Raw genomic sequence first — 57047 nt, 5'->3', positions numbered from 1 at the left:
GCGCCGAGCACATTTCGCGCACGGCCAAACCGGGTGCCCCTTTGTGGATTAGCCACGAAGGTGCTCCTCACACCGCCCGTCGCGCACACTTCAACAGCGCTCGGGCAATCAAGAAAACCCGAGGATTCAAAGCGCATGCGAAAACCGTGACTAGCGGTTCCACGAGCGGTCTAGATGTTGACTACTGACGCGGCAGCGCGAATCGCGACTGGCACAGCGGTGCCCTGGAACCTGGTACTCGGCGTGCTTCCCCACATGCCCGAACCTTCGCGGACGCTTGACTAGAGCGCCCTGACGGTGCCATTGCGTTGCGTGTGACAACCATCGACCCGCGAGCCGATACGGGAACCATACGTCAAGGCAACAAACTTGTATCCCTTTTGTTACAAACAATCTCCCGAGTCAAGCCTGTTCACATGATTCCCACTCGTCTCACCAGCATGAACTTCGGCTTGCGTGCGTTACGTGACTTTTGTCACACCGTCGGCTGGACGCTCGTAAAAGTTGACCAAGCTGTTGGAATCGTGGAATCTGACCTGCGGGTTTTCGGGCCGCTCGTCAACTTTTACGAGCGAGGAAGTCAAGCTCCCAGGCTTGTCGACGCCTAGTACACGCGGCGGGCGGAAAACGCCGCTGCCGCGGCAACCGCGGCAAGCACCAACACAACGACCGCCACGGTCAGCGGCCAGTTCACCGAGAACGCGTTGGCGGCGTCGGCGAAGGCGTGGACGCCGACAACATAGTCCGGCTCGGCGATCATGGTTCGCTCCCCGCGCTCCACCTGCGCGCGGGTCAAAGAGTCGCTCACCCCGACGGCGACGTGCGGGGTACGTACCAGAACCGTGTCCAAACCAGTCTGGGCGGCTGCATCCTGCGCCAGGTCGCGCAGGTCCGCAATAACTGGCGGTGTTTGCTCGAGCACAATCATCCCCACCGGAGCGAAAGCGTCGGTGTTGGCGTCGGCAAGAGCGGCCTCGAGGGCCGGCCCCAGCTCCGCGTTGACGGGATTGTCGGTGCCGAACGCTACAGGGGACGATGCAAGCTGGGAGGCGAGCTCTTCGAGCGTGGCTTCGGTCTGCATTGGCGTCTCTCCTCGGGCTGCCCGACGATCCAGGTGGTCGATTTTGGAGTCTAACGGTGGGGACCGTTGGTGCGCCGATAGGCGCAATGCGAAAACATAACGCACGTACTGTTAGTATGGGCGCGGAACTATGGAAGGTCGCATAAACTGGTGGCTTGACCATAGGGTCGCTAATCCCTGATTTCATACGACGAGAATTGGAGCTCACCGTGGCAGAAAGCAAGAACTCGTTCGGTGCCAAAAAGACGCTCGAGGTCGGCGGGAAGTCCTACGACTACTTCGCACTCGACGCCGTCGAAGGCATGGAGAAACTCCCCTACTCCCTTAAGGTGCTGGGCGAGAACCTCCTGCGCACCGAGGACGGCAAGAACGTCACCGAGGACCACATCAAGGCCATCGCGAACTGGGACCCCTCGGCAGAGCCGAGCGTGGAGATTCAGTTCACCCCGGCACGTGTCCTCATGCAGGACTTCACCGGCGTGCCCTGCGTGGTCGACCTTGCAACCATGCGTGAGGCCGTGAGCACCCTCGGCGGCAACCCGGACCAGGTCAACCCGCTGAACCCGGCCGAGATGGTCATCGACCACTCCGTGATTATCGAGGCATTCGGCTCCACCGACGCCATCGACAAGAACGTCGAGATTGAGTACCAGCGCAACGAGGAGCGCTACCAGTTCCTGCGCTGGGGTGCAGAGAACTTCTCCAACTTCCGCGTCGTGCCGCCGGGAACCGGCATTGTCCACCAGGTCAACATCGAGTACCTCTCCCGCGTCGTCTTCGACAACGAGGGTCTGGCCTACCCGGACACCTGCATCGGCACCGACTCCCACACCACCATGGAAAACGGCCTGGGCATCCTGGGCTGGGGCGTGGGCGGCATCGAGGCTGAGGCCGCAATGCTGGGCCAGCCGGTCTCCATGCTCATCCCGCGCGTCGTGGGCTTCAAGCTCACCGGCGAGATCCCGACCGGTGTGACCGCAACCGACGTCGTGCTCACCATCACCGAGATGCTGCGCGAGCACGGCGTGGTGCAGAAGTTCGTCGAGTTCTACGGCAACGGCGTCAAGGAAATCCCGCTGGCGAACCGCGCCACCATCGGCAACATGTCCCCGGAGTTCGGCTCCACCTGCGCGATCTTCCCGATCGACGAGGAGACCATCAACTACCTGCACCTGACCGGCCGCTCCCAGGAGGACATCGACCGCGTCGAGGCATACGCCAAGGCACAGGGCATGTGGCTGGAGCAGGACGCAGAGGAGGCCGAGTACTCCGAGTACCTCGAGCTGGACCTGTCCACCGTCGTCCCGTCCATCGCTGGCCCGAAGCGCCCGCAGGACCGCATCCTGCTGTCCGAGTCCAAGGACACCTTCCGTAAGCAGCTGCCGGACTACAACACCGCAGGCGAGGGCACCTCCGAGCCGGTTCGCGCCGAGAAGGTTGACGCTGTCTCCTACAACGAGTCCTGGGCAGCCCACGGCGAGTCCGCCGCCGAGGGTGCAGAGGGCCGCGCTTCCAAGCCGGTCATCGTCGAGTCCCCGAAGGGCGGCGAGTACACCCTGGACCACGGCTTCGTGGCCATCGCCGCTGTGACCTCCTGCACCAACACCTCCAACCCGTCCGTCATGGTCGGCGCTGCACTGCTGGCACGCAAGGCCGCCGAGAAGGGCCTGAAGGCCAAGCCGTGGGTCAAGACGATTATGGCTCCGGGCTCCCAGGTCGTTGACGGCTACTACGAGCGCGCTGATCTGTGGAAGGACCTGGAGGCCGTCGGCTTCTACCTCTCCGGCTTCGGCTGCGCATCCTGCATCGGCAACTCCGGCCCGCTGCCGGCCGAGGTGTCCGACGCAGTCAACGAGTTCGACCTCACCGCAACCGCAGTCCTTTCCGGCAACCGCAACTTCGAGGGCCGCATCTCCCCGGACGTGAAGATGAACTACCTCGCGTCCCCGCTGCTGGTCATCGCCTACGCTATCGCCGGCACGATGGACTTCGACTTCGAGACCCAGCCGCTGGGCCAGGACGCCGACGGCAACGACGTCTTCCTCAAGGACGTTTGGCCGTCCACCGAGGAGATCGAAGAGACCATCGCTGGCACCATCTCCCGCGAGATGTACGAGGCCGACTACGCCGACGTGTTCAAGGGCGACGAGCAGTGGCAGGGTCTGGACATCCCGACCGGCAAGACCTTCGACTGGAACGAAGACTCCACCTACATCCGCAAGGCACCGTACTTCGACGGCATGCCGGATGAGCCGGAGGCAGTCGAGGACATCGAGGGCGCACGCGTGCTGGCGAAGCTGGGCGACTCGGTGACCACCGACCACATCTCCCCGGCTTCCTCCATCAAGCCGGGCACCCCGGCCGCGAACTACCTGGATGCCAACGGTGTTGAGCGCAAGGACTACAACTCCTTCGGCTCCCGCCGCGGCAATCACGAGGTCATGGTCCGCGGTACCTTCGCGAACATCCGCCTGCGCAACCAGCTGGTGGACGAGCAGGGCGGCTACACCCGCGACTTCACGCAGGAGGGCGCACCGCAGGCGTACATCTACGACGCCGCGATGAACTACGCCGAGAAGGACATCCCGCTGGTGGTCATCGCCGGCAAGGAGTACGGCACCGGTTCCTCCCGCGACTGGGCGGCGAAGGGCACCAACCTGCTGGGTGTCAAGGCCGTCATCGCCGAGTCCTTCGAGCGCATCCACCGCTCGAACCTCATCGGCATGGGTGTGCTGCCGCTGCAGTTCCCGGAGGGCGAGTCCCACGAGTCCCTCGGCCTGGACGGCACCGAGACCTTCACCCTGACCGGCATTACCGAGTTCAACAACGGTGAGATCCCGGCCACGGTTCACGTGAAGGCGGAGAAGGACGGCTCCGACGCTGTCGAATTCGACGCAGTAGTGCGCGTGGATACGCCGGGTGAGGCGGAGTACTTCCGCCACGGCGGCATCCTGCAGTACGTGCTGCGTCAGATGGTCAAGAGCTAACGCGCTCTCGGCCGTCGTTTAAGGGGCCCCGCACGCCGCGGGGCCCCTTCCCCCTTTTCTCACTCCTATCTGGAGCCCGAAGGAGCCCCCTCATGCCGATTGTCAGCGATGAAGAGCTGAAGCGCCGCCGCGGCGAGATCATCGACACCGCCCGCGTCTGCTTCGCGTACTACGGCTACGAGGGGGCGACCGTGGCCCGTCTGGAAGAGGCCACCGGCAAGACGCGTGGCGCGATCTTCCACCACTTCGGCGACAAGGAAACACTGTTCCTGGCAATCGCCGAAGCGGACGCGGAGCGGCAGGCCCAGGTGGTCAGCGAACGCGGTTTGGTGGAGGTCATGCGCGGGATGCTCGTAGACCGCACCTCCAACGATTGGTTCACCACCCGCGCCGAGATCCTTCGCAAGCTGCGCACTGACCCAGAGTTCGAGGCGCGTTGGCGCGAGCACCAGGAGGTGCTGGACAGTGCGGTCCGCGAGCGCTTGGAGTCAAACAAGCAGATGCGTGACGACGTCCCCGTCGCCGTCGTCCAGACCTACCTGGAGACAGTGCTCGAGGGCTTCATCACCAAACTCGCCTCCGGTGAGCCTGTGGACCGGCTCGAGGCGATGCTCGACGTGGTAGAGCAGTCAGTCCGCGGGTAATTCCAGAAAATAGACTAAGCGGTATAGAATTGCCGCTATGTCAAAGCTGCTTTTCCTCTCCCTTCGCAACGGCGAGATCGGGCCGGACGTCGCCCACGCCGAATACCACGACGCCCTGCGCGCCACGGGCGTAAGCGAAGTGGACATGGAACTGCGCGTCATCGACTCCCCCGACTCCGAGCTCGGCCCTCTCGACCCCGTCAGCGGCATCATCGTCGGCGGCTGTTCGCTGAATGTGACCAACCCCGAGCGCGACGCGTGGCACAAGCGTATCGACGACATCCTGTCCGCCACCGTCAACTCCGGCAAACCCGTCTTCTTCGTCTGCTTCGGCATTTCCTGGCTGGTGGACCACTTCGGCGGCGAAGTCGGGCGCACCCACCCCGAGCCGTCCGGCCCGACCACCGTGAACGTGGAGGCCGAGGACGCGCTCGCTGGGCCGAGCGGCACGTTTACCGCGCTGACGGGGCACACAGAGAACCCGGTGCGCGTGCCCGATTCCCTCACCGTTGTGGCCACCGGACCCGACGGGCTAGTGCAGATGGTCCGCTACGGCGACCGGGTGTGGGCGACCCAGTTCCACGCCGAGATGGACGCCGACGCGATGCGCACACGCATGGACTTTTTCCACGACTACGGCTACTTCCCCGCCGAGGAATACGCCCGCATCGTCGCCGACCTGCCCAACCACGACGTGAGCCGGGCGAATGGGCTGTTGCGCACATTCGCCCGGCTCTGCACCGAGGGCCGGTTCGACTAAATCTCTGCGACCTTCGCGTCGCCGCCTTCGAAATCGAGCGGGTTGCGGTCGAACTGCGTGCCGCGGCCGACCGACTCGACGATCACATCTGCCACAAGCTCGCGCGGGGTTTCTGACGAGGGGTCCCTTTGGTCGTCGAGAAGCGCGATGCCCTTAGACGGATCATCGGTGAGACGGGTGGGGCCGAGGATCTGGTACGGCAGGTCGGAGGCGAGCAGACGCTTATCGACGGCCTTCTTCGCCTCTACGTAGGCGTACCACGAGCCGCCGTCGTCCTCCGTGGTGGCCTCAGCGGCGCCGGCGTAGGAAACCATGACGGTAAACGGTGCGAACTCGCCGAGCTCCTCGAGCGCGTCGATCATGGCCATTGCCGCGTCGCGGTCCACAGCAAAGGTGCGCTCGGCGGAGCCGCCGCCGGCGCCCGCGGACCACACGACCACGTCGAACGGGGTAAGCAGGCGGGCCCAGTCCTCCTCGTCGAGGGTGGTCAGGTCGCGGACGATGGCAGTCGCGCCGTCATCGACCAGCTGCTGCACATGGTCCGGGTTGCGCACAAGCGCGCTGACGCTGTGACCAGCTTTTACGAGCTTGGGGACGGAGTGGCGCGAGACGTTGCCGCCCGCGCCGAGAACGAGAACGTGCTGTGTTTCCATAACGCCCACCGTAACCCGGAAATACTGTCTATACTTTGCGCATGCACGCAATTATTACGACCACCGGTAAGGACCGTCCCGGCGTCATCGCCGCCGTTGCTAAAACCGCAGCCGACGAGGGGCTGAACATCCTCGACGTCTCCCAGACCATCATGGACGACTTCTTCACCATGATCATGCGCGTCGCACTGCCTGAGGGCGAGGTGGACATGGGTGCGCTGCAGGAAGCCTTCGACGCCGCCGGCAAGCCGCTCGGCATGGTCGTGCGCATCCAGTCCGAGGCCCTGTTCAGCGCCATCAACGACATCTAAGGGGCGCAAATGAATTTCGAGTTTTCAGACGCGCGGTTCCTCGACGTCATCCGCATGATCGAGGATTACCGCCTGGACATCCGCACCGTGACCATGGGCATCTCGCTCATCGGCTGCACCCGCCCCACGATGGAGGCCACCGCGCAGGCGGTGTACGACCGCGTCGTGGAGCGCGCACGCAACCTGGTGCCGGTGTGTGAGGGCATCGAGCGCGAGCTTGGCATCCCGATCGTGAACAAGCGCATCTCCGTCACCCCCGTCGCGCTGGTGGCGGCGGGCGCCGAAGGCAACCCGGTTGAGATTGCCCACGCGTTGGACCGTGCGGCCGGCGAGCTCGGTGTGAACTTCGTCGGCGGCTACTCCGCGCTGGTGGAAAAGGGCGGCACCACCGCCGATAAGCGCCTGATCAATTCCATTCCGGAGGCGCTAAGCGAAACCGACAACGTGTGTAGCTCGGTCAACGTGGCGTCGTCACGCGCCGGCATCAACATGAACGCCGTGGCCAAGATGGGCGAGATTGTCAAAGAGGCCGCGGAGGCGACCGCGGACCGCTCCTCCATCGCCTGCGCAAAGCTCGTCGTCTTTGCCAACGCCGTGGGTGACAACCCGTTCATGGCCGGCGCGTTCCACGGCATTGAGGAGCCGGACACGGTGATCTCTGTGGGTGTGTCCGGCCCGGGTGTGGTGGACAACGCGATCGCCCCGCTGAAGGGGGCGAGCCTGAACGAGGTCGCCGAGGAGATTAAGAAGGCCGCGTTCAAGATCACTCGCGCGGGTCAGCTCGTGGGGACGATGGCTGCGGAGCGCCTCGGCGTGCCGTTTGGCATCGTGGACCTCTCGCTCGCGCCGACGGCGGAGATGGGCGATTCTGTGGCGCACGTACTCGAGCGCATGGGCCTGGACCAGGTGGGCACGCACGGGACTACTGCTGCGTTGGCACTGCTCAACGACGCCGTGAAGAAGGGCGGCATGATGGCCTGCTCCCGCGTCGGCGGCCTGTCCGGCTCGTTCATCCCGGTCTCCGAGGACAAGGGCATGATCGACGCGGTGCACAGCGGTGCCATCTCCATGGACAAGCTCGAGGCGATGACCTCAATCTGCTCCGTGGGCTTCGACATGATCGCCATCCCCGGCGACACTTCAGCGGAGCTCATCGCGGGCATGATCGCCGACGAAGCCGCGATCGGCGTGATGAACCACAAGACGACCGCCTCTCGCCTCATCCCGGTGCCAGGCACAAAACCCGGTGACGAGGTGAACTTCGGCGGACTGCTCGGCTACGCACCGGTGATTCCGGTGAACAAGGTGGGTAACGACGAGTTCATCCACCGCGGCGGGTTCATCCCCGCGCCGGTGCACGGGTTCAGGAACTAGCGCTTGACCCTCACGCGATGTGAGGGTTTAAGTTTTGGTGCGTGAAGATTTCAGACGTGGCTGCGGCAGCCGGCTGCTCCGTCCGCTCGGTGCGCCACCTGCACGAACGCGGAGTTGTGCCAGAACCTGCACGCACCAGCGGCAACTACCGCGACTATTCTGTCAGCGATCTAGTGGCGGTGATTCGGGCGCGTGCGCTTATCGACGCCGGTGTTCCAGTCGCCGACATCCAACGTGAAGACGCAATACAACGTTCAATTGCCATGTTGGACGGCCGCATCGCCCATCTGGAGAGACAGCGGTCGCGACTGCTGGCTATCGCGGAGGCGCCCGCCGGGTGCCCGCGCGATATTAGGGACAAACTTGCGGATGTGATCGACGATGCTGCGCTGCTGCAGATAGAGCTCGATTCCTGGGACCTCATGGCGCTCACTGGCGTCGCGACCGAGGCGACGTGGGCGCAGCTCAGGGCAAACCTCAAGGATGCTTCCTGTGTGGAGGCGGCGCGTAAGTCCGTCAATGTGTGGGGTGAGCTTGGGGCAATGCATTCACGGGATGTCGATGTTCCGCAGATTTCGGCTACGCTCTCGGCACTGTTTGCACGCGGAATTATGCGAGACGTCCTCCCTACCCTGCGGCAGGGTTCCGTCCCGCTCCAGGTGAAGGATCTTCCCACCCGGGGCGCCCAGCGGGTGGTGTTGGAGGAGCTCACCCGTGGCATCTAGAGCGATAACGTTGCTGAAGAAGCACCCTGCATACCGGGTAGCGAAGTTCGAGCTGGGGCTGTACCGCGACTTGGGACGGTGGATCCGTGGACGCTGTCTCGTGCCCGATGGCGCGTCGCCGCTCCCCCATCCACCTGGGCGGTTGCAAATGCTTGGCTTCGTCACCGCAGTTTTGACCATTGAGATGGTTGTTGTGCACCTGCTTTTGCCCGCAGGATTGGTGCGGCTGGTAGCGCTACTGCTTTCGCTCTGGGCTGTTGTGTGGGTGTGGTCGCTCATCGCCGGAGAACGTATCCGGCCAAGCTACGAGGGGCCTGACGCCCTGGTTCTGCGCCGCGGGAGAACGGTGTTCGCCGAGGTGCCTGCGTTGCTTGTGGCGCAGCGACGTACGGAGAGGACCTTTGCCTCTGACATCAAGGTCGAGGGAGATACGCTCACCGTCGGTGGCTCCGGCGGGACCGACACGGTCCTCGAGCTCAGCGAGCCAGTGCTGGCTGCGGGTGACCGCTACCCCTGGCAGAAAGCGAAAAACGCGCCGGTAACACGTGTTCGCTTCTACGCGGGGCAGCGTGGTCTGTAGCTAGCGCTTCTTGCCCACCGCGAACCATGCGACCCAGCCCAGGGTGTTGACTGCGCCGATCACTGGGGTCCACAGCCACTTCGGACCCCGGACACGCTTGGAGTTGGTACGTGCGAGGTCGCGCAGTGCGAAGGCCTTACCGGCTGTGTCGATGGTGGCGAGCACGCCGGCGAGGGTCTTCTGGTCGGAAGAAAGGCCGTTCCAGGCGTCCTTGATGGTGTCGATGATGTCGTTGCTTCTTGCCATAGTGCGAGTGTAGCGGGCTGGTTTCGGGGTCCACGTTTCGTCCGTCGATAAGCAAGATGCTCACTATGATGGACAAACTCTTGTGCGGTTTGCGTTTCGGTTTGTACGTTCAGTGCAACGAAATTTCCGAATCGGAGGGGTTAGAAAATGGGTCGCCACAAGCTTCTGCACGTCATCACCGAACGCGTCAATTGCGTACCACGGGGAATCACATTCGCATCAAACATCATGCAGTTCGAGTGGATCCTCGGTGAGATTTTTGCGCACAAGATCGATACAAACGATCCGTACCGGGCCTTGGGGCAGGCGCTGACTTGGGTGTTCCGGTGGAACTCGACACCATCCAATACAGATGTCAGCGGCGAACTCCTTGAGATTGAAAGCGAGGAATACCTGACGCTCGATTACGCCCGGGGTGAGGTGACGTTGCAATTGGATGGGACACCGAAGATGCGCTGCGCGCTGACACCAGAAAACGTACGCCCCCTTTTCCAGATGGTGTGGGACCACAACGAACCTGACCCGTACAGCGAGACTCCGCAGTTCCCGAAGCGGTCGCTGGTGCGGCTGGTTTGCGAGCGAAGCGGAGAGGTCGGCTCCGGCATCGATGTCTTCTACCCCATCGGCGGCGAGGAACGGATTAGGAGGTTTCTGCCCGAGATTCTTTTGGGCCAGACAGTCGATTCCCTCCTCTCCAATCTCTGGCTTGTTGGCGAGCTAGACGCCCTGGTGCAGCCGTTTCAGGACCAGGTAATTGGCGACGAGTATGCCGCGACGACCCCACCGCCGCGCGAGGTGGATTGCCCGATGTTGACCGTTGATGTTCCCAACGAGTCGCTGCGGTTGAGCTCCTCTAACGGTGAGCTGGTGATGGTTACGGACTTCACGGAGGAGGCTGTAGAGCGCGTGCTAGCAGAGTTCGAACGGTTGGTGGATCCCTGGGCGCAGCCTCGTGTGCTTGCAGGTTCACATCCCGACTATGAGCCTTGGGCCGGAGATTCACCGTTCTAGGACTGTGATCTTGGTTACAGTTTCTAACTCGGTGCTTGTTTTGCTGGACATAAGGGGTGTTTATGTCGACGCGGTTTGTATGTTGATCGTAAACGTATTCGATTAAAGGGTTTTGAAAGAGGGCACAATGGCGACTGACCTGCGAAAGCACGTCGACACAATCACCCATGCCCTCCTGGCCATGAAGGACCTGTGTGCAGACCCCGATGCGGTCGAGTTCGAGGAGGTTCGGGAGGATTTCGAGCGCCTCGAAGCAATATTCAACGTGAAGGCTACGCTCGACGCGTTTTTCGCGTACGTGTGCGAGCGTGACGACGCCGGGCGCGTCGTCGGCTCAAAGCACGCCAATCAGTACCTTCAGAAGAAGCTCGGGTTGGAGCCCAAGGACGCCTACGACCGTCTCGCCCGAGGCCGGGACTACTACGGTGAGCCCGAGGTTGAAGAGGAGCAGGTCACCGACCTGTTCGATACCGATTGTGAGGAAACCCCCGCGGATCCGGCGGCGGAGGCAGAGCGGGAGGAAGCGGCCCGCGAGGCTGCTCGAGCGGCTGCCCGCGAAGAGGCGCGGCGCAAGCAAGAAGAAGCCCGCCGTGCCGCCGAGCGCGTGAACGCCGAGAAACAGCGCGTGATCCGCCAAGAGCTAGACAAGCTTGTCGGGGATGCGAAGGGAGCGCGTGCCCGTCTCCAGGCGGACGCGCTCGCGGAGGCTCCTCGACGTTCTGTGAAAGATTTGCGCGCCACCGTGCGCCGCTGGGTCGAGCGCGAGAACCGCAAGCACGTCGAACCTACGAACCCGAACGCGGGCATGGAAAACCGCGGGCTGCACATCGGTGCCCAGCGCGCAGACGGGACATGCCGGATCACTATCGATGCCGTGGCCTCTGATTCAGCGCTATTCAAAGCGCTGAGCGATAAGGGGTTGGTGCCCAACTCGAACCTCCCCGAGGGTGTGGAGGATTACCGCACGCCGTCGCAACGCAGGTACGACCAGTTCTCCGAGATACTCAAGCATTATGACGCCTGCGAGAAACCAACCGGCGGCGGGTGCGCGTCCGTGGTTGTGTCGGTGACGCTGGACGAGCTGACGGAGGCCGGGCCGACCACGAAGTTCGCCACCAACACCGGAATCGAGCTCGACGCCTTCGACCTCGTGCGTTTGGGCATGGATGGAACGTCCGACTTCGTGCTGACTGTCGACGACGCAACGTCGTTGCCGTTGAACCTATACCGGACGCGGCGATTGGCGTCGCTGGCGCAGCGGATCACGTTGCTGGCTGTGCAGGGCGTGTGCGCCTGGACCGGCTGCACTGCCCCGCTCACGGAGACGGAGATCCACCACATCACATCGTGGCTGCAAGGCGGTGATACCAACATCGACAACCTCACAGCGCTGTGTCGGACCCACCACCGCTGCAACAACGACTTCAAAGACCACAGAAACAACACCAGTCACATGGATGTGGACCCGGCGACGGGTCGGGCCGGGGTGAAGGAACCCGGGTGCGCAACGCTGCAGTTCAACCATGCAGACGCGGCCGAGCATTCGGCGGTGAACAGGTTACGAAAGAGACACCGGCAGCGGAATCGGACAACCGTGCCCGATCCGGGTGGCGGTACGGCCCCACCGGAAACTCGCGTACCTCCAGAACCGCCGGATCCACCTCTCCCACGGGAGCCGGTGCAGCCCCCGCCATGGGCGAAGGGACAAGACCCGTACCCGCCGTTCTAGATTTGCCTCGAGCAGGTCGGGAAGTTTAGGCGAGCTCGACGATCTCCATGTACTCGTCGCTCCACATGTCCTCGTCGCCCTCGGGCATGATAATGACCCGCTCCGGCTCGAGCGCGCGCACCGCGCCCGGGTCGTGGGTGACCAGGACGACGGCGCCGGTGTAGGTCTTGAGCGCGTCGAGGACCTGCTCGCGGGATTGGGGGTCCAGGTTGTTTGTGGGCTCGTCGAGAAGCAGGACGTTCGCGCGCGAGGACACGAGGGTCGCCAGCGCGAGGCGGGTCTTCTCGCCGCCCGAGAGCGTGCCCGCGGGCTGCTCCAGCTTGTCGCCCGAGAACATGAAGGCGCCGAGCAGGCCACGCAAGTCCTGCTGGCCGGCGTCGGGGCAGGCCTCGATGGTGTTCTCCCATACGCTCTTGTTGCCGTCGATGGTGTCGTGCTCCTGGGCGAAGTAGCCGATCTTCAGCCCGTGGCCCGAAACCACGCCGCCCTCGCCGTCGGTGCGCTCCACCCCGGCGAGCAGCTTGAGCAGGGTGGTCTTGCCGGCACCGTTCGTGCCCAGCACCACCACGCGCGAGCCCTTGTCCACCGCCAGGTCCACGCCCGCGAAGACCTCGAGGGAGCCGTACATCTTGGTCAAGCCCTTGCCAAACAGCGGGGTCTTGCCACACGGCGCCGGTTCCGGGAAGGAGATAGAGGCGACCTTGTCGGCCACCCGGACCTCGTCGAGCTCCCTCATCATGCGCTCGGCGCGTGCCATCATCTGCTTCGCGGCCGAGGCCTTTGTGGCCTTCGCGCCCAACTTCGCGGCCTGCTTCTGCAAGGCTGAGGCCTTCTTCTCGGCGTTGGCGCGTTCGCGACGGCGCCGGGCCTCGTCGAGGGCGCGGGCATCCTTGTACTTGGAAAAGCCCATGTTGTACACGTCAGCCTCGGCGCGCACCGCGTCCAAGAACCAGACCTTGTTGCACACCGCGTCGAGCAGCTCGACGTCGTGGGAGATCATGATCAGCCCGCCCTCGTGCTTGGACAGGAAGTTGCGCAGCCAGGAGATGGAGTCGGCGTCGAGGTGGTTGGTCGGCTCGTCGAGAAGCAGGGTGGTCTGGGACTTGCCCGAGCCCTGGCGCGAGGCGAACAGGATCTGGGCGAGCTCCACGCGACGGCGCTGGCCGCCCGACAGGGTCTTCAGCTGCTGGTCCAGGATGCGCTCCGGCAGCCCCAGGTTGTCGCAGATCTGGGCCGCCTCCGCGTTGGCCTCGTAGCCGCCGAGCGCCTGGTAGCGCTCCTCAAGGCGGGAAAATTTCGCGATGGCCTTGTCGCGCTCCTCTCCGTCCGTCTCCTCCATCAGCTTCTGCTGCTTGGCCATCGAGCGCTGGATCTGGTCCAGGCCGCGGGCCGAGAGCACACGGTCGCGGGCGGTCTGCTCGATGTCGCCCTCCTTGGAGTCCTGCGGGAGGTAGCCGATCTCGCCCGAGCGGGTCACCGAGCCGCCGTAGGGTTCGGTCTCCCCCGCCAGGATGCGCATCGTGGTGGTCTTGCCGGCACCGTTGCGGCCGACTAGGCCGATGCGGTCGCCGGGTTGGACGCGGAGGTGCTGGCCGGGGGCGTCGAGAAGCGTGCGCGCGCCGACGCGGACCTCGAGATCATTGGTGACAATCACGGGGAAACTGTATCAACAGCCCCCAAATCGGGATCTACTTCTTCGACACAGCGCGCACGATCCAAATGATCAGCGCGAAGATCAGCGCAACAAGGCCGACGGTACCGAGCAGGACCAAAATTTCAGCAAGCCCAAGGTTCACAACAATCCTCCTTCACAACGCAGAAATCCCCCACAGGTTAACAACCTGCGGGGGATTTCAAGAGATGTTCTACACCGCGAATCCGAGAGCGCGGAGCTGCTCGCGGCCCTCCTCGGTGATGAACTGCGGGCCCCACGGCGGCATCCAGACCCAGTTCAAGTCCAGCTCGTCGACCGCCGTGTTGTTCACGACCGACAGGGTGGCCTGCTCCTCGATCACGTCGGTGAGCGGGCACGCCGGCGAGGTCAGCGTCATGTTGATCACTGCGACGGTTTTGCCCTCGCGCTCCTCGATCCAGGTGTCGTAGACCAAGCCGAGGTCGACGACGTTGATGCCCAGCTCCGGGTCGATCACGTCGTGGAGGTACTCCTCCACCTCGCCGATGAGCTTGAGCTGCTCCTCGGTCTGCTGCGGGCGCTCCGCCTGCTTGTCCGGTTCAGTCATGGCTACTCCTTATCTTCCGGGGCGTCCGATTCTCCCAAGGCGTCCGACGTCGCCGCCTGGAACGCCTTCCACCCCAGCAGCGCGCACTTCACGCGCGCCGGGAACTTGGCTACACCGGCGAACGCCACGCCGTCGCCGATTTTTTCCGCATCGCCCTCGACGGTGCCGCGCGAGGTGATCATCTCGTCGAAGGCGGCGAGCTTCGACATCGCCTCGTCGACAGGCAGCCCGATGACCTCCTCGGCCATCACCGAGGTGGAGGCCTGGGAAATCGAGCACCCCTCGGCGTCGTAGGAGACGTCCTCGACCGTGGAGCCATCCTCCGACAGGTGCACGCGCAGCGTCAGCTCGTCGCCGCACGACGGGTTGACGTGGTGCACCTCCGCCTCGTACGGCTCGCGCAGCCCCGCGTGCTGCGGGTTCTTGTAGTGGTCCAGGATGACTTCCTGGTACATGGATTCGAGGTTCATCGCGCGAAAAACTCCTTCGCTTTGCTAATCGACGACACCAAGGTATCAACCTCATCCAGCGTGTTGTACAGGTAGAAGCTCGCCCTGGACGTGGACTGCATGTCCAGGCCACGGTGCAGCGGCCACGCGCAGTGGTGGCCCGTGCGGATGGCCACGCCCTCGGCGTCGAGCACCTGGCCCAGGTCGTGCGGGTGCACGCCCTCGACCGTAAAGGCGATCGCGCCGCCGCGGTTGTCGGCGGTGAGCGGCCCGGCGATCCGGAGTCCGTCGATACGCTGCATCTGCTCCAGGGCGTAGGCGGTGAGCTCGCGCTCGTGGGCCTGGATGTCCTCCATGCCGATCTCGGTGAGGAAGCGCACCGCCTCACCAAGGCCCACGACCTGGGAGGTCATCTGGGTGCCCGCTTCGAAGCGCTGCGGCGCCGGCGCGTAGGTGGAGCCCTCCATGCGCACGACCTCGATCATGGAGCCGCCCGTGAGGAACGGCGGCAGCTCGTTGAGGTGCTTCGAGTACAGCGCTCCCACGCCGGACGGGCCGCACATCTTGTGCCCGGAAAACGCCGCGAAGTCGACGTCGAGCGCGTGGAAGTCCACCGGCATGTGCGGCACCGACTGGCAGGCGTCGAGCACCGTGAGTGCGCCGACGGCCTTTGCGCGGCGCACCATCTCGGCCACGTCCGCGTGCGCGCCGGTGACGTTGGACTGGTGGGTAAACGCCACCACCTTGACCGTGTCGTCGAGCTCGAGCGAGTCGAGGTCGATGCGCCCGTCCTCGGTCATCGCATACCACTTCAACGTCGCTCCGGTGCGGCGCGCCAGCTCCTGCCACGGCACGAGGTTGGCGTGGTGCTCGAGCTCCGTGATCACGATGGTGTCGCCCTCGCCCACGGCGTACTCGCCGGCGCGGGAATCGCCCAGCACGTACGCGACCAGGTTCAGTGCCTCAGTGGCGTTTTTGGTGAACGCGATCTCGTCGTTGTCCGCGCCGACGAATGCCGCGATGGCCTCGCGGGCGGACTCGTACGCGTCGGTGGCCTCCTCCGCCAGCTCGTAGGAGCCGCGGTGCACGGGCGCGTTGCAGCCGAGCACGAAGTCGCGCTCAGCGTCCCACACCCGCTGCGGGCGCTGCGACGTCGCCCCCGAATCCAGGTACACCAACGGCTTGCCGCCGCGCACGGTGCGAGACAGGATCGGGAACTCCTTGCGGATGGCTGTTACGTCGAGCGCCATTAGATGAACTTCTCGTAGCCCTCGGCCTCGAGCTGGTCGGCGAGGGATGCGTCGCCGGTCTGCACGATCTTGCCGTCGGCGAAGACGTGGATGTAGTCGGGCTTGACGTAGTTCAGGATGCGCTTGTAGTGCGTGATCATGAGCACGCCGCCGCCGGTTTCCTCCTGGTAGCGGTTGATGCCCTCGGAGACGATGCGCAGCGCGTCGACGTCCAGGCCGGAGTCGGTCTCGTCCATGACCGCGAACTTCGGCTTCATCAGGGCGAGCTGCATGACCTCGTGGCGCTTCTTCTCGCCGCCGGAGAAGCCCTCGTTGACGGAGCGCTCGGAGAAGGAGGCGTCCATCTGCAGCGCCTCGCGGGCCGCGTTGAGCTCGCCGACCCACTCGCGCAGCTTCGGGGCCTCGCCGCGCACTGCGGTGACCGCGGAGCGCATGAAGTTCGAGGAGGACACGCCCGGCACCTCCACCGGGTACTGCATGGCCAGGAAGAGGCCGGCGCGGGCGCGCTCGTCGATCTCCATGTCGAGCACGTTCTCGCCGTCGAGAAGCACCTCGCCCTCGGTCACCTCATACTTCGGGTGGCCCGCCAGGGTGTAGGCGAGGGTGGACTTGCCGGAGCCGTTCGGGCCCATGATCGCGTGGGTCTCGCCGCCCTTGATGGTCAGGTTGACGCCCTTGAGGATCGGCTTGGGCTCCTGGCCCTCCTCGGTCGGCAGGACGTTCGCGTGCAGGTTCTTAATTTCCAGGGTGGACATGTATTGCTCCTTTTAGTTTTCGTTGCGCTCGAGCTCGCCGGCGACGCGGGCGATGAGTTCTTCGCGGACCGACTCGACGGGGATCTGGTTGAGGACCTCGTTGAAGAAGCCGCGGATGATCAGGCGGGTGGCGTCTTCCTCGCGGATGCCGCGGGAGCGCAGGTAGAACAGCTGGTCGTCGTCGAAGCGGCCGACGGTTGCAGCGTGGCCCGCGCCGGCGATCTCGCCGGTTTCGATCTCCAGGTTCGGGATGGCGTCGGCGCGTGCGCCGTCGGTGAGCACCAGGTTTCGGTTGGTCTCGTAGGTGTCGGTGCCCTTCGCCTCGGCACGGATGAGCACGTCGCCCACCCAGCAGGTGCGCGCCTCAGGCAGCTTGGAGGCCTTGTCGCCCTGCAGCGCGCCCTTGTACAGCACGTTGGAGCGGCAGTTCGGCACCGCGTGATCCACCAGGAGGCGGTTCTCGATGTACTGGCCCGCGTCGGCGAAGTACACGCCGGTCAGCTCGGCGTCGCCGCCCGGCGCCTCGAAGGCGAGGCGCGGGGTGATGCGGACGATCTCGCCGCCGAAGGTGGCCACGTGGTGGCGCAGGGTCGCATCGCGCTTCACGACGATGGACTGCTGGCCAACGTGCACCGCATCCAGGTCCCAGTCCGCGTCCACCACGGCGTTGACGCGGGAGCCTTCGCCGATGACCCAGTTGACGTTGTCGGCGTGGGTGCCGGAGCCGGCGTAGCGCACCACAACGGTGGCCGCAGAGTTCGCGCCGGACTCGAACACGACGGTGCCGAAGGTGGTCTTGTCCGCGCCCGCGCCGGTGATTGTCACGGTGATCGGCTCAGTCAGCTCCGCGTTCGCCGGCACCGAAATCAGGGTGGCGTTTTCGGAGGAGGTCCACGCCTGGGCGGCGATGCGGTCGACGGGGGCGCCGGCGGCGGTCACGCGCTCGTCGTCAAGCAAAACTTGCTCGACTGCGACCTCGCTGGGGCCCTCGACCGCAATCTGGGCCTCGGCCTGCGGGGCGAACTTGCCGTTGTGCAGGCCGCGCAGGCGGCGCAGGGAAATAAAGCGCCAGACCTCGTCGCGGCCGCCCGGGACCTCGAAGTCCTCCACGTTGAAGGAGGAAAACAGGTCGCCCTTGTTGTTGTGCGTGGTGGCGTTTTTGACGGTTTCGGCCATTTAGCCCACCGATCCTTCCATTTGCAGCTCGATGAGGCGGTTCAGCTCGAGGGCATACTCCATGGGCAGCTCCTTAGCGATCGGCTCGACGAAGCCGCGCACGATCATGGCCATGGCCTCTTCCTCGGCGATGCCGCGGGACATCAGGTAGAACAGCTGGTCCTCGGAGACCTTGGACACCTTCGCCTCGTGGCCCAGGGTCACGCGGTCGTTGCGGATGTCGTTGTACGGGTATGTATCCGAGCGCGAGATGTCGTCCACCAGCAGCGCGTCGCACTCCACGTTCGAGGCGGAATCGTGGGCGTTGGCGTTGATCTGCACCAGGCCGCGGTAAGCCGCGCGGCCGCCGCCGCGGGCCACCGACTTGGACACGATGGACGAGGAGGTGTGCGGCGCCATGTGCGTCATCTTGGCGCCGGTGTCCTGGAACTGGCCCTCGCCTGCGAACGCGACGGAGAGCACCTCGCCGCGGGCGTGCTCGCCGGTCATCCACACGGCCGGGTACTTCATGGTCACCTTGGAGCCGATGTTGCCGTCGACCCACTCCATGGTCGCGCCCTCTTCAGCCTTCGCGCGCTTGGTGACCAGGTTGTAGACGTTGTTGGACCAGTTCTGGATGGTGGTGTAGCGGCAGCGGCCGCCCTTCTTCACAATGATCTCCACCACGGCGGAGTGCAGCGAGTCCGACTTGTAGATCGGCGCGGTGCAGCCCTCGACGTAGTGCACGTACGCGTCCTCGTCGACGATGATGAGGGTGCGCTCGAACTGGCCCATGTTCTCCGTGTTGATACGGAAGTAGGCCTGCAGCGGGATGTCCACGTGGACCCCCGGCGGGACGTAAATGAAGGAGCCGCCGGACCACACAGCGGTGTTCAGCGCGGAGAACTTGTTGTCGCCGGCCGGAATGACGGAGCCGAAGTACTCCTTGAACAGGTCCTCGTGCTCGCGCAAGGCGGTGTCGGTGTCAACGAAGATGACGCCCTTTTCCTCCAGGTCCTCGCGGATCTGGTGGTAGACCACCTCGGACTCGTACTGCGCAGCCACACCTGCGACGAGACGCTGCTTCTCCGCCTCGGGGATGCCCAGCTTGTCGTAGGTGTTCTTGATGTCCTCCGGCAGATCGTCCCAGCTGGCGGCCTGCTCCTCAGTGGAGCGGACGTAGTACTTGATGTTGTCGAAGTCGATGTCGGACAGGTCCGCGCCCCAGGTGGGCATCGGCTTCTTGTCAAAGATTTCCAGCGCCTTCACACGCTGGTTGAGCATCCATTCCGGCTCACCCTTAATGCCGGAGATGTCGCGCACGACCTCTTCGTTCAGGCCGCGGCGCGCGGAAGCGCCGGCGGCATCAGAGTCGTGCCAGCCGTAGTTGTAGGCGCCGATCGACTCGATGATCTCGTCGTCGTTCATCGGCTTCTCAAGGCCTGGTGTGGGCTTCACTTCAGTCATGGTCAGCCGCTCCTTTCGTTGCTGTTCCCGCCGGGCGCGTTCGGGTCCGCGCCGCGACAAGGGGGATGTTAGTTGTGCAGATGCCGTCGCCGTCGGAGATGAGGGCGAGCGGCTGCACATGCGTATCGACGATCCGGGCCACCGCCTCCCTTTCTGCCTCGCAGAACTCCGGGTGTGCCGCGGCGACCGCGGCCACCGGGCAGTGGTGCTGGCAGATCTGGATGCCGGCGTCGGTGCGGTGGACGCTCGGGGCGTAGCCGTGCTTTTCCAGCGCGGCGGCGACGCGCCGCGCCGTCACCTCTGGGTCGTCCGACGGCTCTACGTCACCGAGGATCTTTTCCACGCGGGCGCGGGCGAAGTCGCGCACCGCGTCCTCGCCCCCGAATTGCTGGATCAGTTCCACGGCGTCGAGCGCCAGTCCGTCGTAATGCGAACCGAAGCGCTCGCGACCCGCGGCGGTGAGCTGGAAGTGCTTGGCCGGACGGCCGCGCCCCTGCTCCTCGCCCGCGACGGCGCGCGGCGCGCAGGGTTCCGCAAGCTTTTCCTCGACGAGCTTGTCCACGTGCCTGCGCACGCCGGCCGCCGAGAGGTCGAGCTCTTCCGCAATGTCGCTGGCCGCTACCGGGCCCCGCTTGAGCAGGACCGACATCACCTGCGAGCGCGTGTCGCCGCCAACGCGGGACGCGTCCGCAGGAGCGGGGGTGCGGGTATTCGTCGAAGCCGCAGTACTCGCTGTATCCGCTGTTTCCACGATGGCACCACCTTTCGCTCAATGTGGTCTGGGTCGCTGCCTTTTCACAACACTAGTGTGTTCTAAATATTCTCGCTGCACCGGGTGGGCGCGTGTCGGGGCGCGCCTTAGACTGTTCAACCGTGACTGCACCCGACCGCCCGCACGGCTCCCGACGCCCACGCCGCACTCCGCGCCTGAGCGTAGCCAGCGAGCTGCCCCGCTTCGGCAGGCCCGGGTCCCGCTCGACCCTGCTGCACGACCCGGCAGCGCCTGCGCAGACCGCTCCATCGAGCGTCGCGGTGCGCGCCCGCGAGCGCGGCCGGTTCTCGGTGCTGCGCTGGGTGGGTGCCGCGGGGTCGTGCCTGACCGCCTTCGCGGGCATCGGCGGCGGCGCCCTGCCGGTGGTGGAAAACCCGTGGCAGAACTTCCCTTTCGGCGCGGAGATGGGCCGCATGATGCTCACCGCCAACGCGCTCGTGCTCATCGGCGTCGGCATATTGGTGGCCGCGTGGCTGGCCATGGCACCGTTCGTCGGGGCGTCTCCGGGCGCTGCGCGCGGAGCGCGGGTGAGCAACCCAGAGATGCTGCGCACCTTCATCGCCTGGGTGATCCCGCTGCTCGCCACCGCCCCACTATTCACCCAGGACATCTACTCCTACTTGGCTAACGGCAGCATCGTGCGCCAGGGGCTCGACCCGTACTCCTCCGGCCCCGTGGAGCTTTTGGGCGTGGAGCACCACCTCGCCCGCTCCGTGCCGTTTATTTGGGCGCACTCCCCCAGCCCATACGGTCCGGTGGCGCTCGGCACCGCGGCGGTGATCTCGCATATCACCGGCGACTCGATCTTTTGGGGCGTTCTCGCCCACCGCGCCGTGTCGGTCGCGGGCATCCTCGCCGCGGCTTGGGCGGTGCTCGCGCTGGCGAAGCGCTGCGGCGTGACCGGCCCGGCCGCGCTGTGGCTGGGCATCCTCAACCCGCTGACGGTGCTGCACATGGTGGGCGGCATCCACAACGAGGCCATCATGATGGGCCTGCTGCTCGTCGGCCTCGAGGTGGGGCTGCGAGGAATCGACCGCCTCGAGCTTGACCGTCGCTCCGGCTGGGCGCTGCTCGCCGCCTCGGCCGCACTGATCAGCTGCGCCGGCATGGTGAAGGTGATCGGCTTTTTGGCCCTCGGTTTCACCGGCATGGCCCTCGCCCGCCACCTGCGCACCCGCCCGCAGCGCCAGCGCAGCGGGCCCCGCGCAATCGCCACCTCCGCCGCCCTACATGCAGCCATGCTGGTGGCCACCGCCATCGCGGTTTCGCTGGTCTCCGGCATCGGCCTGGGCTGGGTCACCGGCCAGGGCGGCGCCGCCCAGATCCGTAGCTGGCTGTCCCTGACCACCGATATTGGTGTCGCCGGCGGGTTCCTCGGCATGAACTTGGGGCTGGGCGACCACACAGACGCCATGCTCAGCGTGACCCGCTGGGCGGGCCTCAGCGTCGCCGCGGCGTTCGCGGTGCGCATGTTGTGGGCCACCTACCGTGGCACCATCCACCCGGTTGGCGGGCTCGGCGTGTCCACGTTCGTCTTGGTGGTGCTGTTTCCCGTCGTGCACCCCTGGTACCCGCTGTGGGCCGTGCTTCCCCTAGCGGCGTGGGCAAACCGATTCGCCTTCCGCGCCTCGGTGGCCGGGTACTCGGCGCTGGTCAGCTTCCTCGTTCTCCCGCGCGGACTGAAGCTCCAGGCGGGGGCCGTGGCCACGATTTACGGCTCCGCCATCGGCGGGTTCGTCCTCCTCGCGGTGTGCGTGGCCCTGACGCTTCGGGTGTGGCGGCGCAGGCGGTCTACACTCATCACCCATGAGTGATCACGCGCTGGTCGTCGATAGCGTTGTCAAGCGCTTCGGCGAGAAAACGGCGGTTGACGGGCTCTCTTTCACAGCGCGGCGCGGCGAGCTGCTAGCGCTTTTGGGCCCCAACGGCGCCGGCAAAACCACCACCATCGAGATGTGCGAGGGCTTTACCAAGCCCACCTCCGGGTCGATCCGGGTGCTCGGCATCGACCCTGTCACGCAACCGCAGAAGGTGCGCGACCGCATCGGCATCATGCTCCAGGGCGGCGGCTCCTACGCCGGCGTGTCCGTGGAGGAGATGCTCAACCTGGCCGCCAGCTACAACAAGCACCCCCACGACCCGCAGTGGCTGATGGAACTGGTGGGCCTGGAAGGCGCGGCCAAGACCACCTACCGGCGGCTGTCGGGCGGCCAGCAGCAGCGCCTGTCGCTGGCACTGGCGCTGATCGGCCGGCCCGAGCTGATCTTTTTGGACGAACCCACCGCGGGCCTGGACGCCCAGTCGCGCATGGCGGTGTGGGACATTATCTCCGCGCTCAAGCGCGACGGGGTGAGCGTCCTGCTCACCACCCACCTCATGGACGAAGCAGAAAGGCTCGCCGACGACGTGGTCATCATCGACCACGGCAAGGTGGTCGCCCAGGGCTCGCCAGAAGCGCTGACCAGCCACGAGGAGTTTCCGCTGCTCGCTGTCGGGACCGCAGAGGCACTCGACGTGCACAGGCTTATCGACGAGCTCGCGCCCGCCGGCCTCACCGTCGAAGAAATCCGCCCCCGCAGTTACCGGATCAAGGGCACGGGGTCGCCGGAGGTCGTCGAGAAGCTGGCGCGCGAAGCCGCACGGCAAGGAGTGCTGATCCGCGAGCTGAGCGTGTCCCACCGCAACTTGGAGGACGTATTTTTGGACCTCACAGGAAGGGAGCTGAGGAGCTGATGGAAAAGCTCACCCCCGGCATTTTCGCCCCGGCGCCGCAGCGGGCGTCCTTCGGCCGGATGGCCGCGGCGCAGGGCCGCATCGAGGCGAAGCTGATGCTGCGCCACGGCGAGCAGCTGCTGCTCAACGTGCTGATCCCCGCGGCGATCCTGGTGGCCGCCCACTTCGCGCCGATTTTGGGCGAGAACACCGAGTTCAACGTGCTGGTGCCAATGGTCTTCGCCGTGGCCGCAACCGGCGCCGGCTTCACCGGTCAAGCCATCGCCGTCGCCTTCGACCGCCGCTACGGGGCGCTGAAGCGCACCGGCGCGTCCGGGGTGCCGCCCTGGACCATCATCGTGGGCAAGATCCTCGGCGTGCTGGCCACGGTGGTGGTGCAGCTGGTGGTGCTTGGCGCGATCGCGCTGGCGCTGGGGTGGCGGGTCTCCCCTGGCGGCGCCGTGTTCGGGCTGGCCACGCTACTCGTCGGCGTGGCCGCGTTCACCGCGATGGGGCTGCTCATGGGCGGCACCCTGCGCGCAGAACTGGTGCTGGCGCTTGCGAACCTAATCTGGCTTGTGCTGATGGGCATCCTCGGCTGGGTGGGTTACTCCGGCGACATCGCGCACGCCGGGTGGTGGAACGCAGTGCCCACCGTGGCATTGGCAGGCGCACTGGTGCAGGCGCTGTCGTTGCAGGTCAACTGGGTGGCGTGGGCCTCGCTTGCCGCCTGGGGGGCAGCCGCGGTGACCGCGGCCGTGCGCCTGTTCCGCTTTGACGGCTAGGCGCGATACACTCACCACGATCAACATCGTCCGAAAGTTGGAGAAACAGTGACCGCAACCACAGCTGAGACCCGCCCGCATTCCTGGAGGGAGGCCTGGCGCGACCCCTCCCTAAAGCTGCAGCGCACCCTCGCCATGGTGTTGCTGCTGTGCCAGGGCGGCATCACCGTCACCGGCTCGCTGGTTCGCGTCACCGGCTCCGGCCTCGGCTGCGACACCTGGCCGCTCTGCCACGAAGGGTCACTCGTGCCGGTCGCTGGCGCGGCGCCCTGGATCCACCAGGCTATCGAGTTCGGCAACCGCCTCCTCGCCTTCGTGGTCGCCGCGGCCGCCGCGCTCGTGCTCTTTGCCGTGATCCGCGCCGGGCGCCGCAAAGACATCAAGACGCTGGCCTGGATCTCCCTGATCGGCGTGGTCGTGCAGGCCGTCATCGGCGGCATCTCGGTGCGGCTGGACCTGCGCTGGTGGTCCGTGGCGGTGCACTTCCTGCCGTCGATGGTGCTCGTGTTTGTCGCCGCGATGCTCTACATGCGCATCGCCGAAACCGACTCCTCGGTACCCACCCGCCGCTACCCCGGTTCGGCGCAGACGTGGACGCTCATCGCCGCCGCGGCGCTGTGCCTCGTGCTCGTCACCGGCACCATGGTCACCGGCTCCGGCCCGCATTCCGGCGACGCGGGCGCGGGCATGGAGGGCCGCCTCGAGTTGGACACGCGCGTGCTCGCTTACGTGCACTCGGTATGCATGTACCTCTACCTCATCGCCACGATCATCACCACGGTGCTGCTGCGCAACTCCGGCGCCCCGGACGACGTCAAGCGCACCGCGTACGTGCTCATCGCCATGATTCTGGTGCAGTGGGCCATCGGCGTAATCCAGTTCCGCATGGGGGTCCCGCGCTGGACCATCCCTGCGCATATCGCCATGTCGTCGGTCGTGGTTGCGTTTAGCGGCTTCCTTTTTGCACATGGGAAGCGCAGGTTGCCTACGCTCGTGTGACATGAAAGCAATCGTTGTCACATCCCATGGCGGCCCGGAAGTCCTCGAGTACAAGGACGTCGAGCCGCCACAGCCGTCTGAGGGGCAGTTGCTTGTCGACGTCACCTACGCCGGCATCAACTACATCGACACCTACTTCCGCTCCGGAACGTACCCCTCGAATCCGCCCTACATTCCGGGCACGGAGGGCTGCGGCCGCGTGGTGGAAGATCCCTTGGGCAAGATCGCGCCCGGCACCCTAGTGGCCTGGCACGCCGCCGAAGGCTCCTACGCCGAGCAGGTGGCGGTGGACCGCAACCGTCTGGTGGCCGTGCCGGAAGGCGTGGCACCGGAAGTGGCGGCCTCGATGCTGCTGCAAGGCATGACCTCGCACTACCTGCTCCACGGTGTCCGGGAGACGCAGCCTGGCGACACCATGGTGGTCACCGCCGGCGCCGGCGGCGTCGGGCTGATACTGACCCAGATGGCGGCCGCCGAGGAGGCGACCGTGTACTCGGTGGTCTCCACCGACGAGAAGGAGAAGCTCGCCTACGAGGCCGGCGCGACCAAGGTGTTCCGCTACGGCGAGGACCTGGCGGAGCAGATCAAGGCCGAAAACGGCGGCGGCGTGGACGTGGTCTACGACGGCGTAGGGCAGGACACCTTCGCGATGTGCCTGAACGTCACCCGCCCGCGAGGGTTGGTGTGCTCCTTCGGCTCCGCCTCGGGCGACGTCGAGCCGTTCAAAATCCAGGAACTTAACGCCCACGGCGCACTGTTTCTCACCCGCCCGTCACTGAAGCACTACGTGGCCACTGACGACGAGTTCCTCATGCGCGCCCAAGCCGTAGCCCGGGCGGTGGAGGAAGGCACGGTAAAGATCCGCGTCCACCCGCCCTACGAGCTGAAAAACGCCCGCCAGGCCCACGAGGACCTGCAGGCGCGTAAAACCACCGGCTCGGTTGTGCTGAAGGTCTAGAACAGCAGCTGGCCCACGGTTTCCCAGCCGAGCACCGCGTCGAAGGACAGACCCAGAAACAGCGCGGCGAGGTAGTTGTTGGAGAGGATGAACAGCTTCAGCGGCTTGACGTTCTCGCCGCGCACAATCCCCTGGTGCAGCTTGGTCGCCATGACCAAAAACGCCACGCCGGAGATGATCGCGGCAGCCAGGTAGATCCAGGACGCGGCCGGCACCAACAGCAGGGACACCGCCACGGTGAGCCAGGAGTAGATCACGATCTGGCGCGAGGTCTCCTCGGCGGAGGCCACCACCGGCAGCATGGGGACGTTGGCCCGGGCGTAGTCGTCCTTGTACTTCATGGCCAGCGCCCAGGTGTGCGGCGGGGTCCAGAAGAAGATGATCAAAAACAGCACGATGGCCTGCCACCAGTTGTCGGCGGAGCCGTCGTGGACGTTGTCGCGGATGACGGCCCAGCCCACCATCACGGGCATACAGCCGGCGGCGCCACCCCAGATGACGTTTTGCCAGGTGCGTCGCTTCAGCCACTTCGTGTAAACGAAGATGTAGAAGAAGTTGGTCAGCAGGATGAAAAACGCCGCCAGCCAGGAGTTGCACAGCACTCCGAGCCAGAGCACGGACAGCGCCAGCATGACCCAGGCAAATACGGCCGCCTTCTGCTTGGTCACCGAGTGTCGCACCAGCGGGCGGGCGCGGGTGCGGCCCATCTTCTGGTCGATGTCGTAGTCCGCGACCATGTTGAACGTGTTCGCGGCCGCGGCTCCCATCCAGCCGCCGAGCAGGGTGCCCAGCACGAGCCAGAGGTGCACCTCGCCGCGGTGCGCTTGCAGCATCGCGGGGATCGCGGCGACCAAGAGAAGTTCAATGACCCTCGGCTTCGTCAACGCGAAATATGCCTTGATGGTCTCCAACAACTCTCTCCTTTTTGTACCGCCGTCGGGCGCGGGCAATCATACCTTCGGACGATGGTAGCCCCAACCAACGCGAGGGAACGAATCGAGGAACGGGTGGAACCGGAGGCGTCGATAAGCGATATGCTTTTGTGCGACCTTAAAGAAAGCGAGGAACCCATGACGCTGCCCCCGAAACTGCAGGCAATGACCGAGCGCAACTACCCGCAGGACTGGACCGAGACCGACACCCGCGCCGTCGACACGGCCAGGGTGCTCGCGGCGGACGCGGTGGAAAACTGCGGCTCCGGCCACCCCGGCACCGCCATGAGCCTCGCGCCGCTGGCCTACACCTTGTTCCAGCGCGTGATGGACGTGGACCCGGCCGACAAGGATTGGGTGGGCCGCGACCGCTTCGTGCTGTCCAACGGCCACTCCTCGCTCACGCAGTACGTGCAGCTTTACCTCGGCGGCTTCGGGCTGGAGCTGCAGGACCTGAAGGACTTGCGCACCTGGGGCTCGAAGACCCCCGGCCACCCGGAGTACAACCACACCGACCACATCGAAATCACCACCGGCCCGCTCGGCCAAGGCCTCGCCTCCGCCGTGGGCATGGCTATGGCTTCTCGACGTGAGCGCGGCCTGTTCGACCCCGACTCCCCCGCCGGCGAGTCCCCCTTCGACCACTACATCTACGTCGTGGCCGGCGACGGCTGCCTGCAGGAAGGCGTGACCGCGGAGGCGTCCTCGCTGGCCGGCACGCAGCAGCTGGGCAACCTCATCCTGTTCTGGGACGACAACCGCATCTCCATCGAAGACGACACCCAGATCGCGTTCACCGAGGACGTGCTCAAGCGTTACGACGCCTACGGCTGGCAGACCCTCACCGTCGAATCCGGCGAGGACGTCGCCGCCATCGAGGCCGCCGTGGCCGAGGCGAAGGCGGAGCCAACAAAGCCGACGATTATCCGCGTCAAGACCGTGATCGGCTACCCGGCCCCGAACCTGATGAACACCGGCGCCATCCACGGCGCAGCTCTCGGCGCCGACGAGGTCGCCGCGGTGAAGGAGGCGCTCGGCTTCGACCCGGCAGTGAACTTCCCTGAAGAAGCCGAGGTGATCGCCCACACGCGCAAGCTGCGCGAGCGCGCAGCCTCCAAGCGGGCCGCCTGGGACGAGAAGTTCAACGCCTGGGCCGAGGCGAACCCGGAGCGCAAAGCGCTGCTGGACCGCCTCACCGCCCGCGAGCTGCCGGCGGACTGGAAGAAGGACTTCCCCACCTGGGAGCCGGATGCAAAGGGGGTGGCCACCCGCAAGGCTTCCGCCGCCGCGATCCAGGCCGCCGCGGCCGCGCTGCCTGAGCTGTGGGGCGGCTCCGCCGACCTGGCCGGGTCCAACAACACCCTGATCGAGGGCGAGAAGTCCTTCGGCCCGCGCTCCATTTCCACCGAGATGTTCTCCGCCGACCCGTACGGCCGCAACCTGCACTTCGGCATCCGCGAGCACGCCATGGGCGCGGTGATGAACGGCATCGCCCTGCACGGCGGCACCCGCGTCTACGGCGGCACCTTCCTCATCTTCTCCGAGTACCTCTACCCCGCCATCCGCGTCGCCGCCCTGTCCGGCATCGACGGCTACTACGTGTTCACCCACGACTCCATCGGCCTTGGCGAGGACGGCCCGACCCACCAGCCGGTGGAGACCCTCGCCGCCCTGCGTGCCATCCCGGATGTCGCCGTGATCCGCCCGGCAGACGCGAACGAGACCTCCGCTGCCTGGATCGCCGCGCTGGAAGCGAAGGAGCAGCCGAAGGCGCTGGCGCTGTCCCGCCAGAACCTGCCGGTGCTCGAAGGCACTAAGGAGAAGGCCTTCGAGGGCGTGGCCCGCGGCGCCTACGTGCTGGTCAAGGAGTCTGCCGACACCCCGGATGTGATCCTTTTGGCCTCCGGCTCCGAGGTACAGTACGCCGTCGGTGCCGCCAAGGCGCTCGAGGCCGAGGGCACCGCAACCCGCGTGGTGTCCGTGCCGTCCATGGACTGGTTCATGGAACAGGACGACGCCTACATCGATTCCGTGCTGCCGCGCGACGTCAAGGCCCGCGTGTCCGTCGAAGCCGCGACCTCGATGCCGTGGTTCCGCTTCCTGGGAGAGTACGGCCGCGCCGTGTCCCTGGAGCACTTCGGCGCCTCCGCCCCGGGCGCCGAGCTGTTCGAGCGCTTCGGCTTCACCACCGACAACGTCGTGCGCACCGCCCGCGAGACCCTCGAGTGTGTGCGCGAAGAGCGCAGCGTGGCCACGAGCGAGCGCGTGGGCGACACCGAAGCTGAGCCGACCCGCGGCGACGGAAAGTAGGGTGGCGGCATGACTGCTATCGACGATCTGTACCAGGCTGGCACCTCCACCTGGCTCGACGACCTCTCCCGCGAGCGCATCGCCACCGGCAACCTTGCCGAGGTGAAGGACGCGAAATCCATCGTTGGTGTGACCACTAACCCGGCGATCTTCGCCGCCGCCATGGGCTCCGGCACCCACTACGACGAGCAGCTTGCCGAGCTGAAGCAGGCTGGCACTACCGCCGACGCCGCCGTCTACGCCATGAGCGTCAAGGACGTCCAGGACGCCTGCGACCTGTTTCGCGACACCTACGAGGCCACCGGCGGCAAGGACGGCCGCGTCTCCATCGAGGTGGACCCGCGCTTCGCCGCCGACGAGCAAAAGACCATCGCCCAGGCCCGCGAGCTGTGGCAGCTGGTGGACCGCGACAACCTCATGATCAAAATCCCGGCGACCAACGAGTCGCTGCCCGCCGTCACCGCCGCCTTGGCCGAGGGCATCTCCGTCAACGTCACCCTGATCTTCTCCGTGGAGCGCTACCAGCAGGTCATCGACGCCTACAAAGACGGCATCCGCAAGGCCGCCGCCAACGGCCACGATGTCAGCCGCATCCACTCCGTGGCGTCGTTCTTCGTCTCCCGCATGGACACCGAGGTGGATAAGCGCCTCGAGGCCATCGGCACCGACGAAGCGCTGGCGCTGCGCGGCAAGGCAGGCATCGCCAACGCGCGGTTGGCGTATGCGCTGTTTGAGCGTGAGTTCGGCGAAGCTGACGTCGCTAAGCTTCCTGCAAATGCGAACGCCCAGCGCCCCCTGTGGGCCTCGACCGGTGTAAAGAACCCGGACTACCCGGCGACGATGTACGTCACCGAGCTCGCCGGCCCGCAGACCGTGAACACGATGCCGGAGAATACGCTCGACGCCGTGCTTCGCGACGGCGGCGTGCACGGCGACACCCTCACCGGCACCGAAGCCGTCTCCCGCGAGACCTTCGCGGCGCTGCGCGGCGTGGGCATCGACCTCGACGACGTGGTGGCTGTGTTGGAGCGCGAAGGCGTGGAGAAGTTCGTGGACGCGTGGCAGGAGCTGCTCGATTCCATGACTGCTAGGCTCGCCTAACGTGAATTCTCCGCACCAGCAGTGGACCAACCCGCTGCGCTCCCCCGCCGACAAACGTCTCCCACAGATCGCCGGACCCTCCGGCATGGTGATCTTCGGGGTCACCGGCGACCTCGCCCGCAAGAAGCTGCTGCCGGCCGTCTACGACCTGGCCAACCGAGGCCTTCTGCCCGGCGGGTTCACGCTGGTCGGCTACGGGCGGCGCGACTGGTCCAAGGCTGACTTCGAGGCGTACGTGCGCAAGGCTATCGACGAGGGTGCGCGCACCGAGTTCCACGAGAATGTTTGGCAGCGCCTCGCCGAGGGCCTTGAGTTCGTCCAGGGCAACTTCGACGACGACGCCGCCTTCGACCGGCTCGCCGCCACCTGCAAACGCAGCGACAACGAGCGCGGCACCGCAGGCAACTGGGCCTACTACCTCTCCGTGCCGCCCGAGTTCTTCGCCGAGGTGGTCCACCAGCTGGACCGCTCCGGCATGGCGCACGAGGGTGAGAACCAGTGGCGCCGCGTGATCATTGAAAAACCGTTCGGCCACGACCTCGAGTCTGCCAAGGAGCTCAACGAGGTCGTCGGCGCGGTGTTCGATGAGCGGTCCGTGTTCCGCATCGACCACTACCTGGGCAAGGAAACTGTCCAGAACATCCTTGCGCTGCGCTTCTCCAACCAGATGTTTGAGCCGGTGTGGAACTCCCACTACATCGACCACGTGCAGATCACCATGGCCGAGGACATCGGCCTGGGCGGGCGCGCCAGCTACTACGACGGCATCGGCGCCGCCCGCGACGTGATCCAAAACCACCTGATCCAGCTGCTCGCCCTGGTGGCTATGGAGGAGCCGACCTCGTTTTCCCCCGGCCAGCTGCGCGCCGAGAAGCTCAAGGTGCTGCGCGCCACCTCGGCGGTGGGCCCGTTCGGCAAAACCACCGCGCGCGGGCAGTACACCGCCGGGTGGCAGGGCTCGAAGAAAGTGGTCGGCCTGCGCGAGGAGGAAGGGTTTGACCCGAACTCCACCACCGAGACGTTCGCGGCCTGCACCCTACAGATCGATTCCCGCCGCTGGGCCGGCGTGCCGTTCTACCTGCGCACCGGCAAGCGGCTGGGCCGCCGCGTCACCGAGATCGCGCTGGTGTTCAAACGCCCGCCGTACCAGCCGTTCTCCCAGGGACAGACGGACCTTCTGACCAACAACGCCGTCGTCATCCGCGTCCAGCCCGACGAGGGCGTGCTGATGCGCTTCGGCTCCAAGGTCCCCGGCCCCGGCATGGAGTTGCGCGACGTGAACATGGACTTCTCCTACTCCGAGGCGTTCACCGAGCAATCGCCAGAAGCCTACGAGCGCCTCATCCTCGATGCCCTGTTGGATGAATCGAGCCTGTTTCCCACCAACTCCGAGGTGGAGCGCAGCTGGGAGATCCTGGACCCGGTGTTGAACTACTGGGCCGATCAAGGCAGCCCCGACGACTACGCCGCCGGCACCTGGGGGCCGGCATCCGCCGAGCGCATGCTGTCGAAGGACGGCCGTGCCTGGCGGCGTCCATAAGCACGAAAGGCTCGAGCATGATCACCGAATTGCCGGACACCACAACCAAGGCCATCGCCGCCGAGCTCGCCCACGCGCGCGAGCGCCACTCGCTTGCCACTGGGCGCGTGCTCACCCTGTTGGTGGCTATTGACGACTCGCGCGAGGACAGCATCGACGAGACCCTCGCCACCCTGCGCGACGCCTCCTTCGAGCACCCCGCCCGTGTGCTGGTGCTCATCTCCGGCGACTCGGAGGCCGACACCCGCCTCGACGCGCAGGTGCTGGTGGCCACCGACGCCGGCGCCTCCGAGGTCGTGGTCATGCGCCTGTACGGCGAGCTGACGGGGCATATGGGAGCCGTAGTCACCCCGCTGCTGCTACCCGATACCCCCGTGGTGGCCTGCTGGCCGCAGAAGGCCCCGAAGCACCCGGCCGGCACGCAGCTGGGCAGGATCGCGCAACGCCGCATCACGAACCTGCGCCGCGGCACGAACGACGTGACCCTCCAGCAGCTCACGGACGGCTACGAGCACGGCGACTCCGACATGATGTGGTCGCGGATCACCCCATGGCGCGGCATCGTCGCATCCGCCTTGGACCGCCACCCTGGCACGCGCGTGAACAGCGCCGAGATCGCGGGCGCTGCCGGAGACCCGAGCGTGGATCTCGCCGCGGGCTGGCTCGCCTCCAGCCTGGGTGTGAAGGTCACCCGCCGCGAAGCCGAGGCGGCCGGAGACTTCCCCATCGCCCGCCTCGTGCTGCACTGCGACGGCGGCGACGTGGAGGTCGCGGTCCAGGACAGCCACACCGTGCGCATTTCCGCGCCCGGCCTCGCCGATTCTTTCGTGGCGATGGGCGAGCGCAACGAGGCCGAAAGCCTCGCCGAGGACTTGCGCCACCTCGGCCCGGACACCACCTACGAGCGCGCGCTGCGCGGACTTCAAGGAGTGCACAATGAGCTTTAACGACCTTGCATCGCTTCTCGACGAAGCAACCTCACGGTTTAGCGCCCTCATGTCAGACATCCACGCCGAGGGTCGCACCGCGCGTGTGGTGCTCACCGGCGGCACCGCCGGCATCGCCCTGCTAGAGCGCCTCGCTGACGAGGACATCGACTGGTCGCGTGTGGAGGTCTTCTTCGGCGACGAGCGCAACGTGCCCGCCAGCCACCCCGACTCCAACGAGGGCCAAGCTCGGGCGGCGCTGCTGTCCAAGGTGGACATCCCGGAGGAGAACATCCACGGCTACGGCCTCGACGGCGGCCCGATGGACGCCGCGGTGGAGCGCTACCGCAACCTCGTCGGCGACGGCGGCTTCGACCTGCACCTTTTGGGCATGGGCGGCGAGGGCCACATCAACTCCCTGTTCCCCCACACCGACGCGGTGCGCGAGCGCGACGCGATGGTCGTGGCGGTGACGGACTCGCCGAAGCCACCCGCCGAGCGCGCCACCCTGGCCCTGCCGGCGGTGCAGTCCGCCGACCGGGTGTGGCTGCTGGTCTCCGGCGCCGAGAAGGCGGAGGCCGCGAGCCATGCCGACGACGGCGCCGAGGCCGCCGACGACTGGCCGGTCGCCGGCGCTATCGGGCGCAAAGAAACGGTCCTGTTCGCCACGAAGGACGCAACAGGACCGTTCTAGTTTCGCGTCTAGTTTCGCGCGTGGAGCCGCGCGCTTAGACCGCGTAGGTCTGAATCAGGTTCAGGCCGATGATGCAGAGGATCCAGATCAGGGCCAACAGCACGGTGACGCGGTCGAGGTTCTTCTCCACCGTGGTCGAACCGGACAGGTTTGCCTGGACGCCGCCGCCGAACAGGCTGGATAGGCCGCCACCCTTACCCTTGTGGAGCAGGACGAAGACGGTCATGAGGATCGCGGCGATCACCAGCACAATCTCAAGGGCTAAAGCCATGTGTGCGACACCTTTCAAAATGGGCGATGGTGCAAACTCCCGATGAGCTTACACCACCGCTAATACGAACCCAGCAGCGACTTACATCACCGCGTTGGCGGCCGCCGCGGCGAGCTTGGCAAAGTCCTGCCCGTCCAGGGAGGCGCCGCCGACCAGGCCGCCGTCCACATCCGGCTGCGAGATGATCTCGGCGACCGTGTCGGGCTTGACTGAGCCGCCGTAGAGAATGCGGATCGCGTCGGCGACGGAGTCGTCGCTAAGCTCGCGCACGAGCTCGCGGATGCCGTGGCAGACCTCCTGGGCGTCTTCCGCTGAAGCGACCTTGCCGGTGCCGATCGCCCAGACCGGCTCGTAGGCGATGACCGCCTTGGACAGGTCCACGCCCGCGAGCGACTCGCGCGCCTGCTTCACCACGAAGGAGACGTGCTCGCCCGCCTCGCGCACCTCGAGCGGCTCGCCGACGCAGACGATCGGGGCGATGCCGCGCTCGACGGCCTTGGCGGCCTTCGCCGCGACCTGCTCGTTGGTCTCGCCGTGGTACTCGCGGCGCTCCGAGTGGCCGACGACCACCCAGGAGCACCCAAGCTTTTCCAGCATCGCCGCGGAGATGTCGCCGGTGTAGGCGCCGTTGTCGTGCTCGGAGACGTCCTGGGCGCCGTAGGTGATCTTCAGCTTGTCGCCCTCCACCAGGGTCTGGATGGAACGCAGGTCCGTGAACGGGACCGTCAGCGCGATGTCGACGTACTCGTAGCCGTCCTTCGGAAACGCGAAGGCGAGCTTCTGGGCGCTCTGGATGGCCTCGAGGTGATCGTGGTTCATCTTCCAGTTGCCCGCGATAAGTGGCGTGCGTGCCATAGGTAGCAAACCTCCTAGTTCAGTACGGAAACGCCCGGCAGTTCCTTGCCCTCGATCAACTCGAGGGAGGCGCCGCCGCCGGTGGAGATGTGGCTGAAGCCGCCCTCGTCCAGGCCGAGGGTGCGCACCGACGCCGCGGAATCGCCGCCGCCGACCACGGTGAAGGAGTCGTTGTCCTTCGTCGCCGCGATCATGGCCTCGGCCACAGCCTTGGTGCCGTCCGCGAAGTTCGGGAACTCGAACACGCCCATCGGGCCGTTCCAGAACACCGTCTTGGAGTCCTTGATGGCCTCAGCGTAGATCTTGGCGGTCTCCGGGCCGATGTCCAGACCCATCCAGCCCTCCGGGATCTCGTCCAGACCGACGATCTTCTTCTCGGTGTCCTTGTCAAACTCCGCGCCGGCTGCGACGTCCACCGGCAGCAAAAGCTTGTCGCCGAAGCGCTCGATGAGCTCCTTGCAGGTATCCACCATGTCGTCTTGCAGCAGCGACTTCTGCACGTTGTGGCCCTGTGCGGCGAGGAAGGTGTAGCACATGCCGCCACCGATGATGATTTTGTCGGCCTTCTCCGCCAGCGCCTCGATCACACCGAGTTTGTCGGAAACCTTGGAGCCGCCCAGCACAACCACGTACGGGTGCTGCGGGTCATCCTTCACGGAAGACAGCGTCGCTACCTCCTTGTCCACGAGGTAGCCGGCGTAGGCCGGAAGCTTCTTGGCCACGTCGAAGACGGAGGCCTGCGCGCGGTGCACGACGCCGAAGCCGTCGGAGACGAACGCGCCGTTGTCGGCGGCGAGTGCTGCAAGCTCTTCGGCGAACGCGGTGCGCTCCGCCTCATCCTTGGAAGTCTCGCGTGCGTCGAAGCGGACATTTTCGAGCAGGAGGATTTCGCCCTCGGTCAGGCCGTTGGCGCGCTCGTGGGCGTCCTCGCCGGAGACGTCGCCCGCCAGCGGCACGAACTGGCCCAGGCGCTCGGACAGCGCTTCCGCCACCGGGGCGAGGGAGAACTTCGGGTTGACCTCGCCCTTCGGGCGGCCCAGGTGCGCCATGACGATCACCTTGGCGCCGCCGTCCAGCAGCGCCTTCAAGGTGGGCAGGGAGGCGTCGATGCGGCCGGCGTCGGTGATGTTGCCCTCATCATCCAGGGGGACGTTGAAGTCGGACCGCACCAGGACGTGGCGGCCGTCCACGCCTTCGTCGAGAAGCTGCTGCAAGTTCTTGGTCATAGGTATCTCCTTTGCTCTGTAGACACTCACCATCGTATGAAAAACGGGCCCGCCGTGCCGGAAGACACCACGGGCCCAGAGACCGAAGCCTTTAGAGCTTGTCCGCCACGAACTTGGTCAGGCGGATGTACTGGGCGGTGTAGGACCACTCATTGTCGTACCAGGAGATGATCTTGGCCAGGTTGCCGTCCTTCACACGGGTCATGCCCGCGTCGAAGATGGCGCCGTGCGGGTTGCCGATGATGTCGGAGGAGACGATCGGGTCCTCGGTGTACTTCAGCGCCAGACCGAACTCGGCGTCCTCGGCCGCCTTCTTCACCGCCGCGTTGAGCTCCTCAACGGTGGTCTCCTTGTTCAGGGTGACGGTGAGGTCGGTGGCGGAGCCGGTGATGGTGGGCACGCGCATGGCGAAGCCGTCAAGCTTGCCGTCCAGGTTCGGCAGCACCAGGCCGACGGCCTTGGCGGCGCCGGTGGTGGTGGGCACGATGTTCTGGGCAGCGGCGCGGGCGCGGCGCAGATCCTTGTGCGGCGCGTCCTGCAGGCGCTGGTCGCCGGTGTAGGCGTGAATGGTGGTCATCAGACCACGCTCGATGCCGAAGGCCTCGTCGAGCACCTTGGCCACCGGTGCCAGGGAGTTGGTGGTGCAGGACGCAGCGGAGATGACTTCCTCGGAGCCGGTGTAGTCGGTGTGGTTGACACCCCAGACGTAGGTGCCGTCGACTTCCTTGCCCGGTGCGGAGATGATGACCTTCTTCGCGCCAGCATCGATGTGCGCCTTGGCCTGCGGGCCCTTGCGGAACACGCCGGTGCACTCGAGCACGATGTCCACGTCGACGTCGCCCCATGCGAGGTTTGCCGGGTCCTTCTCCGCGGAGACCTCGATGCGGCGGCCGTCGATGGTGATGGAGTCGTCGTCGTGCTCGATCTCGTGGTTGAACTGGCCGTACGCGGTGTCGTACTTCATCAGGTGCGCCAGGGTCTCGTTGTCGGTGAGATCGTTGATCTTCACAACCTCGAGCTCGCCCTTGTACTCGTCCTCGATGATGCGCAGCGCTGCGCGGCCGATGCGGCCAAAACCGTTGATGCCAATGCGGGTAGTCACAGTCAACACTCCTCGTGCTCGTGGTCTGTCGGTCCACCCCCGAGTGTAATGAGCAGGTCTCTCACCTGCAGAGAGCTTTTTGCCTATCGACGAAACCAGGGGTGCTAACCGCAATCAGCACCCGCCTCAGATGTTGGTTTATGCCCGGTTTCGAGCGCCAGGGGGAGCTTTTCCCGTCGCTTCTACCCCCGACGCGGGCCGCAAGAACCCATTATGAAGTGCATCACTCTCGCGGGTTTTAGGTGGTCGGGCTCCCGTGCGTGTCCTCCACGCCCAGTTCGGCGGCGCGTTTGTCTGCAAGTGAGAGCAGCCGCCGGATGCGCCCGGCCACGGCGTCCTTGGTCATCTGCGGTTCCGCCAAGCGCCCCAGCTCCTCCAGGGAGGCGTGGCGGTGCTCCGCGCGCAGGAAACCGGCTTCGGCGAGGTGTTCCGGAACGTCGTCGCCGAGGATCTCCATGGCGCGCTCCACGCGAGCGGCGGCCGCCGCCGCGGCCTGGGCCGAGCGGCGGGTGTTCGCGTCGTCGAAGGTGGCGAGCCTGCTGTTGGCTTTCGCCTTCACGGCGCGGGATTCCCGCTTGGTGTCCCACTCGATGCGGGTGGCCGGCGCGCCCATGCGGCTCAGCAGGATGCCGATGGCTTCGCCGTCGCGAAGCGTCACCCGCTCGATGCCGCGGGTCTCACGCGTCTTGGCGGTCAGCCCCATGCGGCGGGCAAGCCCCACAAGCGCAAGCGCCGCCTCCTGGCCCGGGCAGGCGACCTCGAGGCTGGCAGTCCGGCCCGGTTCGGCCAGGCGCCCACGGGCGAGGAATGCGCCGCGCCACGCGGCCTCCACCCCGGACATGTCGCCGGAGATGATCTGGCGCGGCATCCCCACCACTGGGTGCCCGGACGCGGTAACCAGCTTCAGGCGGCGGATGACGTCGGCGGCGCCGTCGCAGACACGCACCTCGTAGCGGGACTCGCGGCTTCCAGACGTCGGCGGGAGCAGTTCCACACTCGCCTCGACTGCGCACAGGTCTGTCAGCGTGACAGCGAGGCGCTGGGCAACCGCCTCCTCCTCGAAGTCGGCAACGATCGCGACTCCGTTCTCGGACGGCTGGAGCTCCCCGCCGAACCGGATCAACGCGGTCGCCTCCGCCGCGCGCGCCTCGAGACCGCCACCGGTGGCGCGCAGGAGTTCGTCCTTGGCCTTCGCCGTAAGCGCCACCGGCGCCTCCCCTCGTTTATGTGTGTTGAAGCTTTGAACCGCCCAGCATTCTAGCGTGCCGGCCGGAGGGCCTTGAGTGCAGCTGCCAAATGCGTCGGGTCGTGGCGGTTCAGCGGGGCGCCTTCGGCGTCCACTTCGCGCATGGGAGCGAAGACAACCTCGGCGTCGAGACGGGAGGCGGCGCGCGCGATGTTATCGCGCTCGCCCTCGGAGGTGGCGGTGTTCTCATCGGCGAGGAAGTAGTCCACGTGCAGCTGCGGGGCATGCTGGGAAAACACGTGGATGTGCCGCTCGGTGGTGAACCCGTGGGTCTCCCCCGCCTCCGGCGAAAGGTTCAGGATTACCACCACCGTCGCCGAGGTTTCGTTGAGCGCCTCCGCGATGTCGGGCACGAGGATGTGCGGGATCACCGAGGAGAACCAGGAGCCGGGGCCGATGGTCACCACGTCTGCGTCCATGATCGCCTGCACCGCCGCCTCGCTCGCCGCCGGCTGGGCCGGGGTAAGGCGAACGCGCCGCACCGCCCCGGGCGTCGTAGCCACCGCCACTTGTCCGCGCACGGAGCGCAGCACGCGCGGGTCGTCGTCAAGGCCCGCCACGTCCGCCTCGATGTCCAGCGGCTGCGGGCACACCGGGATCACGCGGCCGGCCGATCCGGTCCACTCCGCAACCTGGTCCAGCGCTGCCTGGGTGTCGCCGAGGCGCTCCGCCAGCCCCGTGATCAGGAGATTTCCTAGCGCGTGGCCAGCCATGGCGCCGTGCCCGCCGAAGCGGTGCTGCAGGGTGTCGCGCCACTGAGCGCCGCCCTCACCGTCGGCAGTTAAGGCCGCGAGCGCCATGCGTAGATCTCCCGGCGGAACGATCTCCATCTCGCGGCGCAGACGGCCGGAGGAGCCGCCGTCGTCCGCGACGGTGACCACAGCGTTAATCTTGGACGCGCCAGCCTCACGCGCAGCGGTGAGCGTCTGGTACAGGCCGTGCCCTCCCCCAAGGCAGGTGAACGACGTATGGCTCAATGGACCCTTCTTTCTTACGGCCTAACCGACTCGCTTAGTGGCGCTCAAGATCGCGGTGGATCACGTTGACATCCACCTTGCCCTGCTGCCGCAATCGCTTCCCGACGGCCTCCGCCACCGCCACCGAGCGGTGGTGCCCGCCCGTGCAGCCGATGCCGACGGTGATGAAATCCTTGCCCTCGTGGCGGTAGCCGCGCAACGTGCTGGAAAGCAGTTCGACGAAGTTGTCCACGTAATCGCGGGCACCGTCCTGGTTGAGCACGTAGTCGGATACCGCCTGGTCGACGCCACGGAACTCCCGGAGCTCCTCCACCCAGTACGGGTTAGGCAGGAAACGAACGTCAAGCACAATATCAGCGTCGCGCGGCGAGCCGTGCTTGAACCCGAAGGATTCGATGGTGACGTGCTGACGGCCCACCGGCAGCTCGCCGACGGAGGCCTCCACCGCGCGGCGCAGGTCGTGCACCGACAAGTTGGATGTGTCGATGATGACGTCCGCGGCGGCGCGCAGGTCCTCCATCTCCTCCCGCTCGTGCTCGATGCCGGACTGCAGGGTGCCGTCGCCCTGCAGAGGGTGGGTGCGGCGCACCGAGTCGAAGCGGCGGATGAGCACGTCGTCGCGAGCCTCCAAGAACAGCACGAACGGCTCGTGGCCGCGCTCCCGGATCGTCGCGATGGTGCTAAGCAGCGCGCCGTTGAATTTCGCCGCGCGGATATCGCTGACTACCGCGAGCCGCTCCACCGGGGAATCGTCCGCGGCGGCCAAGTCGACCAACTCCAGAATCAGCTGCGGCGGCAGGTTCTGGGAGACGAAAAAGCCCTTGTCCTCGAAGACCTTCGCTGCCGTGGACAAGCCGCCGCCGGATAGACCCGTGATGATCACGGGCCGCATCGGTGTCGCGGTATCTTCCTGGGGCAATGCGTGTGCGGAGGATGTCGTGGGCATAGGCATCATCCTAGACAAGGACGGGGCGCAGCGCCGTCGATTAGCAGTCTGCTTTTACTGGTGCAGGTGCTGGTAGATAGTCTCCGCGAGTTTCGGGCCGACGCCCTTGACCTGCTGGATCTCCTCTACCGTGGCCTCTTTGATCTTCTTCACGGACCCGAAGTGCTTGACCAGGTCCGTGCGACGGGCGGGGCCAAGCCCCGGAACCGCGTCCAGCGCGGAGGCACGCATCCGCTTGGAGCGCTGCTGGCGGTGGTAGGTGATGGCGAAGCGGTGCGCCTCGTCGCGGATCTGCTGCAGCAGGTACATGCCCTCGGAGTTGCGCGGCAGGATGATCGGCTCGTCGTCGTCCGGCACCCACACCTCTTCCAGCCGCTTGGCTAACCCGATGAGCTGCACGTCCACGATGCCCAGCTCGTCGAACACGGCCTGCGCGGCGTTGACCTGGGGCTTGCCGCCGTCGACGATGAACAGCTGCGGCGGGTAGGCGAAGCGCTTCGCCCCGGTGGATTCGTCCGCCTCGTCCGCGAAGGTCTGCGCATCTGCGACCTCGTCCGGATTCGCCAGCTTGTCCTCGTTGTAGCGCTTGAAGCGGCGCTGTGTCACCTCGGCGATTGAGCCGACGTCGTCGGAGCGGCCGTCGCCGGCGGCCTCCTTGATGCGGTAGCGGCGGTAGTCGTTCTTTTTGGGCAGGCCGTCCTCGAACACGACGAGCGACGCCACCACGTCCGTGCCCTGGATGTGCGAGATGTCGGTGCACTCGATGCGCAGCGGCGCCTCGTCCATGCCGAGGGCGTCCTGGATGTCCTGCAGCGCCTGAGAGCGAGCAGTGAGGTCGCCGACGCGCTTGAGTTTGTGCTGGTGCAGTGCCTCGGAGGCGTTCTTGTGCACCGTCTCCATCAGCGCCCGCTTGTCGCCGCGCTGCGGCACGCGGATCTCCACCGGGCCGCCGCGTAACTCCGCGAGCAGCTCGGCGACCTCGGGCAGCTCTGCCGGCAGCGTTTCCACGAGGATCTCGCGCGGCACCGGCATCGGCGTCTTTGCCTTCGCGCGCGACTCCTGGTCCACGCCGCGGCGGCGCACCTTCTGCGCCTCAATCGTGCGGTCCTCCTCCTGTTCCTGGCGCACACGATCCACCGCGTCGGAGTAGTACTGCACAAGGAAGTTCTGCATCAGCGTCGGCAGGGTCGGGTCGGCCTGCCCCTCCTCCAGACGTTCGGCGGCTCCGGGCTCGTCGCCGGTTTTTTCCACCACCCAGCCGCGTTGGGCGCGGATGCGCCCGTCGCGGACGTTGAAGATCTGCACCGCCGCTTCCAGCTCGTCGGTGTCGAAGGCGATGACGTCGGCGTCGGTGTCCTGCCCCAAAACCACAGTCTGGCGTTCCATGACCTTGTTTACAGCGCCGAGGTCGTCGCGAAGCCTGGCGGCCTTCTCAAACTCCAAGTTCTCGGACGCTTCCTGCATCTGCGCGGTGATCCCGCGCACGAGCTGGTCGGTGCGGCCCGACATGAAGCCCAAAAAGCCCTGCACGATCTCGTCGTAGCCGGCCTCGTCCACGCGCCCGACGCACGGGGCGGCGCACTTGTCGATGTAGCCGAGCAGGCACGGTCGCCCCAGCGACTCGTGCCGGTTGAACACGCCATTGGAGCAGGTACGGATGGGAAATACTCGCGTGAGCAGGTCGAGGGTTTCGCGCACCGCCCACGCGTGCGAGTACGGCCCGAAGTAGCGCACGCCCTTGCGCTTCGGCCCGCGGTAGAAGAACGCGCGCGGGTAGCGCTCCCTCACACTCACCGCGAGCATGGGGTACGTCTTGTCGTCGCGGTACATCACGTTGAACCACGGGTCGAAGCGCTTGATCCACGTGTACTCCAGCTGCAGCGCCTCCACCTCGGAGGCCACCACGGTCCACTCCACGGAGGCGCCGGTGTAGACCATTTGGCGGGTGCGCGGGTGCAGCGTGTGCGGCGGCTGGAAGTAGTTGTTCAGACGCGCGCGCAGGTTTTTCGCCTTGCCCACGTAGATGACGCGGCCGTCGCGATCGCGGAACTTGTATACCCCGGGGTCGGTCGGGATGGTGCCCGGCGCCGGGCGGTAGCTTTGCGGGTCCGCCAACGCTTAGTCCTGCGGCATGTACTTGGCTTCGAGCGCGCGGAACTCTTCCACGGCCTTCAAGGCGTGCTCCTTGTCGCCGGACTGGATGGCCCACAGGGGCACGTACTCGAACTCCGGCAGCTCAAGGCGGGCCATGCGCGAACCCTTGGGAAAGCTCAGCCCGTAGATCACGGCCCACGGGTAGAAGCGGGTGCCGATGATGTTGCGCACCTGCACGCCGTCCTCGTTCGCGCGCACCCGCGGGCGCGTCAGCGCGATCCAGGACAGCACGGAGATGATCAGGCCGACACCGATGAAGGCGAACTTGTCCATGCTGGTGATGGCTACGCCGGTGAACTCGGCGTCCACGGCCCAGGACATGAACACGTGCACAGCCATGACCAGAACAATCCAACCCACGGCCACCTTGCGCAGAAACTTCGAGGTCAGCTCGAGTTCCCAGGGTTTCGTGGTGGTGGTGGCGTGCGGGTCGAGCGCGTTGAGGTAGGCAACCTCGTCCCGGTCCGAAAGTCCCGCGGTTTGGTGCTGTTCAGCCACTGCCTTACTCCTTACAAGCGCTCGAGCATTGTTGCGTGTCGACGTCCCAAAGGCCGCCCCACGTCCTCCGAGTTACCTTAACCCTTCAACGGCAGAGCGCGAACTTTGCGCAGCTCCGCGGCAGTGCCAGCGGCGGCGCGCATGGCCTCGGCGCCCTTGTCTTCCTTGGCGTCTTCGCCGCCGGCGCGCTCGTAGGCCTGGTCCTCGTCGTCCACGGTGAGCACGCCGTTGCCCACCGGGGTCTGCTCGTCCAGCGCCACGCGGGTCAGTCCGGCGGTCACGGAGTCGCACACGTACTGGAAGTGGGCCGTTTCGCCGCGGATGACGCAGCCGAGGGCGACCACGGCGTCGTAACGCTTGGCGCAGGCTTGCGCAACCACCGGCAGCTCGAGGGCACCTGCGACGGCGTACTCCTCCACCTTTACGCCGAGCTCCCGGGCCTCATCCCGCGCGCCGGCGCGCAGCAGGTCGACGATCTTGTCGTTCCAGCGGGTGTAGACCACGGCGATGGTCATGCCCTCCGCCTGTATGGAATAGTCCTCGGGTGCTCCGCTCGATGCCACTTACAGCTCCTTTTGGGTCCGTTTTAAGTTCCGTACCCCGGATGGGCGTGGAGCCACTCGGCTACGCCAGGCAGGTCGTGGCCCATCCGGTCGCGCTTGGTGCGCAGGTACTCGATGTTGTCGTGTGTGGGAACGATCTCGATCCTACTGCGGCGCGCCACCTCGGGTCCGTAACCCGCCAGCGCGTCGGATTTGTCCGGGTTGTTGGTGAGCAGCTCGAGGGTGTCCACTCCCAGATCCGCCAGGATCTGCCCTGCCGCGGAGTATTCCCGTGCGTCCGCCGGCAGCCCCTGCTCCAGGTTCGCGTCCACGGTGTCCAGGCCCGCGTCCTGCAGCCGGTAGGCCTGCAGTTTCGCCATCAGCCCGATGCCGCGGCCCTCGTGCCCGCGCAGGTAGACCACCACACCGCGGCCGGCGGCCTGGATGCGCCGCATGGACTCGCGCAGCTGCGGGCCGCAGTCACAGCGCGTGGAGCCGAACACGTCGCCGGTAAGGCACTCGGAGTGCACCCGCACCAGTACGTCGGAGGCATGCGCAAGCTTGTCGACGCCTCCGGCAACCAACGCCACATGCTCCACCCCGGAGACAGTGTCGCGGTAGCCCACCGCGGTGAACTCGCCGAACTCGGTGGGAAGCTTCGCTTGCGTGACACGCTCGACGGTTCGCTCGTGGTGGCGGCGGTACTCAGCCAGCTGCTCGATGGAGATCATTGGCAGCCCGTGGGTGTCGGCGAACCGGCGCAGCTCGTCGAAACGCGCCATGTCCGTCGGGTCGTCCTCGGAGACGATCTCGCACAGCGCACCAACCGGAGTCTTGCCCGCGAGCCGCGCCAGGTCCACGGCCGCCTCCGTGTGGCCGGGACGTTCCAGCACGCCGCCGGCTTTGGCGCGCAGGGGCACCACGTGGCCGGGGCGGGTGAAGGACGCGGCGGTGGCGGAGTCGTCGGCAAGCAAGGCGATCGTCGTTGCGCGCGAGCGCGCGGAGATGCCGGTGGTGCCGGTGGCCGCGTCCACGGTGACGGCGTACGCGGTGCCGTGCAGGTCCTGGTTGTTCGCCACCATCGGCGGCAGCTCGAGCGCGGTGGCGCGCTCGTCCGACATGGACACGCAGATGTAGCCGGAGGTGTGGCGCACCATGAAGGCAACCAGTTCCGGGGTGGCGTCCTCGGCGGCGAAGATGAGGTCGCCCTCGTTCTCGCGGTCCTCGCTGTCCACCACAACAACGCTCTTGCCAGCGCGGATGGCGGCCAGAGCCTCCTCGACCGTATTCAACGTCATACCGTCCAAGCCTATCCCTGCACCATTTTCTCAACGTATTTGGCCACGATGTCCACCTCCAGGTTCACCGGGTCGCCGGGTGCGAGCGCGCCGGCGGTGGTGTCGCGCAGCGTGGTTGGGATCAGCGAGACCTCGAAGTAGCCCTCACCCACCGCCGAGACGGTCAGCGAGGTGCCGTTGACCGCGATGGAGCCTTTGTCGACGACGTAGCGGGAAAGCTGGCGCGGCAGCGTGAAGCGCACGACTTCCCAGTGCTCCGACGGGGTGCGCGAGACCACCTCTGCCACGCCGTCGACGTGGCCCTGGACGATGTGGCCGCCCATGCGCTGACCCGCGGCGAGCGCCCGCTCGAGGTTCACCTTGGAACCGGCTTCGTAGGTGCCGAGCCGGGAGCGGTTCAAGGTTTCGCGCATCACGTCCGCGGTGAAGGTGCCGTCGACGTTGTCTACCACCGTCAGGCACACCCCGTCCACGGCGATCGAGTCGCCGGGTGCGGCATCTTCGGTGACTTTGGGGGCGCGGACGGCGATCCGGACGGCGTCGTCAAGCTGCTCAAGCTCTTCTACCACCCCGATTTCCTCAACGAGTCCCGTAAACATCTCTCTCCATTTCTATGAACACGTCGTTTCCCACCGGTCGCACGAGCGTGGTGCGGAAGCGGCGGGCGTCGGCGATAGTGTCTGCAATGGCGCGGTCCAGTACCCCACGGCCGGCGCCGAGGAGCGCGGGCGCGATGTAGGCCTGCACCGCGTCAACCAGATCCAGCTCGAGAAAGCTCGCGGCGAGTGACGCGCCGCCTTCCACCAGCACGTCGCGCGCACCGGTCTCCCACAGCGCTTCTAGCGCTTCCTGGGGTGTGGCGTACTGCTTGAAGCCCAAGCGGGTGAGGTTGCCCTCGGGCACCTCCCGAGAGCCGACCACCACGCGGCGCGGCTGGTGCTCGCGCAGGGTGCCGTCCGGGAACCGCGCGGTCAGCGACGGGTTGTCGGCGATAGCGGTGCCGGTTCCGACGATGATCGCGTCGAGCTTCGCGCGGTCGGCGTGCACCAGCTCCCGGGCATCCTCGCCGGTGATCCACTTGCTCGTGCCGTCCGCCGCGGCGGTGAAGCCGTCGAGCGTGGAGGCGAACTTCAGCGTCACGCTCGGGCGGCCCAGGTGCACCGAGCGCAGCCAGGGCTGCAGCGCCGCGACCCGCACCGGCTGGAAGTCCACCTCCACGCCGTGGGCGCGCAAGTACTCGGCCCCGCCGGCGGCTGCCTCGTTCGGGTCGGCGGTGAAGTACACCACGCGTGTGATCCCCGCCTCCACCAGTGCCTGCGAGCAGGGGCCGGTGCGGCCGGTGTGGTTGCACGGCTCCAGGGTCACCACGGCGGTGGCACCCCGGGCGCGCTCTCCCGCCTGTTCAAGGGCGTTGATCTCCGCGTGCGGCCCGCCTGCCGGCGAGGTCGCGCCGGTGGCGATGAGTTCACCGGAGGCGTCGACAAGCGCGCAGCCTACCGGCGGGTTGGGCGAGGTCGTGCCGCGGACGGATTCGCCCGCCTCGATCGCGGCGGAGATGGCGCCGAGTTCCTCCGTCACCCTTGCTTCGCCTCGCGGGCGAGCTCGCGCAGGCGCTCCACCGCCTCTGCCGGGTTGTCGGCGCCGAAGACCGCGGAACCGGCCACGAACGCATCCACGCCAGCCTCCGCAGCCTGCGCGATGGTCGCGCCCGCGATGCCGCCGTCAATGCCGATGATGGTGTCCAGGCCCGCCTCTTTGATGCGGTCGCGCAGCGCCATCACCTTGCCCAACACCTCCGGCATGAACTTCTGGCCGCCGAAACCGGGCTCCACACTCATGACCATGACCTGGTCAAAGTGTTCCAGATCGTCCAGGTACGGCTCAATGGCTGTACCGGGCTTGATTGCAAATCCGGACTGCACACCCAGCTCGCGGCACTGCTTCGCGGCCGCGACGTGGTCGCCCACGGCTTCGACGTGGAACACGAGACGATCGCCGCCGGCGTTGACGTAGGTTTCGAACCAGCGCTCCGGCTCCTCGATCATCAGGTGCATGTCCAGGAACTGGTCGGTGACCCCGTTGACCGCCTTGGTCACGTCCGGGCCGAAGGAGAGGTTGGGCACGAAGTGGCCGTCCATGATGTCCACGTGGATCAGGTCCGCGTTAGCCACCTTGCGCACGTCGTCGCCGAGCGCGGCGTAGTTCGCGGCCAGAATTGATGGGGCGATCTGAATCATGGGTCCTACCTTAGCTTTTGCGCAGCACAGCGAAGAACATTGCGTCGGTGCCGTGGCGGTGCGGCCACATCTGCACGCTCGGGCCCTCGCCCACATCCTCCATGCCGGCGGCCCACTGCCGGGCGTCCAGCTCCTCAACGCCGCCCTTCGCCAATTGCTTTTCGACGATCCTCCGGGTCTCCCGCACATCCGGCGAGCACGTGGAGTAGGCCACCACCCCACCCGGCTTGGCCAGGTTTACGGCGGATTCGAGCAGCTCTTCCTGCAGCTGGGTCAGCTCCGCGATGTCGTCTTCAGACTTCGTCCAGCGCGCCTCCGGACGTCGACGCAGCGCGCCCAGCCCGGAGCAGGGGGCGTCCACCAGGATGCGGTCGTATCCGGGCTCGAGCTGCGGGTCGCGCCCGTCGGCGGTGTGGACGGTCACCGGCAGGCCGCGCACCGTCTTGGAGATCAGCTCCGCGCGGTGCGGGCTGACTTCGACGGCGTCGACCGTGGCGGCGTCGATAGCCGCGATCGCCCCGATGAGCGCAGCCTTGCCGCCGGGGCCCGCACACAGGTCAAGCCAACGGCCTTGGTCATGCTCGACGGGGACCTCGGTGACAGCACGCGCGATGATCTGCGAACCCTCGTCCTGCACCGCGGCGAGGCCCTCGCGCACCGGCTCGAGCTGGCCTGGGTCCCCCTCCGGCAGGTACACCGCGTACGGCGAGTACTTGCCCTGCTCGCCGCCGGTGGTTAGCGCAAGCTCTTCCGCGGAAATCTCTCCCGGGCGCGCCACCAGGTGCACGACCGGGCGGGCCGAGTCCGCCTCGAGCGCGGCCTCCAGCTCCTCGCGCTCGTCTCCGAGCGCCTCGGCGAAGGAGCGCGCGATCCACTCCGGGTGGGCGTGGGTGAACGCCAGCGCGCCTAGCTCGCTGCCCGGGGCGAGGGTGCGCAGCCATTCGTCGGCGGGCGTGCGGGCAATGGAACGCAGCACACCGTTGGCGAAGCCCTTCGCCTTCTCGTGGCCGGCGGCCGCAACCAGCCGCACCGAGGTGTCCACCGCAGCGTGGTCGCCCACCCGGGTGTACAGCAGCTGGTACGCGCCAAGGCGATGCGCGGCGAGCACCTCGGGCGCAATGTGCTCGAGCTCGCGCGATGAGTTCTTCGCGATCACCGCGTCGAGCACCCCGAGGCTGCGCAGCGTGCCGTAGGCCAGTTCGGTGGCGAACGCGGCATCGCGGCCGGTGATCTTCCGCTCGCGCAGGATGCCGGGCAGGGTGAGGTTGGCAAAGGCGCCGTCACGGGCGACGCGCAGCACCACCTCGAAGCTCGCCTCGCGCGCCGGGTCACCGATGCTGGCCGGGCGCCCTTTCACCGTGTAACGCTGGCGCCCGCCGCCCTGCTTGCGCGGCTGCTGCGCTGCACCGCGGCCCTGCTGCCGGTTGCGCTGGTGCGCCGGCTTGTCTTCGCGCCGCCCCGCGGAGCGCGACCTGAATCCTCCGCTCACTCGAACACCACTCCTTCTTTCGCGTCAGCGGCCAATCCGCGGGCCCAGTCCGCCGCGTTCATCATCTTCTTGCCCGGCGGCTGGATCGTGCCCAGTCGCACGTCGCCGTCGGCGGTGCCCACGAGCACCTCATTCTTGCCAAACGCGGCCTCACCCGGAGCTAGCGAGCCCTCTCCAGTCGGGGTGACCGGGCCGAGCTTAAAGCGGTTCTCCCCGCGCATCGTCCACGCGCCCGGCGCCGGGGTGTGGGCGCGAATTCCGCGGTCGATCACGGCGGCCGGCTGGTTCCAGTCCACCCGGGCATCCGCCGGGGCGATCTTGTGGGCATAGGTGCCCTCTTCCGGCTGCGGCGTGGGAGCCGCGGTGCCCGCGCCCAGCGCGTCCATGGTTCCAACCAGCAGGTCAGCACCCGCGTAGGCGAGGCGCTCCAGCAGCTCGCCGCTGGTTTCCGCCTCCCCGATTTCTGTTTCCAACGTGTCCAGGATGTCGCCGGTGTCCAGGCCCTCGTTGATACGGAAGGTGGTCGCACCGGTGACCGCGTCCCCTGCGGCGATCGCAGCCTGCACCGGTGCCGCCCCGCGCCACTGAGGTAGCAGAGAGAAATGCAGGTTCACCCACCCGTGTTTCGGGATGTCCAGCATGTCCGCCGGAATGAGGTTGCCGTAGGCCACCACCGGGATCGCGTCTGGGGCCAGCTCTTTGAGTTGCTCCCGGATGGCGTCGTCACGCGTGAGGCTTTCCGGGGTGAGCACTGCAATGCCGTGCTCGAGCGCGAGCGCCTTGACGGGCGACGGGTGCAGCGTCCGCCCACGGCCGCGGCGCGCGTCCGGGCGGGTGAGCACCGCGACGACCTCGTGGTCGGAGGCGATGAGCCGCTCGAGTGCCGCGGCGGCGGGTTCGGGGGTGCCGGCGAATACGAGTCGCATAAAAAACGTTCTCCTTAGCTCCAGTCGGCGGCCCGGATCGCCGCCATCGCTTCCTTGCGTTGCTCCGGTTCCATCCTGCGCATGAACATCACGCCATCTAAGTGGTCCGCTTCGTGCTGTATGCAGCGCGCCAACAACCCGGTGCCGCGCAGGGTAAGCGGTCGCCCGTAGCAATCCTGGCCGCGGGCCACCACTGTCCTGTGGCGGGTGACCTCCCCGCGCACGCCCGGCACCGACAGGCAGCCCTCAATGCCAGTCTGCACCTTTTCGCCCAACGGTTCCCATACGGGGTTGACGATGTGCCCGCGCATGCCCTGGCAGTCGAACACGAAGATCCGGCGCGCAAGCCCGATCTGGTTCGCGGCCAGGCCCACCCCGCCAGCGTGGTCCATGGTTTCCAACATGTCGGCGACTAGCCGCTCGAGGGCGGCGTCGAAAACGGTGACCTCCGCTGCAGCGGTGTTGAGCACTGGGTCGCCGAACAGGCGGATGTCGCGGATAGCCATGGAGCCAAAGTGTACTGGCTGCAGTACCAGTACCCACTAGCTAGCCGATGTCCACCGGATTGACCTGGATGCGCAGCGGCAGGTCCTGCTTCGCCGTCGTCCACGCCACCGCGCCCGCTCGAAGGGCCTTGCCCAGCGCGGTGCGCCCGGTTAGCGGGGTGCGCACCAGCATCCGCTGCGCGGGGCCGAGCGCCTCCCGGTTCCACTCGCCCGGCAGCCGCACCCCCGGCGGCAGGTCCACGGGGCCGAGCAGCTCGGCGTGCTCGGGTAGCTCGGTGCGCGCGAAGAACTCGTCTAACCCGTCGCGCGGGGCGTCCACCACCGCCACATGCACCGCCGGCGGGAAGCGGGCCTCGCGCCGCAGCGACAGCTCGAGGGCTGCAAACCCGGGCGCGTCCCAGCGGATCAGGTGCTGCACCACGGGCAGCGAGGGCTCGGCCACCACGACCACTTCCCCGCCTGCGCTGTGCGGCTGCACCAGCGTGGCCGCCCCCATCCACTTGGCAAAGGTGTCTTCCATCGCGCGCAGGTCAGGCCGCTGCATCAGCGCCCAGGTATCTAGAAGCACTGCCGCGCCGTAGCCTCCCTCAACGTGCGGCTCCGCACCCGGCGTGGCCACCACCAGCGCCGGACCCTGCTGCACCTGCGCGCGCACGTTGTCGCCGCCTGAGGTTATCACCTTGTACTTGGCAAAGGCGCGCCCCAGCTCCTCGGCCGTGCGCTCCGTGCCCAGCACCACCGCGCGCAGCCTGCGCGAGCCGCAAGCCGGGCACACGTGCGCCGGGTCCATCCGCCCGCACCACCGGCACGTCGGCGCCGCGGCCTCGCCGCCGGAGGGCAGTCCGAGCGGCCCGTTGCACCACCTGCAGCGCGCCGGTGTCCGGCACTGCCCGCACGCGAGCGACTGGATGTAGCCGGTGCGCGGCACCTGGAACAGCACAGGGGCACCGCGCTCGAGCGCTTTGGCCGCCGCCTGGAACGCCGACGACGGCAGGCGGGCCTGCTTCGCGCGCGGGTCACGCTCCATCTCAAAGTCCGAATCCCCCGCCGCGTGGATGTACGGCGAACGGGTGCGCAAACTCTGGCGAGGGGCGACCAGCTCGTGCATCCACCCGGATTCCACCAGCAGCTGCGCCTCGGCCGTGCGCGCGTGCCCGCCGAGAATCAACGAGCTCCCCTCCTGCGCCGATCGCGTGGTCAGCACCTCGCGCGCGTGCACGTACGGCGCGCGCGGATCCACCAGGTTGTCGTCGCCGTCGAACATGAGCGCCGCAAACCGCAGGTTTTCCACCGGCGCGAAGGCGGCCGAGCGCGTGCCCACCACAATCCGGCCCTGCCCGTGCAGCACCGATAAGTAGCGCGAGTACCGCGCCTGCGGGCCCTGCGAGGCCGTCAGCGTTGTCACCTGCCGCGCACCGACGATCTGTTTCAGCGCTGCCTCGCACGCGTTCACGTCCTTCTGGTCCGGCACCACGATCAGCGCGCCAGCACCGTCCAACGCCACCTTCGCTGCCAGCGACGCCAACGCCGCAGCCCAGTCATCCCCCGGTGCAACCTGCCACGCCGCCCGCGCAATCTTGCCGGCCACCACCGCGTCCACGAAGGACTCGCCAAAGGTGTACGCGGTCCACGCCGACAAGTCCGGCTCCCCGGCCTCCCCCAACTCTTCCCAGGGAGTAGAGGTGTCCGTTTCCTCCGCCTTCGCGTGGCGCGCCGGGATAGCGGAGCGGTAGATATCGGATCGCACGCCCGCGTAACGGTCCGCGAGCGCGTCGATAAGCTCGCGCGTTTTCGCCGGAGCCACAACCTCCGGCGAGATGACCCGCTCGATGAAGCGCAGCGACCCCTCGTGCCGCGATTGCGAGGCGCGCTCGAGCACCACCGCGTCCACGAGCCGGCCCGCAAAACGCACGCGCACCCGCACCCCGGGCTGCACCGCGTCCGCATCCTGGGAGGGCACCAGATAGTCGAAGGGCCTGTCCAGATGCGCGAGACCGAGCATGGGCAACACGCGCGCGACTGGGGTTTCGGCGGCGGGCGTGTCAGACATGACCCCGGATTCTAAACCACCGCCCGACACCGCCTTCGAGCGCGAGTACCCCAATCGCCCGCTCGGGGCTTGTTTGGGGTACTAATAAGGCTGAAAGAATCATTCTCACGCGCGTTTGAAAGACCTCGCCACCCTGATGAAACGCCTGTTTTCCGTAGTCGCCTCTGCCGCCCTCCTCGCCGCTGTAGCGATCTCGCCTACCCCCGCCTCTGCTGATGCGGCCAAAGTGACGCAGCTGGCCCTGCGGCAAGGCACGCAGATCATCCCCGGCAATTCCTTCGGCCCCATCCTCGCGCAGGGAACAGGTTCGCCTATCGACGGCAGCTCCGCCTTCATCACCGGTTCCTCCGACCGCGCACGCAGCGCCGTGGAAGACGGCTGGCGCCGCGCCTTCGACGGCCTGCCTGACCAGGTGAAGCAGGCCGTGCCCCCGCACCTGCGCCCGCCGGAGCCGGCGAAACCGGCCGACGTCACCGTGGCGCCCGCGCAGGAGCCTTCGCCTTCGCCGGTGCCGCCGAAGTGCTACAACTGCGTCGCCATCACCTACGACGACGGCCCGGTCCCCGGCTCCACCGAGCGCCTGCTGGATATCCTCAAGCGCAAAGATGCGCACGCCACCTTCTTCGTGGTGGGCCGCAACGCCAACGCCTACCCGCAGATTCTGCGCCGGATCCGCGACGAGGGCCACACCATCGGCAACCACTCCTTTTCCCACCCTGACCTGGCCCGGCAGTCCGATGCCGCAATCGCCGCCCAGCTGGACGGCACGGATGACGCACTGAAGAAGCAGGCCGGTGTTGAGCCGCACTGGATGCGCCCGCCCTACGGGTCCCACGACTCGCGCGTGGCCTCCGCCGCCGGCGAGCGCGGCATGTCGCTGGCCATTTGGGACGTGGACACGGCCGACTGGCAGCACCGCAATCCAACCACCACCTGCAAGCGTGCGGTGGAAGGTGCCCGCGAGGGTTCCATCATTCTCATGCACGACATCCACCAGCCCACCGTCGATGCGGCGGAGTGCGTCATCGACGGCCTGCGCGCCAAGGGCCTGAACCCGGTCGGCTTGGACGAGATGATTAAGCGCCCCGAGGCGGGTCACGTCTACACGCGCGCGGATTAGTTCCTATACTCCTGCCCGTGACTGAACAGCAGGACAACGACGCCCGCAAAGGATGGGTCAAAGCCATCCCCTATGCCATGTTCGCTGCCTACGCCCTTGGGCCACTGCTGCTCATCCCAGCGGTGAGCAGCCCATGGCCGGTCGTGGCCTACATCTTCGCGGTGGCCATCATCGCCGGGCTTATCGACGGCATCGCGTTTCGCCCGAACTGGTCCCTGCCGCTGCTGACCGGAGTGGGCTTCTGGATTGCCAAGGCCCTCTACTTCAACGACGGCACGTTCTTCTATTCCATCGCCGTGACGCTTACCTGCGCGGCGGCGATGGGTCTTGGGTCGTTGGTGGGCGGCAGCTCGTCGAGAAGCAATGCGGAGGTGTAGCCGATGGAAACCTGGAGCCTCAACCACCCCGAATACGGCTTGATCGAGGTCCGCGTCGGCTTCGACCGCGACTTCGCCGCAGAGGACGCGAGCTGGCCCGGCGAGGAGGCGGACAAGCCGGGCACCCTGGCGACGGCGGAGAGTTCGTTCAAAGAGCGGATCCAGCTGTGGGCTTCGAACCCTTCCGAGCGCATGGAAGTGCGCGTCGACGGCGCTGTGCAGCACCGCTACAACGACGTCAACAGCACCCGTCTACCGCTGTTCGGCGACGGCCCGAAAGACGAGCTGGAAACACCGATGCTAGTGGGGCTCGACCGTGCGAAGCCGCACCTGAAGCTGCGGGTCAGTGGCTTGGATGAGCTGCTGAGCGTGGAGTTCCGCGAAGGCGACACGGTGGTGGAGTTCGACCCGCCTGTCGGCTCCCGCGGCGCGCGACGGCGCGAAACCATGGATTCCAGCGAGCTCAAACGCACCCTGATCCCCATGGCCGAAGGCTTGGGCAAGGGCGGCTGGGCGCTCGCGGTGCTTGTGCTCGGGCCGATCCTCTCCCGGTTTCTCAAGTGGTTGCTGGGTTTTCTGCCGGACTGGGACCTGCCCGACTGGGACCTGCCGGACTGGCAGCTGCCGCACATGGACCTGCCGGTACCTGAGCTGCCGAAGCTCGATTTACCGCTGCCCGACATCAACTGGCCAGATCTCGACCTGCCGGAGGTGCCCGAGTGGGTGCTGTGGCTTCTGGAGTACTCCAAGATTTGGTTGCCGGTGGTCATCGGCATCGTCGTCGGCGTGGTCGCGTTGCGCAACCATAAGCGCTCCGAGCGAGAAAAAGCCGCCTGGCAGGAAAGCCAAGCGGCTGAGAATACTGCGCAGGACTAGACGCCTGCGGCGGCCTTTAAGTCGTCGACCTTGTCGGTGCGCTCCCACGGCACGTCGATGTCCGTGCGGCCGAAGTGGCCGTACGCGGCAGTCTGCGCGTAGATCGGACGCTTGAGGTCCAGTTCGCGGATGATCACCTCCGGACGCAGATCGAAGACCTTCTCCACCGCCTGCTGGATGCTCTCGTCCGTCTGCCCCTCGGTGGCGGTGCCGAACGTCTCAACGTACAGGCCCACCGGGTTCGCGCGGCCGATGGCGTAAGCCACCTGCACCTCGACGCGCTCCGCCAGGCCCGCGGCGACAATGTTCTTGGCCACCCAGCGCATCGCGTACGCGCCGGAGCGGTCCACCTTTGAGGGGTCCTTGCCAGAAAACGCGCCGCCGCCGTGACGGGCCATGCCGCCGTAGGTGTCCACGATGATCTTGCGGCCGGTCAGGCCTGCATCACTCATGGGGCCGCCCTGGATGAAGGAGCCGGACGGGTTGACCAGCACCTTGGTGTCCTCGCGGTAGTAACGCTCCAGGTCGGCGTCCTTGAGCACCCAGTTGATCACGTGCTCGCGCAGCGCCGCCTCCAGCGGCTCGCCGGTGAAGTCCGGGTCGTGCTGCGTGGAGATGACGATCGTGTCGATGAACGCCGGGGTCTGGCCGTCGTAAGCGAAGGTCACCTGGGTCTTGCCGTCCGGGCGCAGCCCGTCCACGATGCCCTCGTGGCGCACCTGGGACAGTCGGCGCGCCAGGTGGTGCGCCGTGGAGATCGGCAGCGGCATGAACTCCGGGGTCTCGTTGGTGGCGTAGCCGAACATCAGGCCCTGGTCGCCCGCGCCGGTCTGGTCCTCCGCGCCGGTGGAGGTGTTCTCGCGAACCTCCTGGGAGGTCACCACGGAATCGTGGATCTCCGCGGATTGGTCGCCTATGGCGATGTTCACGCCGCAGCTGCGGCCGTCGAAGCCGACCTCGGAAGAGTCGAAGCCGATCTCCACCAGTTTCTCGCGCACGATCCGGGCAATGTTTGAGTAGGCGGAGGTACGCACCTCTCCCACCACGTGCACCTGACCGGTCGTGGCGAGCGTCTCCACGGCCACCTTCGCTTCCGGGTCCTGGGCGAGCATGTCGTCCAGGATCGCGTCCGAGATCGCGTCGCAGATCTTGTCGGGATGGCCCTCAGTGACCGATTCGCTTGTGAACAAGCGGAAGTACGTATCAGTGGACAAAGCAGTCTTTCCTTTGCATCTGGGCGGACGGGTTGCGTTCCGGCGCACCTGCTGGGCGGCTCAGCTTCGTACGGGCTGAAACGGGAACGGCACGTCGTTAAGTCATGCCCACGATAGACCAAGCTGTCTAAATGTGCAATGTCACTGCGCGAGACGCTCTACCGCGTCCCAGATGTGTACTGCGACCTCGTGTTTGGTGCCATCCGGAATCTCCTCTTCGCCCCCGTCGGCGCTGAGCAGCCAGCCCCGGTTGCGGGCCTGCCCGAACACGCCGCCGCCGGCCACGGAGTTGAGCATGAGCATGTCCGCACCCTTTCGCTTGAGCTTCGCGCGGCCGTTCTCCAGCTCATTGTCCGTCTCCGCGGCGAAACCGATGATGGTCGCGGCGACCTGACCCGCCTCGCGCATGTCCACGAGGTCCTTGAGGATATCCGGGTTCTCCGTGAGTCGGATCGTGGACAACGCGTCGTCCGCCTGCCCCTTCTTCAGCTTCGTGTTCGCTTCCGCTTCTGGACGAAAATCTGCCACCGCGGCCGCCATGATCACCACGTCAGCGTCCGGTGCGCGATCCACCATCGCCTGACGCATCTCCCGGGTGGAGCCGACCTTGACCACCTCCGTGCCCGACGGCGGTTCCAGCTCGTCGGTTGAACCCGCCACGATGGTCACCTTCGCGCCGCGCTGCGCGGCGATGTCCCCCAGGGCGTAGCCCTGCTTGCCGGAGGAGCGGTTGCCGATGTAGCGCACCGGGTCGATGTTCTCCTGGGTGCCGCCGGCGCTGATCAGCACACGCTTGCCCGCGAGCGTCTGCGCGAACGCTTTCGCGCCGTTCGTATGCAGCACAGTGCGTGCCAGCTGGGCGATCACATCCGGCTCCGGCAAGCGCCCAGGACCGGTGTCTTTACCGGTAAGCCGCCCGTGCGCGGGCTCGAGCACGGTAATCCCGCGCTCGCGCAGCGTTGCGACGTTTGTCTGCGTCGCCGGGTTGAGCCACATCTCCGTGTGCATGGCAGGCGCCAGCACCACCGGGCACGTAGCCACGAGGATGGTTGAGGTAAGCAGATCATCTGCCCGCCCGGCGGCCACCCGAGCAATCAGGTCCGCCGTCGCCGGAGCAACGACGATCAGATCCGCCTCCTGCCCCACCCTCACATGCTGCACCTCGTCTACTCGGGTGAATACGCCGGTGTCCACCGGGTTGCCGCTCAGCGCTTCAAACGTGGCGGCGCCAACGAAGTTCAGCGCGTTTGTGGTCGGGATGACGCGAACGTTGTCCCCCGCCTCCTTGAAGTTCCGAACTAGGTGGCACGCCTTGTACGCGGCGATTCCGCCGGATACTCCAATGACTACGCGCAGCGGCTGCGTCGGGTTCTGGGCCGGATTCTGGGCTTCGTTCATGAGCCCTAAGCATACAAAACCGCCGCCGCCCAGCGGTGTTGCTGGGCGGCGGCGGTCATCTACCGTGCGCTACTACTGCGCGACAGGCTTACTGGCCTTCCTCGTGCTCGAGCAGGCCTGCCTCGATCTCGCGCAGAGCGATCGACAGCGGCTTCTCGCCCGGCTCAGGAGAAACCAGCGGTCCCACGAACTCGAAGACACCGTCCTCGGAATTCTGGTAGAAGCTGTTGATCTGGCGGGCACGCTTCGCTGCGAAGATGACGAGCGCGTACTTCGACGACACTTTCGTCAAAAGCTCGTCGATCGGGGGCGCCGTAATGCCCTCCGGAGTGTCGTAGACGTTTTCCTGCTGAGGGGTTTCCTCGGCAGCGGACGTCTCGGACAGATCCTTAGTTGTGTTGCTCACGTGTAACCCACTCGCTAACTGTTGTTGGAAGATGTGCCTTGAAGAATGCCGGCGATGGCCGCCACCGCCGCATCCACGTCGTCGTTGACCACCACGGTGTCGAATTCACCCTGAGCGTCGAGCTCCTTCCGGGCGGTGGTGAGCCTGCGCTCAATCACCTCGGGAGTCTCAGTACCGCGCCCGGTGA

Annotated in this window: 57 protein-coding genes (2 of these 57 cut by a window edge); 22 read left to right on the top strand and 35 right to left on the bottom strand. The window is 66.5% G+C overall.

From position 1 onward, the window contains the following. Both NUW87_RS01385 and NUW87_RS01380 read right to left on the bottom strand, forming a co-directional pair. Positions 1-56, bottom strand: partial view of a DIP1281 family NlpC/P60 protein gene (locus NUW87_RS01385; RefSeq protein WP_269026937.1) — the start only. It extends 1657 nt beyond the left edge of the window; only the first 56 of its 1713 coding nucleotides appear in the window; it begins with the start codon at positions 54-56; its stop codon lies beyond the left edge, outside the window. A 548-nt stretch (positions 57-604) separates the two neighbouring features. Then, on the bottom strand, positions 605-1081 hold the full coding sequence (locus NUW87_RS01380) for an Rv1476 family membrane protein (RefSeq protein ID WP_269026936.1): 477 nt from the start codon (positions 1079-1081) through the stop codon (positions 605-607). Positions 1082-1290: 209 nt separating this feature from the next. Here NUW87_RS01380 and acnA point away from each other — a divergent pair, with 209 nt between their 5' ends. From acnA to NUW87_RS01365, 3 genes are all read left to right on the top strand, one after another. Next, positions 1291-4068 (top strand): aconitate hydratase AcnA, encoded by a 2778-nt coding sequence (acnA, locus tag NUW87_RS01375; protein ID WP_269026935.1) that lies wholly within the window; start codon positions 1291-1293, stop codon positions 4066-4068. Positions 4069-4160: 92 nt separating this feature from the next. Next, a complete protein-coding gene (locus NUW87_RS01370) occupies positions 4161-4712 on the top strand; it encodes a TetR/AcrR family transcriptional regulator (protein ID WP_269026934.1) in 552 nt (183 codons plus the stop codon). A gap of 37 nt (positions 4713-4749) precedes the next feature. Then, a complete protein-coding gene (locus NUW87_RS01365) occupies positions 4750-5472 on the top strand; it encodes a glutamine amidotransferase-related protein (protein WP_269026933.1) in 723 nt (240 codons plus the stop codon). Here the strand turns inward: NUW87_RS01365 and NUW87_RS01360 are convergent. Next, on the bottom strand, positions 5469-6125 hold the full coding sequence (locus NUW87_RS01360; RefSeq protein WP_269026932.1) for an NAD(P)H-binding protein: 657 nt from the start codon (positions 6123-6125) through the stop codon (positions 5469-5471). The two genes, NUW87_RS01365 and NUW87_RS01360, sit on opposite strands and share 4 nt — an antisense overlap. A 41-nt stretch (positions 6126-6166) precedes the next feature. Between NUW87_RS01360 and NUW87_RS01355 the strand changes: the two genes are divergently transcribed. The 4 genes from NUW87_RS01355 (at position 6167) to NUW87_RS01340 (ending at position 9115) form a co-directional block, all read left to right on the top strand. Beyond that, a complete protein-coding gene (locus NUW87_RS01355; protein ID WP_070473941.1) occupies positions 6167-6436 on the top strand; it encodes an ACT domain-containing protein in 270 nt (89 codons plus the stop codon). Between the two features lie 9 nt (positions 6437-6445). After that, positions 6446-7810 carry a PFL family protein gene (locus NUW87_RS01350; protein ID WP_269026931.1) on the top strand — a complete coding sequence of 455 codons (1365 nt, stop codon included), beginning with the start codon at positions 6446-6448 and terminating at the stop codon, positions 7808-7810. 41 nt (positions 7811-7851) lie between these two features. Continuing rightward, positions 7852-8535, top strand: a complete 684-nt coding sequence (locus NUW87_RS01345; RefSeq protein WP_269026930.1) for a MerR family transcriptional regulator — start codon at positions 7852-7854, stop codon at positions 8533-8535. Between the two features lie 148 nt (positions 8536-8683). Further along, positions 8684-9115: a hypothetical protein gene (locus NUW87_RS01340; protein ID WP_269026929.1), complete on the top strand. Its 432-nt coding sequence runs from the start codon at positions 8684-8686 to the stop codon at positions 9113-9115. On the opposite strand, the gene NUW87_RS01335 is transcribed toward NUW87_RS01340, so the two are convergent. Then, the gene (locus NUW87_RS01335; protein ID WP_269026928.1) at positions 9116-9361 is read right to left on the bottom strand and encodes a PLDc N-terminal domain-containing protein; all 246 of its coding nucleotides are present in this window, start codon (positions 9359-9361) and stop codon (positions 9116-9118) included. It lies immediately after the preceding gene. A gap of 147 nt (positions 9362-9508) precedes the next feature. Here NUW87_RS01335 and NUW87_RS01330 point away from each other — a divergent pair, with 147 nt between their 5' ends. Next, the gene (locus NUW87_RS01330; RefSeq protein ID WP_269026927.1) at positions 9509-10372 is read left to right on the top strand and encodes a hypothetical protein; all 864 of its coding nucleotides are present in this window, start codon (positions 9509-9511) and stop codon (positions 10370-10372) included. 127 nt (positions 10373-10499) lie between these two features. Beyond that, positions 10500-12101, top strand: coding sequence for an HNH endonuclease signature motif containing protein (locus NUW87_RS01325; protein WP_269026926.1), 1602 nt, complete (start codon positions 10500-10502; stop codon positions 12099-12101). Between the two features lie 25 nt (positions 12102-12126). Here NUW87_RS01325 and NUW87_RS01320 read toward each other — a convergent pair whose 3' ends face one another. The 8 genes from NUW87_RS01320 to NUW87_RS01285 all read right to left on the bottom strand — a co-directional run bounded on the left by NUW87_RS01320 (position 12127) and on the right by NUW87_RS01285 (position 20168). Beyond that, positions 12127-13755 carry an ABC-F family ATP-binding cassette domain-containing protein gene (locus NUW87_RS01320; protein ID WP_269026925.1) on the bottom strand — a complete coding sequence of 543 codons (1629 nt, stop codon included), beginning with the start codon at positions 13753-13755 and terminating at the stop codon, positions 12127-12129. Positions 13756-13966: 211 nt separating this feature from the next. Then, positions 13967-14341 carry a metal-sulfur cluster assembly factor gene (locus tag NUW87_RS01315; RefSeq protein WP_269026924.1) on the bottom strand — a complete coding sequence of 125 codons (375 nt, stop codon included), beginning with the start codon at positions 14339-14341 and terminating at the stop codon, positions 13967-13969. A 2-nt stretch (positions 14342-14343) separates the two neighbouring features. Next, positions 14344-14811, bottom strand: a complete 468-nt coding sequence (sufU, locus tag NUW87_RS01310; protein ID WP_269026923.1) for a Fe-S cluster assembly sulfur transfer protein SufU — start codon at positions 14809-14811, stop codon at positions 14344-14346. After that, positions 14808-16040 (bottom strand): cysteine desulfurase, encoded by a 1233-nt coding sequence (locus NUW87_RS01305; RefSeq protein WP_269026922.1) that lies wholly within the window; start codon positions 16038-16040, stop codon positions 14808-14810. Before NUW87_RS01305 ends, sufU begins: the two co-directional genes overlap by 4 nt. After that, positions 16040-16795 (bottom strand): Fe-S cluster assembly ATPase SufC, encoded by a 756-nt coding sequence (gene sufC / locus NUW87_RS01300; RefSeq protein ID WP_269026921.1) that lies wholly within the window; start codon positions 16793-16795, stop codon positions 16040-16042. The genes NUW87_RS01305 and sufC overlap by 1 nt, the downstream gene beginning before the upstream one ends. 12 nt (positions 16796-16807) lie before the next feature. Next, positions 16808-17971, bottom strand: coding sequence for a Fe-S cluster assembly protein SufD (gene sufD, locus NUW87_RS01295; protein WP_269026920.1), 1164 nt, complete (start codon positions 17969-17971; stop codon positions 16808-16810). Further along, positions 17972-19378: a Fe-S cluster assembly protein SufB gene (gene sufB, locus NUW87_RS01290; RefSeq protein ID WP_269027021.1), complete on the bottom strand. Its 1407-nt coding sequence runs from the start codon at positions 19376-19378 to the stop codon at positions 17972-17974. Positions 19379-19409: 31 nt separating this feature from the next. Next, a complete protein-coding gene (locus tag NUW87_RS01285) occupies positions 19410-20168 on the bottom strand; it encodes a helix-turn-helix transcriptional regulator (protein WP_269026919.1) in 759 nt (252 codons plus the stop codon). 122 nt (positions 20169-20290) lie between these two features. On the opposite strand from NUW87_RS01285, the gene mptB reads away from it, so the two are divergent. The 5 genes from mptB (at position 20291) to NUW87_RS01260 (ending at position 25643) form a co-directional block, all read left to right on the top strand. After that, complete coding sequence (gene mptB, locus NUW87_RS01280) at positions 20291-22003, top strand: polyprenol phosphomannose-dependent alpha 1,6 mannosyltransferase MptB (protein WP_269026918.1); 1713 nt, start codon at positions 20291-20293, stop codon at positions 22001-22003. Beyond that, complete coding sequence (locus tag NUW87_RS01275) at positions 21996-22922, top strand: ABC transporter ATP-binding protein (RefSeq protein WP_269026917.1); 927 nt, start codon at positions 21996-21998, stop codon at positions 22920-22922. The genes mptB and NUW87_RS01275 overlap by 8 nt, the downstream gene beginning before the upstream one ends. Beyond that, positions 22922-23686: an ABC transporter permease gene (locus NUW87_RS01270; protein ID WP_269026916.1), complete on the top strand. Its 765-nt coding sequence runs from the start codon at positions 22922-22924 to the stop codon at positions 23684-23686. Before NUW87_RS01275 ends, NUW87_RS01270 begins: the two co-directional genes overlap by 1 nt. 135 nt (positions 23687-23821) lie before the next feature. Then, the gene (locus tag NUW87_RS01265; RefSeq protein WP_269027020.1) at positions 23822-24685 is read left to right on the top strand and encodes a COX15/CtaA family protein; all 864 of its coding nucleotides are present in this window, start codon (positions 23822-23824) and stop codon (positions 24683-24685) included. Between the two features lies 1 nt (position 24686). Continuing rightward, the gene (locus NUW87_RS01260) at positions 24687-25643 is read left to right on the top strand and encodes a quinone oxidoreductase family protein (protein ID WP_269026915.1); all 957 of its coding nucleotides are present in this window, start codon (positions 24687-24689) and stop codon (positions 25641-25643) included. On the opposite strand, the gene NUW87_RS01255 is transcribed toward NUW87_RS01260, so the two are convergent. Continuing rightward, positions 25640-26557: a heme o synthase gene (locus tag NUW87_RS01255; RefSeq protein WP_269026914.1), complete on the bottom strand. Its 918-nt coding sequence runs from the start codon at positions 26555-26557 to the stop codon at positions 25640-25642. The two genes, NUW87_RS01260 and NUW87_RS01255, sit on opposite strands and share 4 nt — an antisense overlap. A gap of 156 nt (positions 26558-26713) precedes the next feature. Between NUW87_RS01255 and tkt the strand changes: the two genes are divergently transcribed. The 5 genes from tkt to pgl are packed head-to-tail and all read left to right on the top strand — an operon-like array spanning position 26714 to position 33146. Next, positions 26714-28885 carry a transketolase gene (tkt, locus tag NUW87_RS01250; protein ID WP_269027019.1) on the top strand — a complete coding sequence of 724 codons (2172 nt, stop codon included), beginning with the start codon at positions 26714-26716 and terminating at the stop codon, positions 28883-28885. A gap of 9 nt (positions 28886-28894) precedes the next feature. Next, a complete protein-coding gene (tal, locus tag NUW87_RS01245; RefSeq protein WP_269026913.1) occupies positions 28895-29986 on the top strand; it encodes a transaldolase in 1092 nt (363 codons plus the stop codon). Between the two features lies 1 nt (position 29987). Beyond that, the gene (zwf, locus tag NUW87_RS01240) at positions 29988-31526 is read left to right on the top strand and encodes a glucose-6-phosphate dehydrogenase (protein ID WP_269026912.1); all 1539 of its coding nucleotides are present in this window, start codon (positions 29988-29990) and stop codon (positions 31524-31526) included. 17 nt (positions 31527-31543) lie between these two features. Then, positions 31544-32473 (top strand): glucose-6-phosphate dehydrogenase assembly protein OpcA, encoded by a 930-nt coding sequence (locus tag NUW87_RS01235; RefSeq protein WP_269026911.1) that lies wholly within the window; start codon positions 31544-31546, stop codon positions 32471-32473. Next, positions 32463-33146, top strand: coding sequence for a 6-phosphogluconolactonase (pgl, locus tag NUW87_RS01230; RefSeq protein ID WP_269026910.1), 684 nt, complete (start codon positions 32463-32465; stop codon positions 33144-33146). Before NUW87_RS01235 ends, pgl begins: the two co-directional genes overlap by 11 nt. 34 nt (positions 33147-33180) lie before the next feature. Here the strand turns inward: pgl and secG are convergent, their stop codons facing one another. The 18 genes from secG to NUW87_RS01140 form a co-directional block, all read right to left on the bottom strand. Then, positions 33181-33417: a preprotein translocase subunit SecG gene (gene secG / locus NUW87_RS01225; RefSeq protein WP_070473991.1), complete on the bottom strand. Its 237-nt coding sequence runs from the start codon at positions 33415-33417 to the stop codon at positions 33181-33183. An 81-nt stretch (positions 33418-33498) separates the two neighbouring features. Then, positions 33499-34272 (bottom strand): triose-phosphate isomerase, encoded by a 774-nt coding sequence (tpiA, locus tag NUW87_RS01220; protein WP_269026909.1) that lies wholly within the window; start codon positions 34270-34272, stop codon positions 33499-33501. A 14-nt stretch (positions 34273-34286) separates the two neighbouring features. After that, positions 34287-35498 (bottom strand): phosphoglycerate kinase, encoded by a 1212-nt coding sequence (locus tag NUW87_RS01215; RefSeq protein ID WP_269026908.1) that lies wholly within the window; start codon positions 35496-35498, stop codon positions 34287-34289. 91 nt (positions 35499-35589) lie between these two features. Continuing rightward, entirely contained in the window at positions 35590-36600 is a 1011-nt protein-coding gene (gene gap / locus NUW87_RS01210; RefSeq protein ID WP_063936750.1) for a type I glyceraldehyde-3-phosphate dehydrogenase, read from the bottom strand. A 238-nt stretch (positions 36601-36838) separates the two neighbouring features. Next, on the bottom strand, positions 36839-37807 hold the full coding sequence (gene whiA / locus NUW87_RS01205; protein ID WP_239218139.1) for a DNA-binding protein WhiA: 969 nt from the start codon (positions 37805-37807) through the stop codon (positions 36839-36841). A 50-nt stretch (positions 37808-37857) separates the two neighbouring features. Continuing rightward, the gene (locus tag NUW87_RS01200) at positions 37858-38823 is read right to left on the bottom strand and encodes a gluconeogenesis factor YvcK family protein (protein ID WP_269026907.1); all 966 of its coding nucleotides are present in this window, start codon (positions 38821-38823) and stop codon (positions 37858-37860) included. A gap of 34 nt (positions 38824-38857) precedes the next feature. Continuing rightward, on the bottom strand, positions 38858-39769 hold the full coding sequence (rapZ, locus tag NUW87_RS01195; RefSeq protein WP_269026906.1) for an RNase adapter RapZ: 912 nt from the start codon (positions 39767-39769) through the stop codon (positions 38858-38860). Between the two features lie 54 nt (positions 39770-39823). Further along, positions 39824-41884, bottom strand: coding sequence for an excinuclease ABC subunit UvrC (gene uvrC / locus NUW87_RS01190; protein WP_269026905.1), 2061 nt, complete (start codon positions 41882-41884; stop codon positions 39824-39826). A 3-nt stretch (positions 41885-41887) separates the two neighbouring features. Next, the gene (locus NUW87_RS01185) at positions 41888-42421 is read right to left on the bottom strand and encodes a PH domain-containing protein (RefSeq protein WP_269026904.1); all 534 of its coding nucleotides are present in this window, start codon (positions 42419-42421) and stop codon (positions 41888-41890) included. Between the two features lie 77 nt (positions 42422-42498). Beyond that, positions 42499-42984: a 6,7-dimethyl-8-ribityllumazine synthase gene (gene ribH / locus NUW87_RS01180; RefSeq protein ID WP_194559317.1), complete on the bottom strand. Its 486-nt coding sequence runs from the start codon at positions 42982-42984 to the stop codon at positions 42499-42501. Positions 42985-43007: 23 nt separating this feature from the next. Beyond that, positions 43008-44261 (bottom strand): bifunctional 3,4-dihydroxy-2-butanone-4-phosphate synthase/GTP cyclohydrolase II, encoded by a 1254-nt coding sequence (locus tag NUW87_RS01175; protein WP_269026903.1) that lies wholly within the window; start codon positions 44259-44261, stop codon positions 43008-43010. An 11-nt stretch (positions 44262-44272) separates the two neighbouring features. Further along, positions 44273-44860 (bottom strand): riboflavin synthase, encoded by a 588-nt coding sequence (locus tag NUW87_RS01170; RefSeq protein ID WP_269026901.1) that lies wholly within the window; start codon positions 44858-44860, stop codon positions 44273-44275. Further along, positions 44841-45839, bottom strand: a complete 999-nt coding sequence (ribD, locus tag NUW87_RS01165; protein WP_269026900.1) for a bifunctional diaminohydroxyphosphoribosylaminopyrimidine deaminase/5-amino-6-(5-phosphoribosylamino)uracil reductase RibD — start codon at positions 45837-45839, stop codon at positions 44841-44843. The genes NUW87_RS01170 and ribD overlap by 20 nt, the downstream gene beginning before the upstream one ends. Beyond that, positions 45836-46498, bottom strand: a complete 663-nt coding sequence (gene rpe, locus NUW87_RS01160) for a ribulose-phosphate 3-epimerase (protein WP_269026899.1) — start codon at positions 46496-46498, stop codon at positions 45836-45838. The genes ribD and rpe overlap by 4 nt, the downstream gene beginning before the upstream one ends. A gap of 10 nt (positions 46499-46508) precedes the next feature. After that, entirely contained in the window at positions 46509-47987 is a 1479-nt protein-coding gene (locus NUW87_RS01155) for an RsmB/NOP family class I SAM-dependent RNA methyltransferase (protein ID WP_377734463.1), read from the bottom strand. After that, positions 47984-48913: a methionyl-tRNA formyltransferase gene (fmt, locus tag NUW87_RS01150; RefSeq protein WP_269026898.1), complete on the bottom strand. Its 930-nt coding sequence runs from the start codon at positions 48911-48913 to the stop codon at positions 47984-47986. The genes NUW87_RS01155 and fmt overlap by 4 nt, the downstream gene beginning before the upstream one ends. Positions 48914-48927: 14 nt before the next feature. Next, positions 48928-49419, bottom strand: coding sequence for a peptide deformylase (gene def / locus NUW87_RS01145; protein WP_269026897.1), 492 nt, complete (start codon positions 49417-49419; stop codon positions 48928-48930). Between the two features lie 40 nt (positions 49420-49459). Continuing rightward, positions 49460-51469, bottom strand: a complete 2010-nt coding sequence (locus NUW87_RS01140) for a primosomal protein N' (RefSeq protein WP_269026896.1) — start codon at positions 51467-51469, stop codon at positions 49460-49462. A gap of 115 nt (positions 51470-51584) precedes the next feature. Here NUW87_RS01140 and NUW87_RS01135 point away from each other — a divergent pair, with 115 nt between their 5' ends. Genes NUW87_RS01135 through NUW87_RS01125 form a run of 3 tightly spaced genes read left to right on the top strand, consistent with a single transcriptional unit; the run spans position 51585 to position 53842 of the window. Beyond that, positions 51585-52589 carry a polysaccharide deacetylase family protein gene (locus NUW87_RS01135; protein WP_269026895.1) on the top strand — a complete coding sequence of 335 codons (1005 nt, stop codon included), beginning with the start codon at positions 51585-51587 and terminating at the stop codon, positions 52587-52589. Positions 52590-52606: 17 nt separating this feature from the next. Next, the gene (locus NUW87_RS01130) at positions 52607-52966 is read left to right on the top strand and encodes a hypothetical protein (protein ID WP_239218160.1); all 360 of its coding nucleotides are present in this window, start codon (positions 52607-52609) and stop codon (positions 52964-52966) included. A gap of 3 nt (positions 52967-52969) precedes the next feature. After that, on the top strand, positions 52970-53842 hold the full coding sequence (locus tag NUW87_RS01125) for a hypothetical protein (protein ID WP_269026894.1): 873 nt from the start codon (positions 52970-52972) through the stop codon (positions 53840-53842). On the opposite strand, the gene metK is transcribed toward NUW87_RS01125, so the two are convergent. The 4 genes from metK to gmk form a co-directional block, all read right to left on the bottom strand. Beyond that, positions 53839-55056, bottom strand: coding sequence for a methionine adenosyltransferase (gene metK, locus NUW87_RS01120; RefSeq protein WP_239218164.1), 1218 nt, complete (start codon positions 55054-55056; stop codon positions 53839-53841). The genes NUW87_RS01125 and metK overlap by 4 nt on opposite strands. A gap of 141 nt (positions 55057-55197) precedes the next feature. Beyond that, the gene (coaBC, locus tag NUW87_RS01115) at positions 55198-56454 is read right to left on the bottom strand and encodes a bifunctional phosphopantothenoylcysteine decarboxylase/phosphopantothenate--cysteine ligase CoaBC (RefSeq protein ID WP_269026893.1); all 1257 of its coding nucleotides are present in this window, start codon (positions 56452-56454) and stop codon (positions 55198-55200) included. 88 nt (positions 56455-56542) lie between these two features. Continuing rightward, positions 56543-56839, bottom strand: coding sequence for a DNA-directed RNA polymerase subunit omega (gene rpoZ, locus NUW87_RS01110; protein WP_194559819.1), 297 nt, complete (start codon positions 56837-56839; stop codon positions 56543-56545). A gap of 35 nt (positions 56840-56874) precedes the next feature. Beyond that, on the bottom strand, positions 56875-57047 hold the 3' end of the coding sequence (gene gmk / locus NUW87_RS01105; protein ID WP_034998871.1) for a guanylate kinase. Its footprint extends 415 nt past the window's final position; only the last 173 of its 588 coding nucleotides appear in the window; the start codon falls outside the window, past its right edge; it ends in the stop codon at positions 56875-56877.

Origin of the sequence: Corynebacterium pilbarense, assembly GCF_026930265.1 — a bacterium.
Lineage (GTDB): Bacteria > Actinomycetota > Actinomycetes > Mycobacteriales > Mycobacteriaceae > Corynebacterium > Corynebacterium pilbarense.
This window is presented reverse-complemented; position numbering and strand designations above follow the sequence as displayed.

Coding starts and splice junctions, on each gene's coding strand:
- NUW87_RS01365 (WP_269026933.1), top strand. CDS start 4,750: ATGTCAAAGCTGCTTTTCCTCTCCCTTCGCAACGGCGAGATCGGGCCG.
- NUW87_RS01360 (WP_269026932.1), bottom strand. CDS start 6,125: ATGGAAACACAGCACGTTCTCGTTCTCGGCGCGGGCGGCAACGTCTCG.
- pgl (WP_269026910.1), top strand. CDS start 32,463: ATGAGCTTTAACGACCTTGCATCGCTTCTCGACGAAGCAACCTCACGG.
- NUW87_RS01260 (WP_269026915.1), top strand. CDS start 24,687: ATGAAAGCAATCGTTGTCACATCCCATGGCGGCCCGGAAGTCCTCGAG.
- secG (WP_070473991.1), bottom strand. CDS start 33,417: ATGGCTTTAGCCCTTGAGATTGTGCTGGTGATCGCCGCGATCCTCATG.
- coaBC (WP_269026893.1), bottom strand. CDS start 56,454: ATGAACGAAGCCCAGAATCCGGCCCAGAACCCGACGCAGCCGCTGCGC.
- tal (WP_269026913.1), top strand. CDS start 28,895: ATGACTGCTATCGACGATCTGTACCAGGCTGGCACCTCCACCTGGCTC.
- NUW87_RS01370 (WP_269026934.1), top strand. CDS start 4,161: ATGCCGATTGTCAGCGATGAAGAGCTGAAGCGCCGCCGCGGCGAGATC.
- NUW87_RS01330 (WP_269026927.1), top strand. CDS start 9,509: ATGGGTCGCCACAAGCTTCTGCACGTCATCACCGAACGCGTCAATTGC.
- NUW87_RS01325 (WP_269026926.1), top strand. CDS start 10,500: ATGGCGACTGACCTGCGAAAGCACGTCGACACAATCACCCATGCCCTC.
- NUW87_RS01170 (WP_269026901.1), bottom strand. CDS start 44,860: ATGTTTACGGGACTCGTTGAGGAAATCGGGGTGGTAGAAGAGCTTGAG.
- def (WP_269026897.1), bottom strand. CDS start 49,419: ATGGCTATCCGCGACATCCGCCTGTTCGGCGACCCAGTGCTCAACACC.
- sufC (WP_269026921.1), bottom strand. CDS start 16,795: ATGTCCACCCTGGAAATTAAGAACCTGCACGCGAACGTCCTGCCGACC.
- NUW87_RS01140 (WP_269026896.1), bottom strand. CDS start 51,469: ATGTCTGACACGCCCGCCGCCGAAACCCCAGTCGCGCGCGTGTTGCCC.
- NUW87_RS01350 (WP_269026931.1), top strand. CDS start 6,446: ATGAATTTCGAGTTTTCAGACGCGCGGTTCCTCGACGTCATCCGCATG.
- NUW87_RS01315 (WP_269026924.1), bottom strand. CDS start 14,341: ATGACTGAACCGGACAAGCAGGCGGAGCGCCCGCAGCAGACCGAGGAG.
- NUW87_RS01380 (WP_269026936.1), bottom strand. CDS start 1,081: ATGCAGACCGAAGCCACGCTCGAAGAGCTCGCCTCCCAGCTTGCATCG.
- NUW87_RS01265 (WP_269027020.1), top strand. CDS start 23,822: ATGGTGTTGCTGCTGTGCCAGGGCGGCATCACCGTCACCGGCTCGCTG.
- NUW87_RS01275 (WP_269026917.1), top strand. CDS start 21,996: ATGAGTGATCACGCGCTGGTCGTCGATAGCGTTGTCAAGCGCTTCGGC.
- NUW87_RS01340 (WP_269026929.1), top strand. CDS start 8,684: ATGCTTGGCTTCGTCACCGCAGTTTTGACCATTGAGATGGTTGTTGTG.
- NUW87_RS01355 (WP_070473941.1), top strand. CDS start 6,167: ATGCACGCAATTATTACGACCACCGGTAAGGACCGTCCCGGCGTCATC.
- sufU (WP_269026923.1), bottom strand. CDS start 14,811: ATGAACCTCGAATCCATGTACCAGGAAGTCATCCTGGACCACTACAAG.
- NUW87_RS01215 (WP_269026908.1), bottom strand. CDS start 35,498: ATGACCAAGAACTTGCAGCAGCTTCTCGACGAAGGCGTGGACGGCCGC.
- fmt (WP_269026898.1), bottom strand. CDS start 48,913: ATGCGACTCGTATTCGCCGGCACCCCCGAACCCGCCGCCGCGGCACTC.
- NUW87_RS01335 (WP_269026928.1), bottom strand. CDS start 9,361: ATGGCAAGAAGCAACGACATCATCGACACCATCAAGGACGCCTGGAAC.
- rpe (WP_269026899.1), bottom strand. CDS start 46,498: ATGATTCAGATCGCCCCATCAATTCTGGCCGCGAACTACGCCGCGCTC.
- NUW87_RS01270 (WP_269026916.1), top strand. CDS start 22,922: ATGGAAAAGCTCACCCCCGGCATTTTCGCCCCGGCGCCGCAGCGGGCG.
- tpiA (WP_269026909.1), bottom strand. CDS start 34,272: ATGGCACGCACGCCACTTATCGCGGGCAACTGGAAGATGAACCACGAT.
- NUW87_RS01125 (WP_269026894.1), top strand. CDS start 52,970: ATGGAAACCTGGAGCCTCAACCACCCCGAATACGGCTTGATCGAGGTC.
- sufB (WP_269027021.1), bottom strand. CDS start 19,378: ATGAACGACGACGAGATCATCGAGTCGATCGGCGCCTACAACTACGGC.
- NUW87_RS01175 (WP_269026903.1), bottom strand. CDS start 44,261: ATGACGTTGAATACGGTCGAGGAGGCTCTGGCCGCCATCCGCGCTGGC.
- rapZ (WP_269026906.1), bottom strand. CDS start 39,769: ATGCCCACGACATCCTCCGCACACGCATTGCCCCAGGAAGATACCGCG.
- tkt (WP_269027019.1), top strand. CDS start 26,714: ATGACGCTGCCCCCGAAACTGCAGGCAATGACCGAGCGCAACTACCCG.
- NUW87_RS01235 (WP_269026911.1), top strand. CDS start 31,544: ATGATCACCGAATTGCCGGACACCACAACCAAGGCCATCGCCGCCGAG.
- sufD (WP_269026920.1), bottom strand. CDS start 17,971: ATGGCCGAAACCGTCAAAAACGCCACCACGCACAACAACAAGGGCGAC.
- NUW87_RS01305 (WP_269026922.1), bottom strand. CDS start 16,040: ATGGCGCTCGACGTAACAGCCATCCGCAAGGAGTTCCCGATCCTGTCT.